Here is a 56,141-nt window from a genome sequence, read left to right on the forward strand (position 1 = left end):
AGCTCGCGGCCTTCCTCGAAGGCAATATGTAACCTCCCGGGCATTCGCCGTCATTCCCCGGAGCGAATGCCCCTTTCGTCCGAAGCATCGAGCGCCCCGTTTTTTCCCCTGACCCGACAGCGTTCTGTCGGATTGACCCTGACCCCGAGTCCAGCGGCCTTCCTGGCCAATTCTCCCGGACTTTTCCCATACCCCGATAATTCCTCAATGGAAACGCATGAACCTCACTGACCTCAAGCGCAAGCCCGTATCCGAACTGATCGAAATCGCCGAATCCCTGGACATCGAAGGCGTCGCCCGAACCCGCAAGCAGGATCTGATCTTTTCGATCCTGAAGAAACTGGCAAAAAGCGGCGAAGACATCTATGGCGACGGGGTGCTGGAAATCTTGCAGGATGGCTTCGGATTCCTGCGCTCGCCGGACAGTTCCTTCCTCGCCGGACCCGATGACATCTATGTGTCGCCGAGCCAGATCCGGCGCTTCAGCCTGCGCACCGGCGACACCATTTCCGGCAAGATACGGCCGCCCAAGGACAGCGAGCGTTATTTCGCCATGCTCAAGGTCGAGCAGATCAATTACGAACCTCCGGAAAACGCCAAGCACAAGATCCTGTTCTCGAACCTGACGCCGCTGTTCCCGGTCCAGCGTTTCGTGCTGGAACTGGGCAACGGTACCACGGAAGACCTGACCGCACGGGTGATCGACCTGGTCGCCCCCATCGGCAAGGGTCAGCGCGGCCTGATCGTATCGCCGCCGAAAGCCGGCAAGACGATGATGCTGCAGAACGTCGCCCATTCCATCGCAGAGAAGAATCCCGAGTGCTATCTGATCGTGCTGCTCATCGACGAACGGCCGGAGGAAGTCACCGAGATGCAGCGCAGCGTCAAGGGCGAGGTCGTCTCCAGCACCTTCGACGAGCCGCCCGCACGGCATGTCCAGGTCGCCGAAATGGTCATCGAAAAGGCCAAGCGTCTGGTCGAACACAAACGGGACGTGGTCATCCTGCTGGATTCCATCACCCGCCTGGCACGCGCCTACAACACGGTGGTGCCGTCCTCGGGCAAGGTGCTGACCGGCGGCGTCGACGCCAATGCCCTGGAACGTCCCAAGCGCTTCTTCGGCGCGGCCCGCAACATCGAAGAAGGCGGCAGCCTGACCATCATCGCCACCGCCCTCATCGACACCGGCTCGCGCATGGATGAAGTGATCTACGAAGAATTCAAGGGCACCGGCAACATGGAGCTGCACCTCGAACGCAAGATCGCGGAGCGGCGCATCTACCCCGCCATCAACATCAACCGTTCGGGCACCCGTCGCGAAGAATACCTCGTCGATCCGGACGAACTGCAGAAAAGCTGGATTCTGCGCAAGATATTGCAGCCCATGGACGAAATGGCGGCCAACGAGTTCCTGCTGGGCAAGCTCAAGGACTCGAAGACCAACCGTGAGTTCTTCGACATGATGAAACGCTAAGGCACCGGCTTCCAGCGCTCCCGGATCAGAACCGCCGGGGATCCGGGATCCCGCATCACCGGGGTGGCAACGAGCCCCGGGATGCGCTCCGGCGCCAGGAGCATCGCGGCATCGATGCGGTCCGAGTCGCCCGCCTCCCGGAAATAGCCCAGGAAACCGAAGCGGTTGACCGCTTCGAGCCGGTCTATCCTGCCCACCCAAAGCGGGACGCCGTCTTCCGCCAGCACGAACCGGCTCGGCCACAGCCGCAGCACCGTCCAGCGCCCGCCGTGTTCGGGCCGCAACATGCGCAAGGCGTCTTCGCTGTCCTCGTTGAAACGCGCCAGCACCGGCCATTCCTCCGGTTTCGCCCGCGGGTTGAACCATTGCAGCGCCGACTGCCAGGACAATGGCGCCGCCATCCGCCAGCCCAGCTTTTCGAGGTTCTCCCGCGCGCCACTCAGGGAGGTCGCCCACTGAATCGGCAAAGGCTGGTGCGGTCGCCCCAACGGCTGCAGCCGGTAAGCCGGCAGCCGTTTCCAGCCGTCCGCGAGCCACTCGGCGGTCGTCATCCGGCGAACGAGCGGGGCATGCACGAATTCCGCCGGACCGTGCCGCACGGCTGCGGCCGCCAGCACCAGCGCCAGACAAACCGTCACCAGCGCCGCAACAGCCGGCGATGCCGCCTTCGCTTCGCAATGCCTACGGCAGGCGATTCCCAACGGAACCGTCCATGACAGACCGATCGCCAGGGCGAACAGGACCTGGGGTATTTCACTGTGTTCCAGGTAAATACGGGCGAATCCCAAGGCCGCGACCAGCGCCGCCGCCGCCGCGTACGCCACCCATCCCCCGACCCTCCGGAACACCGGCGCCACGAGAACCGCGACAAAGCCGGACGCCACGCCTCCACGCAACACATGACCATCGAACGCCGGCAGGACGAACCCATGGTCTCCCAGCCAGCCCAACGACAGCGCGAAGACCGTCGCGATCAACCAGTGGGCAAGGGCGACGAACCAACGCTGGAAGCCGAGCCAAAGCGCCAGTACGCCGAATCCGATCAGCAGGGTTTCACGGCTCCCCAACGACTCCAGCACCGTGAAACCGTAATCCGCCGCCGGCGTGCGCCATGCGGCGAACGAAACGGGCAACGGAGGAACCGTGAACGACCGCCCCAGGGCGAAAACCACCGCGAAAATGAGACCGCCGACCAGCGCCAGCCCCCCGTAGTCCCGCCGCTCGGAATCGAGCAACGGCAGCGTGATGCGACCGAGCAGACGGTGCTCTCCGGCGATGCGGAACATCAGCAGGATCAGGTCGCGGGCTCTGGGCTGCAGGAACGCATAGACACGCACCGTCGCCCACACCGCGAACCACAGCAAAGCGATGAGCCCGAGCCCGAGCCCGACCAGCCGGGCCGTCGTTCCCGAGGCCAGTTCCAGCGATGCCCCGAACAGGACCCCCGGGGCCAGGAATACGGGAACCCACAGGGCCGCCGCCACGGCGCTGTAGCCGACGAAGCGGCCTGCCGGCATGCCGGCCATGCCGGCCACCAGGGGTACGATACCGCGCACGGCGCCGAAGAACCGGCCGAACAGGACGCCATGGCCGCCGTAACGCCGGAAGAAGTGGGCCCCCCGCTCCAGCACCGCCGGGAACCGGCTGAAAGGCCAGACGGTCCGGATCCGCTGACCATGGCGCCAGCCCAGCCAGAAACTGATGCCATCCCCCAGGAGCGCGCCACTCAATGCCCAGACATACGTCGAGACGAAATCCATCGAGCCGCCGCCCACCAGCGTACCGAAAGTAAAGATCAGGACCGTGCCGGGCAGCAGCAGGCCCACGACCGCGAGCGATTCGGCCAGAACGATGGCGAACACCGCCAGCCCAGCGAGATGCGGGTGCTGGCCAACCCACAGATGGACGGCTTCCAGGCTCAAAGTCCGGCGAATACCCGCTCGGCCGCGGTGAGGGTGCGGTCCAGGATCTGGTAGTCGTGGGCCGCGGACACGAAGCCGGCCTCGAAAGCCGAAGGCGCGAGGTAGACCCCCTCTTCCAGCATGCCGTGGAAAAACCGCCGGAAACGCTCCTGGTCGCAGGCCATGACCTGATCGAACCGGCTCACCCCTTGCTGTTCGGTGAAGAACAGGCCGAACATACCCCCGACCCAGTTGACGCATAGGGGAATCCCCGCCTGCTCGGCCCGGACCCGCAGTCCCTCCGCCAGATGGCGGGTCTTTTCCGCCAGCTCATCGAAAAACTTCGGCTGCGAGATCAGCTCCAGCGTCTTCAGTCCCGCCGCCATGGCCACGGGGTTGCCCGACAGCGTCCCGGCTTGGTAAACCTGCCCCACCGGCGCGAGCTGCTCCATGATGTCGAGCCGGCCACCGAAAGCCCCGACCGGCATGCCACCGCCGATGACCTTGCCCAGCGTCGTCAGATCCGGGCAAATACCGTAATGCGCCTGGGCGCCGCCCAGCGCCACCCGGAAGCCGGTCATCACTTCGTCGAAAATCAACACCGCGCCGCTGGCGTCGCAGACGTCGCGCAGGGTCTCCAGGAAGCCCGGAACCGGCGGTACGCAGTTCATGTTGCCGGCCACGGGTTCGACGATGATGCAGGCGATCTCGGCGCCGTGACGCGCGAAGACGTCCCGCACCGCGGCGGCATCGTTGTAAGGCAGGACGAGGGTGTGTTCCGCCAGGTTGGCCGGCACACCGGGCGAGCTGGGCGCGCCGAGGGTGAGGGCGCCGGAACCGGCTTTGACCAGGAGTGAATCGGAATGGCCATGGTAACAGCCCTCGAATTTCACGATCTTGTCGCGACCGGTGTATCCGCGCGCCAGTCGGATGGCACTCATGGTCGCCTCGGTGCCGGAACTGACCATCCTCACCCGGTCCAGCGAGGGCATCAGCGCACAAACCGTCTTCGCCATGGCCGTCTCGGCCACCGTCGGCGCGCCATAGCTCAGACCCCGGTCGACCGCGGCATGCACCGCCGTCAAGACTTCCGGATGGGCATGGCCAAGTATCATCGGTCCCCAGGAACCGACGTAATCGATATAGGCCTTGCCATCCACGCCATAGACGTAAGGGCCTTCGGCGCGATCGACGAACACCGGCGTCCCCCCCACGCCGCGGAAGGCGCGGACCGGAGAGTTCACCCCGCCGGGAATGAAACGGCAGGCATCGGCGAAGAGAGTGGTCGAATCGAGCATGAAGGGGGTTCTCCGAAAAAGGTCGAAATCAAGCCTTGGGCAGGGTGACACCGGTCTGGCCCTGGTATTTGCCGCTGCGGTCGCGATAGGAAGTTTCACAGACGTCGTCGGCGCCGAGGAACAATACCTGGGCAACGCCTTCGTTAGCGTAGATCTTCGCCGGCAGGGGCGTGGTGTTGGAAAACTCCAGGGTCACGTGCCCCTCCCATTCCGGCTCCAGGGGCGTGACATTGACGATGATGCCGCAGCGGGCATAGGTCGATTTACCCAGGCAGATGGTCAGGACGTCGCGGGGGATACGGAAGTACTCCACGGTCCGAGCCAGCGCGAATGAATTGGGCGGAATGATGCACACGTCCGAGACCAGGTCGACGAAGCTGTTCTGATCGAAATTCTTGGGATCGACGATGGCCGAATTGATGTTGGTGAATATCTTGAATTCGTTGGAACAGCGGACGTCGTAGCCATAACTCGAGGTGCCGTAGGAGATGACGCTGGAACAATCGCCGTGGCGGACCTGATGCGGCTCGAACGGTTCGATCATGCCGTGCTCCCGCGCCATCTTCCGTATCCAGCGGTCTGATTTGATACCCATGTCGATGCGGTCAGTTGTTGACGACAGTGATGGTGGGGAAGCGGCCGCTGTAGTCCTTGGCCTTGAGCGCCAGCCGCGCCGCGACCTTGCGGGCGATGCTCCGGTACATCCGGGCCGGCTCGCTGTCCGGCGCCGCGATCACGGTCGGCCGCCCGCCGTCGGCGTCTTCGCGGATGCTGCGGTCCAGCGGCAACTGGCCGAGCAATTCGGTGCCATACTTCTGCGCCATCTTCTCGCCGCCGCCCTCGCCGAAGATCGGTTCGGCGTGTCCGCAGCGGCTGCATACATGGACGCTCATGTTCTCGATGATGCCGAGCACGGGGATACTGACCTTTTCGAACATCTTGAGGCCCTTCTGGGCGTCCAGAAGAGCGATGTCCTGCGGGGTGGTGACGATGACGGCGCCGGACACCGGGATCTGCTGCGCCAGCGAAAGCTGAATGTCCCCGGTGCCGGGCGGCAGGTCGACGATCAGGTAATCGAGGTCCTCCCACAGGGTATCGTTCAATAGTTGCTGCAAGGCGCCGACGACCATCGGGCCGCGCCAGATCATCGGGGTGTCCTCGTCGATCAGATAGCCGATGGACATGGATTGGAGACCATGCGCAACGATGGGGTGGATCTTCCTGCCCTCCGTTTCGGGCCGCCCGGACACGCCCAGCATCAGCGGCTGACTGGGACCGTGGATGTCGGCGTCGAGAATACCGACCCGCGCGCCTTCGCCGGCCAGAGCCAGGGCCAGATTGACCGCCGTGGTCGACTTGCCGACCCCTCCTTTGCCCGAAGCGACGGCAATGATATTCCGCACCCCCGGCATCGGCTTCAGGCCCTTCTGTACCGCATGGGAGACGATTTCCGAGACGAGGTCGATCTCGACCTCGGCGGCGCCGACCGCCGCGCGGATCGCGGCTTTCGCGGCCTGCGCCAGTTCATCGCGGCAGGAACCGGCGGGATACCCCAGCGCAATGCGAAGACTCACGCGGTCGCCGTCCACGCTTATCTTTTTCACCGACTTGGCGGCGAACCAATCGACGCCGAGATTGGGATCGACGAAGTTTTTCAGAGCGGCTTCGACATCCGCCTGGGTAACGCTCATTCTCGAGGGCTCCTGACCAGAAACTTCCAGTATGGGTTCCCTGTAGTTTACCCGCAAACGGTGCCGAAAGACCGGGTAACACCGGTCGGCGACACTGCATTACTCGCCACACGCCTTTACCTGCCCGGCGATTTCACATAAGTTGTGGCGATGGCGGTCTGACCGCCCCGAGAAAGAGGACACCGACTCATGAGCAATTTGCCGGCCGGGCTGAAATACGCCAAGACCCACGAATGGGCCCGCTTGGAAGCGGATGGAACCGTCAAGGTCGGAATTTCCGACCATGCCCAGGAAGCGCTGGGGGATCTGGTCTATCTGGAACTGCCGGCGGTCGGCCGCCGCGTCCACGCCGGCGAGGCCTGTGCGGTGGTCGAATCGGTGAAAGCGGCAGCGGACGTCAACAGCCCCTTGAGCGGAGAGATCGTCGCTCGCAACGAGGCTCTGGCCGACGCGCCGGAACGGGTCAACCAGTCGCCCTACGAGGCCTGGCTGTTCGCCGTGAGACCCGACGACATTGGGGAAATGGACCAGCTGCTCGACGCCGAGGGTTACCGGACCATCGCCGAAGAGTGAAAAGAGACCGCCCGGTCACCAGGCTCCGTGGAACGCGGCGTTAGACCGGACGGCACGGCCTTCGGCCCGGTTCCGTGGAGTCTAAGGGGAGAGGAGGCTCTTCACCGCGTCGTATTTCGGCGCGCCGCCCTGATCGCGGTATTCGAGCAATCCCCACGCCCCCCACTTCGAATAGGGCTCCACGCTGTTCCACAGATTGTAGAGTCCGCCGCCCGCGGCGCTCCAGTCGTTCAGGTGCCGGCTGTAGACCGGGCCCATGCGGCCGTCGCGGTTGGCGGCGACGAACAGATCGGTGACCGCATTGTCGTCGACCACCGCGCCGACACCCGCCAGATGTTGCCCACCCTCATAGGCGACCAGCTCCAGCCCGTATTCCGCGGCGACGGCCTTGTACTGCAGCATCTGCCGCCTTGCGTCCTCCAGCGCACCGCCGGCCGGCCCGTTGACGAAGGAACCGCCCTGCAGGAGCTCGGCGAACAGGCTGGCCAGCCCGCCGTCCGCCTGACCGGTCCACGCGTCCACGACCGTCCGATTCTCCGGCAGACCGAGGTAATAGCCGAAATAGGGAGCAATCGCCAGCGCGCGGATGCCGTGCTGCACGCACGAGGCTCCGCCGTTTTCCGCCGCCCATAAAGGACAGTCCAGCGCCTGCCTGGCGGTCCAGGGATTGGCCGCCTGGGCGCCCAGGACGCACACCACCCGGCTGAACGATGCACCCCAGACCGCCTTCCAGATGTCGCAGATCTGGGCGGTGCGCATGCCATACCATTGCAGGCGCTTGCCGAAGGGTGTGTCGCTGGCGCCGGCCCAGCGCGTGAGTGCCTGATTTTCCATCCAGCTCCCGGCGGAAAACGCACCGTTCCAGGCCTCGTTGCTGTACTCCACGTACACCTTCCGGCTTGCCGCGAGCGTGTTCTTCACCAGAGTGGCGAAACTGCGCACATAGCCGTCGTCCGCATGGGTCGGCATGTTCACCCAGATGTCGGCACCGAGCTGATTGCCGAGCGCCACCGCCATCTCCACCGGCCCGCCGTCGCCGCGCTCGGACACCCAGGTGACGTCGTCGGGCAGGGTGCGGTCGGCCCACAGTTCGACCTGCGAGTCGTTGGTGTTCTGGAACGCCATGAAGCGGACGGCCTTGAAACCCGCCAGATTGCGCAGGAAGCGAGGGTCGAACGGTTGAGTCGGGTAAACCTGCTCGAACGACCGGCACGAGCCGCCGCTTGCACAGCCGCTCTGTGCCGCCGAGGGGTCGCAGTACGCCGCCGGATCGTTGCTGCAGACCCCGCCGGCCTGCAGCAGGCGCAGGTTCCTGATGTGATTCCCGGTCTTGTTGGGATCGGTGGCCTTGATGGAGACCTGGATCCAGGTCTGGATGCCGTCGGTCGAGACGTCGATGACATCCCGGCCCGGCGAGGACAGCGAGGCATTCCTGCTCGCGCCGCGGCCGTATGCCAGGGTGCCTTCGCCGTCATAAAGGACGATGAACCGTCCGGCCGGGGTGGCGGAATTCAAGCCGGTCGGGACCAGGGTCGCGACCGATGTGTAGTTGGTGCCGCTAGCCGCCCCCTGGGCGGGATCGGGCAGCGAACGCGGGTAGCCGTTCGAATCCAGAATCAGCTTGGCCTGCTCCCTCGTGTTCCAGGAACTGCCGCCCGCTTCGACGAAGGTGCTGCAGTTCGGATCCTGGTAGGCGTCGCACTGGGTCAGCCACGGCTCGGACAGCTTGAACAGATTCAGGAACGGCACCTCGGTCCCGTAGTAGGAAAGCCCGGTGATGTTGATGCCGATCGGGTTGGCCGCCGGACCCGGAGTCGGCGTCGGCGTCGGCGTCGGCGTCGGCGTCGGCGTCGGCGTCGGAGTCGGAGTCGGAGTCGGAGTCGGAGTCGGAGTCGGAGTCGGAGTCGGAGTCGGAGTCGGAGTCGGAGTCGGAGTCGATGAACATTGTGCCCCATTGAGCGTCATGGCCGCAGGAATCCCGTTGACCCCGGAGTAGGTGGCATCGAATCCGAACTGGATGACTCCTCCGCTCGCCACCTTGCGGTTGGACTCCAGGTTGCGCACGGTGACCGCCGACAGCCTCTGTGACCACTTGCCGTCCCACAATCGGGTGATCTTCTGTCCGCCGGGCATGTTCCACGCCACGGTCCATCCGCTCAGCGCGCTGCCCGTGTTCGTGACCCTCACACTGGCGGAAAAGGTGTTCGCTGCCTGACTGGTGATGATGTACTCAAAGCTGCATCCATCGGCTGCCCATGCCGAAACCGACGAAGCGGCCCAGGCACAAGAGCCGAGAACCAACAGCCAAAGGGAATTCTTGAAGTAACCGCTGTGTTTCGTATCCATGATTCTCTCCTCTTGCGCTGACCGTTTGCGCGGCATTCCCGGAAGGTTGCGCAGCCCCTTCCCGGTCGATGCCGTCACTCCCCATTTTCCCGGCGAGGCAGCCCTCATCGCTTCTTCTTTCCTAAAGCATAGTCCTTTTTTCACGTTCAGACCGAGGAGCCAGCCACAACACCCTTGTAACCTCGGCGTGGGATAGTGGCTGATTGCAACTTCGGCTTTTGACAACCGTTTTCGAAGGAAATCGCATGGCTGGACAAAATCTCAAGGGCTTCGCACGCCTTTACGCCGCATTCATCAATTCCCTCGCCGGCGTACGCGCCACCTGGCACCATGAAGAGGCCTTCCGCCAGGAATGCTGGCTGACCCTCGCTGGCGTGCCGCTCGGTTTGTGGTTGGGTGAAACGGGGATCGAGCGGGCGTTGCTGGTGGGGGTGCTGATCAACGTCCTGATCGTTGAACTGCTCAACACTGCCGTCGAGGTAACGATCGACCGCATCGGCATCGAGCGGAACAACCTGTCCGGTCGGGCCAAAGACATCGGTTCCGCGGCGGTGCTGAGTTCGCTGGTCCTGGCCGGCAGCGTCTGGTTCCTCATCTTGATTCGTTGAAACACTCCCGGCAGACTAGCCCATTTCACTCCGACGATAGCAGGACGATACCGGCATGAGCGCTCTCATCTGCGGCTCCATGGCCTATGACACCATCATGGTGTTTCAGGACCGTTTCAAACACCATATCCTGCCCGACCAGGTCCACATCCTGAACGTCTCGTTCTTAGTGCCGGAGCTGCGCCGCGAATACGGCGGCTGTGCCGGCAACATCGCCTACAACCTCAAACTGCTGGGCCACGATCCCCTGCCGATGGCCACCGTCGGCAAGGATTTCGGACCCTATGCCCAATGGCTGGCGTGCTGCGGCATCCGCCGTGACTACATCCGCACGGTCGAAGACAGCTACACCGCGCAGGCCTATATCACCACGGACATGGACGACAACCAGATCACGGCTTTCCATCCGGGGGCCATGTCCTTTTCCCATCTGAACGACGTGCCGACCGATGCCGGCATCCGCCTCGGCATCGTGGCCCCCGACGGCAAGGACGGCATGCTCCAGCATGCGCGCCAGTTCGCCGATGCCCATATCCCTTTCATCTTCGATCCGGGTCAGGGCATGCCGATGTTCGACGGGGAGGAACTGCTCAAGTTTGTCGAGCTGGCGAATTGGGTCACACTGAACGACTACGAGGCACGCCTGATGCAGGAGCGCACCGGCCTGAATCCGGCCCGGCTCGCCGAGCGGGTCGATGCTGTGATCGTCACCCGCGGAGCCGGCGGCTCCCTCATCTACGCCGCCGGAGCCTGCCATGAAATCCCCGCCGCACGTCCCAACGCCGTGCTCGATCCCACCGGCTGCGGCGATGCTTACCGGGCCGGGCTGATCTACGGCCTGCTCGAAGACCTGGACTGGGTGACCACGGGCCGCATCGCCTCGCTCATGGGCGCGATCAAGGTGGAAACGGCCGGCACCCAGAATCACAGCTTCTCGCTCGAAGCCTTCCGGGAACGTTTCCGCGAAAACTTCGATTACGCCTTCTGACCGTGCAACAGACCCGACGCCTCCTCGATATCATGGCCCGCTTACGGGACCCGGACACGGGCTGCCCTTGGGACCTTCGGCAGGACTTCGCCAGCCTGGTCCCTTACACGCTGGAAGAAGCCTATGAGGTCGCCGATGCCATCGAAAGGGGCGACTTCACCGACCTGCGGGACGAACTGGGCGATCTGCTGCTGCAGGTCGCGTTCCATTCGCGGATGGCGGAGGAACGGGGGCTGTTCGATTTCGAAGCCGTCGCTGCAGCGATCGCCGACAAGCTGGAACGCCGCCATCCGCACGTCTTCGCCGGCATCGACTTCGCCAGCGATGCGGAACGGCTGCGCCATTGGGAGACGTCCAAGCTCGAAGAGCGGTCGGAGAAAAACGGCCAGACTGGCGGAAGCGTTCTGGAGGGCGTCGCCACCGCCTTGCCGGCCTTGATGGAAGCCCACAAACTGCAGAAGCGCGCAGCCCGTCACGGCTTCGACTGGGATGCATCCGCAGCGGTATTGAGCAAGGTCCGCGAAGAGTTGGACGAACTGGAACAAGCCGTCGCCTCGGGCGATACGGCGCATGTGCGTGAGGAAATGGGCGATCTGCTGTTCGCGCTGGTCAACCTCGCCCGTCACCTGGACGTGGACGCCGAAACCGCGCTGCGCGAAGGCAACCGCAAGTTCCGCCGGCGTTTCCGGTTCATCGAGGACTGCGTCAGCCGGAGCGGCAAGCGGCTGACCGACTGCACCCTGGCCGAACTCGATGCTTTCTGGGACGAGGCCAAGCGAGCCGGACATTGAACCGTGGGCCTGGCGCTCCAGCATTCACATCGCTGGGACTTGAGTCCCAGGGAAGCCGCCAACCTGCAAACCCGTCTCCGCCCGCTGGTGCTGGCCGAAGACGCGCTTCCCGACGAGATCCGCACGGTGGCCGGGGTGGACGTGGGGTTCGAGGATCACGGCCGCATCACCCGCGCCGCGGTCGCCGTGCTCGATTTTCCCAGCCTCCGCCCGAGCGACCAGGCCATCGTTCGCCGGCCGACCCGTTTCCCCTACGTACCCGGCCTGCTTTCCTTCCGCGAACTGCCCGCACTGCTCGAAGCGCTGGAACGGCTGAATCTCCTACCCGAACTCATCCTGGTGGACGGGCATGGCTACGCCCACCCGCGGCGTTTCGGCATCGCCTGCCACCTCGGGGTGCTGACGGGAATTCCGACCATCGGCGTCGGCAAGACCCGCCTGGTCGGCACGCATGGAGAATTGGCGGAGGATCGGGGAAGTTGGATACCGCTGATCGACGGGGACGAAACCGTCGGTGCGGTGGTGCGGACCCGCCGGGGCGTCCAGCCGGTGTACGTCTCAGTGGGGCATCGGCTCAGTCTGCCGACCGCTGTGGACTGGGTACTGCGCTGCGCCCCCCGGTACCGCCTGCCGGAAACGACCCGGCAGGCGCACCGTCTGGCTTCCGCCTGAAGCCGGGAGTTATTTTTTCAGCTCGCTGTCGCGGTAGTGGGGATCGACCCAGCAGCGGGGCAGGTCCTCGCCGGAGGGGAACATCAGATCCGACTTGGCGAACTTTTCGGGGTCCTGCAGCTCCTCGCCGTAGTGCAGACGGCCGGGCACCATCTTGTGCATCGGATTGAACAAATCGCCGAGGCCGAGAATCTCGACCAGATGTCCGTTCTGTTTTTTCTTGAGAAACATGGGTCTTCTCCATCTATGGCTGAAACGGCAATCCGAAGGCGATTCGCATGTCGACGATCGATCCATCGGTCCCGCGCAAAGACTACTCCCACCCCGAAAACATTTTCAACATCGCATCGCCTCGACGTCCCCCTTTGCAGACTCGGCGGCATCGAACCGCCCAGGCAAAGACGGTACCCATCGGAGTGGCCGGTGGCCCTGGGCGGCAGGGGCTAGGCGTCGATCGCCACGATCCGGGGAATGTGCCGGCCACCCTCGAAGCCGGTCGAGAGAAAGGTCTCGACGATCTTCTTGGCCATGTCCAAAGTCACGATGCGCTGGCCGATGGCGATGCAGTTGGCGTCGTTGTGCCAACGGGTGAGGTAGGCGGTTTCTTCGTTGAAGCAGTAGCCGCAACGGCAGCCTTTGACCCGGTTGGCGACGATGGCCTCGCCATTGCCACTGCCGCCGAGCACGATGCCGCGCTCGACCTCGCCGGCGGCCACGGCCTGCGCGCAGGGGCGTATCCAGGTGGGATAATCGGTGCGCTCGTCGCTGAAACAGCCGTAGTCGACGACCTCATGGCCGAGCGAAGCGAGCCAGGCACGGAGCCGTTCTTTGTAATCGAAACCGGCGTGATCGGATGCGATGCCTATTTTCATGGGTGGGTTCCTGCATGGGGTGGGGGGATCTGACGAGCCGATCAAAGATGCGCCAGCACGGCCTCGGCATTCGAGACTTCGAACTTGCCGGAGGCTTCGACGCCGAGATATTTGACGACGCCGTCGTCGACGATCATGGCGAAGCGGTGGCAGCGGATGCCCATGCCGTTGGCGGTCAGGTCGCGCTCCAGGCCGAGCTTCTTCGCATATTCGGCGCTGCCATCGGCCATCATGCGCACCTTGCCGCCGGCCTTTTGCTCGCGGCCCCAAGCCGCCATCACGAAGCCGTCGTTCACGGCCATGCACCAGATTTCGTCCACGCCCTTGGCCCTGAGCCGATCGTGATTCGCAACGAAGCCGGGCAGGTGCTTGACCGAACAGGTAGGGGTGAAGGCGCCGGGCACGCCGAAGATCACGAGCTTCTTGCCCTGAGCCTGTTCACCGACGTCGACCGCCCTGGGATTCATGGGACAGGCGGTGGCCGGATCGAACTCGGTGCATTCGGTGAGGCTGCCCGCGGGCAGACGGTCTCCGACTCGGATGGTCATGGGATTTCCTCCTGGTGTTTCGTCAGTGGTCTGGGACAGGCGGGAGGATGGCGCAAGCAGTGCCGGAAGTCAAAAGGGAGGCGATCTCAACCTTATGATTTTCATGGTATTTAGTCATGCACCCGCAGTTCCGGCGCTGTGCTACAGTCACGGCGCGAAAAAATTTTCCAAAACGACAACGCTCGAGGAGGGGAAACCATGGAAATTCCAACGAAACTGCGCTGGGGCATCCTCGGCGCGGCCCGCGTCAACGAACGCCTGATGCCCGCCATCGTCGAGGCCTCGAATTCCGAACTGGTGGCCATCGCCAGCCGGCGTCCCGGCGCCGCCGCAGAGACCCTGGCCAAATACGCACCGCACCAGCAGGACGTGCGCTGCTACGACCAACCCGAGGTCCTGCTCGCCGATGACGCGGTCCAGGCGGTGTATCTCCCGATGGCCAATCACGAACACGCCGAATGGGCGGTGCGGGCGCTGCAGGCCGGCAAGCACGTGCTGTGCGAGAAGCCCATGGCGCTGACGGCGGCGGACATCGGGGCGATCGCAACGGCCGCCCGCGAACGCGGCCTGACGGTGATGGAAGGCTTCATGTACCGCTTCCATCCCCAGCATGCGCGGGTGCAGGAGATCGTCCGCTCCGGCGCGATCGGCGAGGTCCGCTATGCCCGCGCCAGCTATTCGTTCATGATGCGCCCGGCCCGGCGCTACCGCTTGGCACGCGACGTCCGACACGGCGGCGGCGCGATGTGGGACATCGGGCCCTATGCGGTGCATTCCCTGCGCTGGTGCTTCGAGCAGGATCCGGTCGCTGTGACGGCGATGGCGAAATACGTCGAGAGCGGCGCGGACATCGCCACCAGCGGCGTGATCGATTTCGGCGACGGCCGGCGCGGCCATTTCGATATCAGCTTCGAATGTGCGCGGCGCTCGGAGTACGAGATCACCGGCACACTGGGCGGCGTGAAGTGCCATACGGCCTGGCAGAATCCCGGCGACATCCCGGTCATCTCCTGGTGGACCGAGGACGGCCGCCAGTGCCTCGAACAACTGCCGGTGGCCAACCATTTCCGGCTGGAGATCGAGCATTTCGCCGACTGCGTCCTGAACGGCAAGCCGCCGTTGCTGTCGCTGGACGATGCCAGGACGAATTGCCGGACCCTCGTGGCCGCGCTGGAATCCGCCGCCAGCGGCCGGACCGTGAGATTGGACGCCTGAATCTTTTGATCGCCTCCCAAAGAAGCCTCATGAAAAAATTCATCAACACGGTCGAGGATTTCCTGGACGAAAGCCTCCGCGGTTTCGCCCTGGCCCACGCCGACATCGTCGATTTCAGCCCCGAACCCCGCTTCGTCTCCCGCAAGGCACCGGCCAGGCCGGGCAAAGTGGCCCTGGTCTCGGGCGGAGGCTCGGGGCACGAACCGCTGCACACGGGATTCGTCGGCCTCGGCATGCTGGACGCCGCCTGCCCCGGCCAGGTGTTCACCTCGCCGACCCCGGACCAGATGCTGGCGGCCGCCCAGGCGGTGGACCACGGCGGCGGCGTCCTGTTCATCGTCAAGAACTATGCCGGTGACGTGATGAACTTCGAAATCGCCGCCGAGATGCTGGACATCCCCCACGACTCGCTGCTCGTGCACGACGACGTCTCCCTCCCGGAAAACCGCGGCATGGGCCGGCGCGGCATCGCCGGCACCACGGTGGTGGAGAAGATCGTCGGCGCGGCGGCGGAAGCCGGCTACGACCTCGCCGCCTGCAAGGCCCTGGGGGAACGCGTGGTCCACGCCACCGCCTCCATGGGCGTCGCCCTGACCAGTTGCACCGTGCCAGCCTTGGGCAAGCCGATGTTCGAGCTCGGCGAACGGGAAATGGAAATGGGTGTGGGCATTCACGGCGAACGGGGGCGGGAGCGCATGGCTCTGGGCAGCGCCGGCGAGATCGTGGACTACATCGCCGCCGTCATCGACGAGGAGCTGAAACCGCGAGCTGGCCAGCCGGTACTGCTGCACGTCAACGGCTTCGGCGGCACTCCCCTGATCGAGCTGCATCTGGTGTACGGGCTGGCGCACCGGTACTGGAGCGGACGCGGCGTCGACATCGCGCGCTCCCTGGTAGGGAATTACACCACTTCGCTGGACATGGCCGGCTGCTCCCTCACCCTGAGCCTGCTGGACGAGGAAATGCTCAGGCTGTGGGACGCGCCGGTGCACACGGCCGCCCTGCGCTGGGGCTGTTGAGGGCCGGCGGCGTCACCAGGCCGATTCCGCCACGACTTCGGCGATGGCCGAGATCATCAACTGGCTGCTGCGGGCGCCGGCGTCGACGTGGCCGATGGCGCGCTCGCCCAGGAAAGAGGCGCGGCCCTTGGTGGCCAGCATGTCGCGGGTGGATTCCATGCCCGCCTCGGCGGCGCGGCTCACCTCCTCCGCCAGTTGCCCCGGAGCGATGGCATGCTCCGCCGCCGATTTCAGTACGTCGGCCACCGGGATCAGCACGTCCAGCATGGTCTTCTCGCCCCGATCCGCCTTGCCGCGCGCCTTCATCGCCTCCACGCCCCGACCGAAGGCCTCGGCCAGATTCGCCAGGTTCATTTCCCGGTCTTTCATGGCCTTGCCCATGGCGATGAACAAGGTGCCGTACAGCGAGCCCGACGCCCCGCCCACCGACGCCATCAGGGTCATGCCGATCTTCTGCAAGGCCGCCGGCCAGTCCAGCGCCGCCAGACTTTCCGCCTGCTGCGACAAAGCCTCCAGCCCTCGCTGGAGGTTGACGACATGGTCACCGTCGCCGATCGCCTGATCGAGAGCGCTCACCTCCTCGGCATGCGACTGGATGGCCGATGCGGCGCTTTGGATGAGAGTGGAGATGAGGTGGGGAGTGGCCGGCATCGGATCACCTTTACCTACGGAGGTGGAAGCGGAAGCGTTTGATGACTTCGATCAACGTGTCCAAGGGCGATGAAAATCGGATCATCGGTCTTTCGCATTGCAGGTTCGCAACAACCGTCCCCGGTCGCATCCCGGCATCACTCGCCGCATGGAAACCCGTCGAGCATCGGCACGATGGACGCCGCATCGCTCTGAGCGGAACCACGGGCCGTTCCCCATCGATCAAGCCAGGCGCGAAGCCGATAGACCCTGCCAGACGACCCGCCGGTGGGCCGTCCCTGCCGGAGGATTCAGGGCTTGAGCGCGGCCGCCTCGCGCGCCAGGCGGGTGATTTCCGCCCAGTTGCCGGCGGCGACGAGGTCTTTGGGGGTCAGCCAGGAGCCGCCGACGCAGACCACGTTGGGGAGCTTGAAGAAATCCGGGGCGTTCTGGGCGTTGATGCCGCCGGTCGGGCAGAACCGCACCTGCGGGAACGGACCCCGGAAGGATTCCAGCATCTTGACGCCACCGGCGGCCACCGCCGGGAAGAACTTCATCACGGTCAGCCCGCCCTCCAGCACCTGCATCACCTCGGAAGTCGTGGCAACACCGGGGAAGAACGGCAGCCTGCTGTCGACGATGGCCTTGAGCAGAGTCGGCGTGGTGCCCGGTGAAACCCCGAACTGGGCGCCCGCGGCGATCGAGGCCTCGAGCTGGGCGGGGGTGGCGATGGTGCCGACGCCGACGATGGCATCGGGAACCTCGCGGCGGATCGCCTTGACGGCGTCGAGACCGGCGGCGGTGCGCAGGGTGATCTCCAGCACGCGGATGCCACCCTCGACCAGGGCGCGGGCCAGCGGCACGGCATCTTCGGGACGGTCCACCACCATCACCGGCATGACGCTGGTGGCTTCGATGATCTGATCCAGATTCATGGTTTTTTCCTTGCAGTTGCAGGAACGGGCCTTAGCGGACACCGTCGTCGAAATTGAAAGTGAAAGCTCCGCGCTCCGGCGTATCGGCCAGATGGCGGAAGCCGCTGAACAGCTCCCTTCCGCAGCCGAACCGGTTGCCGGACAGATCGTCGGTCACCGGTTCACGCAGCGCCCAGCGATCGGCCGGCACCTCGGCTTCCAGCTTGCCCCGCACGGCGTCGAGCAGGATGGTGTCGCCGGTGCGCAGCAGGGTCAGCGGGCCGCCCATGGCGGCCTCCGGGGAGATGTGGATCGCCGCCGGTACCTTGCCGGAGGCCCCGGACATACGGCCATCGGTGATCAGGGCGACCTTGAAGCCACGGTCCTGCAGCGAGGCCAGGGCCGGCGTGAGCTGATGCAGCTCGGGCATGCCGTTGGCGCGGGGCCCCTGGAAGCGCAGCACGGCGACGAAATCGCGCTCCAGCTCGCCGCGTTTGAAGGCGGCGATCAGTTCGTCCTGGCTTTCGAACACGATGGCGGGCGCCCGCACCACCCGGTTCTCCGGCGCCACCGCCGAGACCTTGATGACACCGCGGCCGATATTGCCGGTGACCAGACGCAAGCCGCCGTCCGGACTGAACGGCTCGCCCGCCGGGGCGAGCACCTCCGGATCGTGGCTCTTCTCAGGCGCATCGCGCCAGGCCAGCGTACCGTTGTCCAGCCAGGGCTCTTCCGCCCAGCGGCGCAGCCCCGGGCCGAGGATGGTCTGCACGTCCTCGTGCAGCAGGCCGGCATCGAGCAGCTCCCGCACCAGGAAACCCATGCCGCCGGCGGCGTGGAAATGGTTCACGTCGGCCTTGCCATTGGGATAGACGCGGGCCAGGAGCGGCACCACGGCCGAGAGATCGTTGAAATCGTCCCAGTTGACCTCGATCCCCGCGGCGCGGGCGATGGCCACCAGGTGGATGGTGTGGTTGGTCGAGCCGCCGGTCGCCAACAGGCCGACGATGGCATTGACGATCACCCGTTCGTCCACGATATGGCAGAGGGCGGGCGCCGTGGCATCCCGGGCCAGATCCACCGCCACACGGGTCGCCGCACGGGTCAGCGCTTCGCGCAGCGGCGTGCCGGGATTGACGAAGGACGAGCCCGGCAGTTGCAGCCCCATGATCTCCAGCAGCATCTGGTTGCTGTTGGCGGTGCCGTAGAAAGTGCAGGTGCCGGCGCTGTGGTAGGAAGCCATTTCCGACTCCAGCAGCGCATCGCGGCCGACCTTGCCTTCGGCGAACTGCTGCCGCACCTTGGCTTTTTCGGAATTCGAGATGCCGGACACCATGGGGCCGGCCGGCACGAACACGCCGGGCAGATGGCCGAAGCGCAGCGCGGCGATAAGCAGGCCCGGCACGATTTTGTCGCAGACGCCGAGATAGAGATTGGCATCGAACACACGATGCGACAGCGCCACCGCCGTGGACAGCGCGATCACGTCGCGCGAGAACAGCGACAGCTCCATGCCGGTCTGACCCTGGGTCACGCCGTCGCACATCGCCGGCACGCCGCCCGCGACCTGGGCGGTGACGCCGGCCCGACGCGCCTCGTCCTTGATGATCTCCGGATAGTGCTCGTAGGGCTGATGGGCCGAGAGCATGTCGTTGTAGGCGGTCACGATGCCGAGATTCGGCACGGTCGCGGCCTTCAGCACCAGCTTGTCGTTGGCGGGGGTCGCCGCATAGGCATGGGCCACGTTGGTGCAGGCGATGTGAGAGCGCTCTACACCCTTCTGGCGTGCGCGGTGCATGAGATCGAGGTAAGCGGCGCGGCGGTCGTGGCTGCGGGCGCGGATGCGGTCGGTCACGTCGACCAGTGTCTGGTGCAGGAACATGGGTTCGTCGATGCTCGTCTTCTTTTGGGCGCAGGGAAAACACCCATAGCCGGAGATAAAACCTCCGCATTTAATCCAAGGTCGCAACGGGTGTCAAGAAATGGCAACACACTGTCTCCTGCCGTGAATTCCCCGCCTCCCGGAGCCCTTCGAGACGATCCGGGCGGTGCCGGATGGGACCGCGTCCGGTCACTGGTCGATCAAGCGGCGGCATGGGAAAATCGCCCGGATTTTGCAGACGGCGTCCCACACCGGTCAAAAACGTGACGATGACCGTTCCTGCGGTGCCCCCAAGCCGGGAGAAAAAAGGTCCCAACCGGAAGTCCTCACGGTTTCGCCACTCCGGGCTCGGGTCACCGGCCGACCGAGGGCATCGGCAGAAAGGATGCCTGGAGCGGAACCGGCGAACCAAGCCCGCCCGGGAACGTATCGAGGGAAGGCCACCATTGATGACCCCGCAGCCCCTGACGCCACACCAAAGCCAATACATCGCCTGGCTGCTCACCCGCCGCGCGGCAGGCGACACCGTGGAGTCGCTGGCCTCGACGCTGGTCGATTCCCAGGTGGATCTCAATCCGCATCAGGTCGATGCCGCCCTGTTCGCCTGCCGCAACCCGCTTTCGCGCGGCGTCATCTTCGCTGACGAAGTGGGCCTCGTCAGCCTCATCGACGACCGTGTCTTTGGCGACCTTGACTGCTTCCGCGCACAGTTCACTGCCAGTGGCCGCGATCAAGCCTTCGGTGCTTTACGCGAACGACTCTCCACCGTATGCAAAGGAACGCGACACGGTGATGATCGCCACCGAAGCGGGCGCGGAAGGCATCAACCTGCAGTTCTGCTGGCTCCGGCGTGGACTTCGAGCGCCGCATCGCCGACATCTACCAGAACTGCCGGAATCCGAGCGAAATCAAGGCCAGCTTCGAACAGCTCCAGCTCGACCTCTCCAGCGAAATCAACGAGGCGATGGTCAAGACGCGCCAGATCCTGCTGGAAAACTTCGACGAGGAAGTGCAGGACAAGCTCCGCGTCCGCGCCGAGGACAGCCGAAGTGCGCGTAACCGCTTCGAGCGCATGCTGATGGATCTGAGCCGTGCGGAGCTGGACGGCTGCGCCGACTTCGATAACGATGGTTTCAACCTGCACCGGCTCCCCTCGCCCGCAGGCGGGAGAGGGGGTGGGGGAGAGGGCGAACCGGATGCCGATATCCCCTTGGGCCACTACGAACTGCCGCGCCGTTCCGGCGAGGCTCACCTGTACCGCATCCACCATCCGCTGGCGCAATGGGTCACGCAGCAGGCCAAGTCCCGAAAGCTCGACAGAGCCAAACTGGTGTTCGACTACGACGCTTATGGCACCAGGGTCAGTACCCTGGAGCCTTATCGCGGAAAAGCTGGGTGGCTCACATGCAAACTGCTCATCGTTGAGGCCCTGGGCAATCAGGAGCAGCATCTGCTGGTCGCAGCCACCACCACCGACGGTGAGGTATTGGCCGAGGACGACCCGGAGAAGCTGCTGCGCCTGCCTGCCACTGCACAGGCGGCGGGCCTTTTCTCTGACGAGGGCAACGCCTCGTTGGCAGCCGATGTGGAAAGCCGGCGAACCCAGTTGCTGCGGGAGATCAAGTCCATCGACGCGGAAATCGAAGGAGGTGCGCTGCACGGCAGCGACGTCGCCCACGCTGCAAGAAAAACTGGCGCACCAGAAGCGTCAGCGTGAACTGGAGAGCCGTCGGTCAAAATTGCGGCGCGAACTGTTCAGCCGGCAAGATGACATCGAAGCACAACGCAGCGATCTCATCGAACAACTGGAAAAGCAGCTCGAACAGCAGGCGGACGAGCGCACGCTGTTCACCATCGAATGGGAATTGCAATAGGAAAAACACACATGGCCGCAACCAACTTCAGCACCGCCAACCGCACCTATCGCGAACTTCTCGGTAATGGTCAGACCTACCGCATCCCCCGCTTCCAGCGCGATTACTCGTGGGATGAGGAACACTGGGAAGACCTCTGGGCAGACCTGCTCGGTACCCTGCTGCCCGATGGCGAGCCGGCGCACTACATGGGCTATCTGGTCTTGCAGACGGCCAACAATAGGGAATTCGAAGTCATCGATGGCCAGCAGCGCCTGACCACCTCCAGCCTGATCGTGCTGGCCGCCATGCGGCTGCTTCGCAAGCTCGTCAGCGAAGGCAAGAACGCCGAAGCCAACCAGAAGCGGCTCGACCAGCTCCGAGCCACCTACATCGGCTATCTCGACCCCGTCACCCTAGTCACCCGCAACAAACTCTCGCTCAACCGCAACAACGACGCCTACTACCGCGACTATCTGGTCACGCTCGCCGACCACTTGCCGCAGCGCGGCTTTCCCGCTTCCACCCACGCCATGCGCAAGGGGTTTGAATGGTTCGAGCGCCGTTTGCGCGAGCACGTCAAGAACGAGCCGGATCAAGGCAAGGCGCTGGCGCAGTTCATCGACACCATGAGCGACAAGCTCTTCTTCACGGTCATCACCGTGGCCGACGAGCTCAACGCCTACAAGGTATTCGAGACGCTCAACGCCCGCGGCGTGCGTCTGTCTGCCACCGATCTGCTGAAGAATTACCTGTTCTCCGTGCTTGCGCGCGGCAATGAATCCGCGCACGAATTGGACGAGCTCGAACGGCAGTGGGAAAAAATGGTCGGTCGCCTCGGGCAAGAGAGCTTTCCCGACTTTCTGCGCATGCACTGGAACAGCCGGCAGGGCTTCGCCCGCCAGTCCGAGCTGTTCAAGACCATCCGCAACCGCATCCAGAGCCGCGAAGCGGTGTTCACCCTGTTGCGGGACATGGACGAGGACATTGACGCCTACCTCGCGCTGACCCAGCCCGAAGGCTCGCAATGGCCGCCCGCCTGCAAGCAGAGCGCGCAGGAACTGCGCATGTTCTCCGTGCGCCAGCCCTATCCCATGTTGATGGCCGCACGGCGCAAGCTCGGGGATGCCGACTTCGAAGCCCTGCTGCGTGCCACCGTGGTCATCGCCTTTCGCTACAACGTCATCGGCGCCCAGCATACCGGCGAGCAAGAACGCATCTATCACACCGCCGCGCTCAAGCTGCACAAAGGCGAGGCGAAAACCCTGCTCGACGCGCTCGAAACCCTGCGCCCGGTCTACCTCGGCGACGACGCCTTCCGCGCCGACTTCGCCGACAAGAGCATCAAGACCACGCAAAGCCGCAACGCCAAGGTCGTGCGTTACATCCTGTGCAAACTCGAGCGGCAGGCGGGCGGCATCGATTTCGATCCCGAATCCGCCACCTACACCATCGAGCACGTGCTACCCCAATCCCCCCAGGTGGGCTGGGAGGCCTTTTCCGACCGCGATCTGGACAACTTCGTCTATCGGCTCGGCAACATGGTTATGCTCGAAGCGGGCAAGAACAAGGCGATAGCCAACCAGCCCTACGCTGACAAGCGTCTGGTGCTGGAGCAAAGCAGCCTCAAGCTCACCCGCGAACTCGCCGAGGAAAATGAAGACTGGACGCCCGAGCGTATCGACGCCCGCCAGAACAAATTGGCCAGACTCGCTACCGCCGTCTGGCGCATTGCGCAACTGAGCTGACGCCCATGAGCAAGCAAAAACTCGAACTCACCTGGATCGGCAAGGGTGAGCGCCGGTCGCCGCGAGGCGAGAAAAAGCCACTTGACGTGGCTTTTTCGGGCGCGAACGCCGCGCCGTGGATGGCGCGGCCGGACGGCGCTCCAGGGAAGGATTGAACATGACCAAGCAAAAGCTGGAATTGACCTGGATAGGTAAAGAAAAACGCCCCAAGCTGGAACCGCGCATCCTGCTCGAAGACCCGGAAAAGTCCTACCACGCCAAATTCAGGACTCCCCCTCGCCCGCTGGGAGAGGGGCAGGGGGTGAGGGAGGACCTCTTCGACAACCGGCTGATCTTTGGCGACAACCTCTTGGCCTTGAAGGCGCTGGAGGCGGAATTCACGGGTAAGGTCAAATGCGTGTTCATCGACCCGCCCTACAACACCGGCAGCGCCTTCACCCATTACGACGACGGGCTGGAGCATTCCATCTGGCTCGGGCTGATGCGCGACCGGCTGGAGATCATCCGGCGGCTGTTGTCGGACGATGGCTCGCTGTGGATCACCATCGATGACAACGAATGTCATTATCTGAAGGTGTTGTGTGATGAGGTGTTTGGGCGGGGGAATTTTGTTTCTACTGTCATTTGGCAGAAGAAGTACGCCCCTAAGTCGGACTCTAAGTATTTTTCTAACTCTCACGACTTTGTGCTTGTTGTCGCAAAAGACTTAACCAGATTCAATCTCGAGCGATTGCCAAAAACAGAGAAGCAAACAGGACGATACACAAATCGGGACAACGATCCTCGTGGGCCTTGGAAGGCAAGTGACGTACTGCGCAACGAAGCGCGGGATTATGCGATCTTTCCTGTTAAGTTGCCCTCCGGTCGGGAGGTTTATCCGCCGCCGGGAACGAGTTGGCGCTACACGAGAGAGAAGTTTGCTGAGCTGATTGCTGATAACCGGATCTGGTTCGGCGTGGATGGTGATGCGCGTCCGGCGTACAAGCGATTCCTGTCGGAAGTTGCCGACACGATTCCAAGCACCACCATCTGGCTCTACGAAGAGGTTGGCCATAACGACGAAGCGAAGAAAGAAATGCGGGCATTGTTTGGCGAGGATCTCTTTGATACCCCAAAACCAGAACGTCTCCTGCAGCGTGTTCTAACTCTTGCTACTCGTCCCGGCGACCTCGTCCTCGATTCCTTCGCCGGTTCCGGTACGACCGGCGCTGTCGCCCACAAAATGGGCCGCCGCTGGATCATGGTGGAGCTGGGCGAGCACTGCCACACGCACATCATCCCGCGCCTGAAAAAGGTGATCGACGGCGAAGACCCCGGCGGCATCACCCAGGCCGTGGGATGGAAAGGCGGCGGCGGTTTCCGCTACTACCGCCTCGCGCCCACACTCATCGTCAACGACCGCTGGGGCAACCCCGTCATCAATCCCGAGTACAACGCGGCGATGCTGGCGGAAGCCTTGGCCAAGCTGGAAGGCTTCACCTACGCGCCCTCCGAGGTGCTGTGGTGGCAGCACGGCCACTCCAGCGAGCGCGACTTCATCTACGTCACCACGCAGAACCTGTCCGCCGAGCAGTTGCAAGCGCTGTCCGAGGAAGTCGGTGCCGACCGAAGCCTGCTCGTGTGCTGCTCGGCCTTCCGGGGGGTGACGGCGGCGCAGGCGGCGGAACGCTGGCCGAACCTGACGCTGAAGAAGATTCCCAAGATGGTGCTGGCGCGCTGCGAGTGGGGGCGTGACGACTACAGCTTGAACGTGGCCAACCTGCCGATGGCGCAAACAGAGCCTACTCCGCCGTCTTCTGAACCGGCTGGCCGCTCAAATGGCCGCAGGCCCGCCAGCCCGATACCCGACCTATTTGGCGAGGAGGACACGCCATGAGCGGCACACCCTCCCCCCTGCCGCCGGACTACGCCGACTGGCTGGCCGAGATCAAGACGCGGGTGGCCGCGGCCCGGGCGCGGGCGGTGCTGGCGGCCAATGCGGAGCTGATCCGGCTCTACTGGCAGATTGGCCGCGAGATTCTGACCCGGCAGGCGGCGCAGGGCTGGGGCAGCAAGGTCATCGAACGGCTGGCGCGGGACTTGCGCGCCGAGTTTCCGGAGATGAAGGGGTTTTCCAGGCGAAACCTGATGTACATGCGGGACTTTGCCGAAGCCTGGCCAGACGCTGAAATGGTGCAGCAGCTTGCTGCACAATTGCCCTGGTTCCACAACGTGCTGTTGTTGACCAAGCTGAAAGACCCAGCGCTGCGCCTGCGCTACGCCGAACAGGCCGTGAGCGAAGGCTGGTCGCGCGCCACGCTGGAAGCGAAGCTGCGCAACCAGTGGCTGGAGCGGCAGGGGCAGGCCGTGACCAACTTCGCCGCCCGCCTGCCCGCGCTGCATTCGGCCTTGGCGCATGAAACGCTGAAAGACCCGTATCTGTTCGACTTTCTTGGCCTGGGCGATGCCGCGCACGAGCGCGAGATCGAAAACGCGCTGGTGCGGCACATTACCCGCTTTCTGCTGGAGTTGGGCAGCGGCTTTGCTTTCGTGGGGCGGCAATTCCGGCTCGAGGTCGGCGAGCAGGAGTTCTTCATCGACCTGCTGTTCTATCACACGCGGCTCAAGTGCTATGTGGTGGTAGAACTCAAGGCCACCGAGTTCAAACCCGAGCACGCCGGGCAACTGAATTTTTATCTCACTGCCGTTGACCGGCAGATCAAGGCAGCCGACGATCACCCGACCATCGGCCTGTTGCTGTGCAAAACCAAAGACCGGCTGGTGGCGGAATATGCACTCTCCGGCATCGACAAGCCCATGGGCGTGGCGGAATACCAGCTGGTGCGCGCCCTGCCCGAGCCGCTCGTGGCTAGCCTGCCGACGGTGGAAGAACTGGAAGGCGAGCTTGCGGCCATCGAACAAGAACCATCCGAGGGGAGTAAGACATGAGCGCCCGCGCCCTGCATCACATCGCCGGCCGCTTGTCGCTGCGGCCGCCGCAGGAGGAATCGCTCAAGCGGCTGGCGCGCGCGCTCGAAGCCGCCCCCGATTTGTTGCGCAAGGAGCGCGATGTCACGGCGATTCTTTCCACGCTGAAGGCGGAATTTCCCACGCTGGAAGACTTTGAGCGCGAGTTCCCCTCGCTGTGCTTTGCGCTGGCCACGGGCGTGGGCAAAACGCGGCTCATGGGTGCGTTCATCGCTTATTTGCATCTGGCGCACGGCATCAACAACTTCTTCGTGCTCGCGCCCAACCTGACCATCTACAACAAGCTGATCACGGACTTCACGCGCAACACGCCCAAGTACGTGTTCAAGGGCATCGCCGAGTTCGCGCAGCAACCGCCGCTGATCATCACCGGCGACAACTACGACCAGACCGGCGCGGCGGTGGACGATCAGTCGATGGGCTTTGCCCATGACGTGCGCATCAACATCTTCAATATCTCCAAGATCAACTCCGAAGTGCGTGGCGGCAAGGAGCCCCGTATCAAGCGGATGCGCGAGGTGCTGGGCGACAGCTACTTCAACCATCTGGCCAACCTGCCCGACCTGGTGCTGCTGATGGACGAATCGCACCGCTACCGCGCCAGCGCAGGCGTGCGGGCCATCAACGAGCTGAAGCCCTTGTTCGGCCTGGAGGTGACGGCCACACCCTTCGTAGAGTCGAGCCGAGGGCCGGTGCCGTTCAAGAACGTGGTGATGGATTACCCGCTGGCGCGGGCGATGGAAGACGGCTTCGTCAAGGAGCCTGCCGTGGTCACCCAGCGCAACTTCTCGGCCTCGGCGCACACGCCCGAGGAAGTGGAGAAGATCAAGCTGGAAGACGGCGTGCGCCTGCACGAAACCACGAAAGTGGAGCTTTTGACCTATGCCCGCGAAAACGGCGTGCCGCTGGTCAAGCCCTTCATGCTGGTGATCGCCCGCGATACCACGCACGCGGCGCAACTCAAGTCGCTGATCGAGTCGGCGCAGTTCTACGAGGGCCGCTACGCGGGCAAGGTGATCCAGGTGGATTCCAGCCGCACGGGTGCGGAAGAGGAGGAGATGATCACGCGCCTGCTGGCCGTGGAGAGTGTGGACGAGCCGACCGAGATCGTGATTCACGTCAACATGCTCAAGGAGGGCTGGGACGTGACCAACCTTTACACCATCGTGCCGCTGCGCGCCGCCAACGCGCGCACGCTGATCGAGCAGAGCATCGGCCGCGGCCTGCGCCTGCCCTATGGCAAGCGCACCTTTGTTCCGGCGGTGGATCGCCTCAACATCGTCGCGCACGACAAGTTCCAGGAGATCATCGACGAGGCCAACCGTGGCGATTCGCCGATCCGCCTGAAGCAGGTCATCCTCGACGCGCCCAGTGCCGACGACAAGAAGGTCAGCGTGCAGGTCGGCTCCGGTGCGGCGGTGCGGCTTGGCTTGTCTGCCCTCACCCCAACCCCTCTCCCGGAGGGCGAGGGGCTTGCACTCCCCTCGCCCGCGAGCGGGAGAGGGGCCGGGGGTGAGGGCCCGGTTTTCACCACCGAAGCCGAAAAGCAGGCGGCGCGCGTGGTCATGGAGGTGATCGGCAAATATGAGGTCAAGCGCGATCTCGTGCCGACCAGCTGCGCGCTGCTGAAGCCAGAAGTACAGCAGGAAATCCTTGCCGAAGTGGCGGAGCGTTTGCGCCCGATGCAGGGCAACCTGCTGGCGGGCATAGACGATGCGACGCCAGCACTCGATCTGTCATCCGTGGTGGCCAAGACCACTGAGATCGTGGTGCAGCAGACCATCGACATCCCACGCATTGCCGTGGTGCCCAAGGGTGAGGTCACCACCGGCTTTCGCCCGTTCACGCTGGACGTGAGTCAGCTGCGCCTGCAACCGGGTGAACGCGAGATCGTCGGCCAGATGCTGCGCACCAACGAGCAGTTCACGCTGGCGGCGGAAATCGGCCTGAAGGAGCAGCGCCCGGAGGACTACATCGTCCACGCGCTGGTGGACTTCGACGACATCGACTACTTCACCCATGCCGACCTGCTCTATGACCTCGCGGGCCAGATGGTGAGGCATCTGCAGAGTTACCTGTCGGAGTCCGAGGCGGTCAGTGTGCTGGATCGTGATCGCCGCCTGATCGCGCGGGAAATCCACGCCCAGATGATGGCGCACTTCTTCGAGGAGGCGACCGAGTTCGAGGTGCAGGTCAGTCGCGGCTTCACGGAGCTCAAGCCCTGCAACTACACCGCCACGGCGGGACAAGCCCCGCGCCATTTCCGCGAAACGGTGGAGGACGTGGGCCGCATCAAGCAAATGCTGTTCGGCGGGTTCACGAAGTGTCTGTACCCGCTGCAGAAGTTCGACTCGGACACCGAGCGCCGCTTCGCCGTCATCCTCGAGCGCGACGCCAGCAAGTGGTTCAAACCCGCGAAGGGGCAGTTCCAGATCTACTACAAGCTCGGCACTGAGCAGCCGGAATACATCCCCGACTTCGTGGCCGAAACCGATACCACGATCTTCATGGTGGAGACCAAGGCGCGCGCCGACCTCGACACCCAGGAGGTTCAGGCCAAGGCCGCTGCCGCCGTGCAGTGGTGCGGGCATGCCTCGGAGTACACGGCGAGCGTCCAGGGCAAGCCCTGGAAGTATCTGCTGCTACCCCACGACGAGGTCGATGAGTCGCGGCGGCTCACCGATTTTCTCCGGTTCCGAATCACGGCCTGATCGGCCGTCGCCATCCACTCCTCGCCGCTTCCACGTAGGGGGCCGTTGCGGATGCCCCGCCCCCTTGGCGCATCGAACGAATCCATCGCTCGACAGTCCGCGTTGCGGCGACTAACATTGATCGATTTTTGGCCGGGCTTTTTCGTTGTGAACCCGGCGCGTCATCAGTCCCCCTGCCGGCCGTTCGACGGCGGGGCCATAACAAGAGGATGTCAGCGGTGAGTCAGCTCCCATTTCCCGAATCTTTCAACATGGTGTTCTTCGGCGGCGCCGGCGACCTGGTCACGCGCAAGCTGTTGCCGGCAATGTATCAGTGCCACAAGAACGGCCTGCTGGTCGAAGCCGGCCATATTCTCTGCGTCGACCGGCAGGATCTGAGCGAGGAGGCTTTCCTCGAACTGGCGGATGAAAAGGCGTGCCAGTTCATCCCCACCGCCGACTGGGATGCCGCGGTGTGGGCCGGATTCCGCCAACGCCTGGCCTATCTGCGCATCGACGCCACCCAGCCCGAACAGTACGCGCCGCTGAAGGAGCGGCTGAAAAAAGCGCCGGCGGCCGTCACCGTATTCTACCTGTCCACGGCACCGTCCCTGTTCGCGACGATCTGCGCCCATCTGACCCGCCAAGGCCTCAACGGCCCCCACAGCCGGGTGGTGCTGGAAAAGCCCCTGGGGCACGACCTGGCCTCCGCCAATGCGATCACCGCCGACGTGGACCGCTATTTCCACGAGAACCAGGTGTACCGGATCGACCATTACCTGGGCAAGGAATCGGTGCAGAACCTGATGGCCTTGCGTTTCGGCAACGCGCTGTTCGAGCCGTTGTGGCGGCGGATGTGGATCCGCGACGTCCAGATCACCATCGCCGAGGACGTCGGCATCGGCAGCCGCGCTGGCTTCTATGACAAGGCCGGCGCCTTGCGCGACATGGTGCAGAACCATCTGCTGCAGCTGCTGTGCTTCGTGGCGATGGAACCGCCGGCCAGCCTGGATTCCAACGCCATCCGCAACGAGAAACTCAAGGTGCTGGAGTCGCTGGTGCCGTTCACCGAAGAAGACGTGCATCAAAAAACCGTGCGCGGCCAGTACCGCGCCGGCATCTGCGGCGGCAAAGCGGTGCCGGGGTATCTGGAAGAGGAGGGCATTCCGCCGGGCAGCCACACCGAGACCTTCGTCGCCATCAAGGCGGAGATCGCCAACTGGCGCTGGGCGGGGGTACCGTTCTACCTCTTCACCGGCAAGCGGCTGCCGGAACGCCTGGCGGAAATCGTCATCCACTTCCACGACGTCCCCCACCCGATCTTCCCGCTGCCCAAGAGCGGCGCCTGCGCGCCGGCCAAGCTGGTGATCCGCCTGCAACCAGACGAGTTCATCCGCCTCTACCTGTATGCCAAGCAGCCGGGCGATTCGATGGAACTGCAGCCAGTGTCGCTGGACCTGAATTTTGCCGAGCAATTCAAGGTACGCCGCGCCGAAGGCGGCTATGAGCGCCTGTTGCTCGATGCCATCCGCGGCAACCAGGCACTGTTCGTCAGGCATGACGAACAGGAGCAGGCCTGGCGCTGGGTCGAGCCCATACTCAACACCTGGGCCAACGATCCGAAGGGCCCGGAACCCTATGCCGCGGGTACCTGGGGGCCGGCCGCATCCCTGGATCTGTTGAGACGCGACGGCATCTGCTGGCACGAGGGGAAATGACATGACCGAGATCCGATGGTTCGACGACAACACGAGCTTGGCGCCGGCGCTGGCCGCGGCGGTGGCGGAGGATGTGCGCGCCGCGTTGGCGACCGATCCCGCGGCTATTTTGGCCGTTTCGGGCGGCCGCTCGCCGGTACCGGTGTTCGAGGCCTTGCGCGAAGCCGATTTGGACTGGGCACGGGTCATCGTCACCCTGGTCGACGAACGCTGGGTGCCGGAAACCGATCCCGCCAGCAACGCCGCCCTGGTGAAGACCCATTTGCTGCAGGGCAAGGCGGCGGCGGCCCGCTTCCTGCCGCTGTACACCGGGGACGCTTCCGCCGCCGCAGCCGAAACCCGCCTGGCCCGGTCCTTCGCCGAGCTGCCACGGCCATTCGCGGCGCTGATCCTGGGCATGGGCGACGATGGCCATACCGCCTCGCTGTTCCCGGCCAGCCCCAACCTGGAGGCCGGTCTGGCGCTGGGCGGCACGGTCGAGAATACCCCGCCCTGTCTGGCTCAGGTGGGCGCGATCGCGCCGACCGAACGCGTCAGCCTCACCCTGCCCTGGATCCTCGACGCCCGGCATATCTACCTGCAGTTCGGCGGAGCGGGCAAGGTGGAGGTGTTCAACGCCGCCCTGGCCGGCCCCAACCGGCAATATCCCGTGAGTTTCGTGCTGGCCCAGACGCGGACCCCGGTCACCGTGTTCGCGGCGCGGAGTTGAAACGGTTCAGGGGCCGAGAAAAGACTTCAGGCGCTGCGCCGATGCGGCAGCGGTTCCGAGACCCTCGTTCAGCACAGCGAGCCAGGAAGGATCGGCGGATCTCGCCAACATGCGGGCGCCGAGGAGGAACAGCACGGCGGCGAACAGCCGCTTGAGTCCCCGCATCGGCAGACGGTGGGCCAGCGCCGCCCCGTATGGGGCGGTCAGCACGCTGGCGGCGCCGATGCCGAGGAAGGCGGGCCAGTAGATGTAGCCCAGGCTGTGGGCGGGCAGCGACGGATGGCCCCAGCCCAGGACGACGTAGCTCAGGGTCCCGACGACGGCGATGGGGAAACCGCAGGCCGAGGAGACGGCGACGGCATGGCGGATGTTCTGCCGGCAGCGGAGCAGGAAGGGCACGGTGATGCTGCCGCCGCCGATGCCGAACAGCGCCGACAGAAGGCCGATCATGATCCCCCCGCCGGTCATCACGCCGGGCGGGACGGGCTTTCCGCCCGCCGTTTCTTCCCGCCTTCCCCGGTACACCTGCACCGCGACCAGCATCAGGAACACTGCGAACAACCGCTCGAACTGCCGGGTGGGCAGATGGTCGGCGACGATCGAGCCGGCGACCGTCCCCAGGGCGATCCCCGGCACCAGCCGCCACACCAGCGGCCAGACCACCGCGCCGCGGCGGTGGTGGGCACGGACCGAAGCGACCGACGTCACCATGATGGTGGCCAGCGAAGTGGCGACCGCCATGATCATGAGGATGCTTTCCGGCACGCCCTGGCCGGGGAACAGCCAGACCAGGAACGGCACGATGATGGCGCCGCCGCCGATGCCGAACAGGCCGGAAGCGACGCCTGCAAGGGCGCCGAAGGCGAGATAGAACGCGAGCGTGGTATACATACGGTCATGCAGCCGTCCCCGCAGGCGACGGAACGAACCTTGAGTCCTCGAAGAGTCGAGTCCACATGAAAGCCTTTCTGGTTGGCGGCGCCGTCCGCGACCGCCTGCTCGGCCTGCCGGTCCGCGAGCGCGACTGGGTGGTAGTGGGCGAATCGCCGGAAACCATGATCGCGCGCGGCTTCCGCCCCGTAGGCCGCGACTTCCCGGTGTTCCTGCACCCGGAAACCCACGAGGAGTATGCCCTCGCCCGCACCGAGCGGAAGACTGCGCCCGGCTACCGCGGTTTCGTGGTGCACGCCGCGCCCGACGTCACGCTGGAGCAGGACCTGGAACGGCGCGACCTCACCATCAACGCCATGGCGGAAACGCCGGATGGCCGGCTCGTCGATCCCTTCGGCGGCCGGCGCGACCTGGAAGCCCGGCTGCTGCGCCACGTCTCCTCCGCCTTCGCCGAAGATCCGGTGCGCATCCTGCGCGTCGCCCGCTTCACGGCCCGGCTGACGCCGCTCGGTTTCCGCGTGGCGCCGGAAACCCTGGTGGAAATGCGGCGCATGGTCGAGGCCGGCGAGGTCGACGCCCTGGTTCCGGAACGGGTCTGGGCCGAGTTCGCCAAGGCACTGGCCGAACCGGCGCCCTCGGCCTTCTTCCGGACGCTGCGCGACTGCGGGGCGCTCAAACGGCTGTTCCCGGAAATCGAGCGGCTGTTCGGGGTACCCCAGCCGCCGCGGCATCATCCGGAGATCGACACCGGCGTACACACGCTGATGGTGCTGGACCAGGCCGCGCGCCTCACTGCCGACCCTTCCGCACGCTTCGCCGCCCTGACCCACGACCTCGGCAAGGCGCTCACGCCGCCCGAACTCTGGCCCAGCCATCGCGGCCACGAGCGCCTCGGCCTCGACGCCCTGAACACACTCTGCGACCGCTTCCGTGCGCCCAACGCCTACCGCCGCCTGGCGGAGAAGGTGATGCGCTACCACGGCCTCTGCCACCGCGCGGCGGAACTGCGCACGTCGACCCTGGTGGACCTGTTGGACCGGCTGGGCGCGCTCAAGCGTCACGACGACACCCTGGAACCCTTCCTGCTCGCCTGCGAGGCGGACGCCAGGGGCCGGGCCGGCTTCGAGGAGCGGCCCTATCCCCAGGCCGATTGGCTGCGGGAGGCGCAACGCGCGGCCGTTTCGGTGGATAGCCGTCCGTTGATCGAACAGCGGCTGCAGGGTCCGGCGTTCGGACGGGCTCTGCGACAACTACGCATCGCCGCGGTACGGCGGCTCCGAGCCGCCCGGTCCCCCGCGACGCCCGCCGGCCGCCTCCCTCACCCACAGGGAGAGGGGGAATGAGCTCGCTACGCGACTTCGTATCATTCGCCGGTCAGCCGCCGCTCCGCCTCCCGGTATTTCTCCGCGGTGCGCGCCAGGATGTCCGGGGGCAGATGGGGCGCCGGCGGCTTCTTGTCCCAGTCCAGCGTCTCCAGGTAATCGCGCACGAACTGCTTGTCGAAGCTCGGCGGGCTGATGCCGGGGCGGTAACCGTCAGCCGGCCAGAACCGTGAGGAATCCGGGGTCAGCGCCTCGTCGATCCAGTGCAGCACACCCGCCTCGTCCACCCCGAATTCGAATTTGGTGTCGGCGATGATGATGCCGCGTTCCAGCGCATAGGCCGCGGCTTCCCGGTACAACCCCAACGCCACCTCGCGCATCCGCTCGGCCAGCTCCCGCCCGATGAGGCCGACCACCTGGTCGAACCCGATGTTTTCATCGTGCGAACCCATCTCGGCCTTGGTGGACGGCGTGAACAGCGCGTCCGGCAGCCGCTCGGCCAGTCGAAGGCCGGACGGCAGCCCGATGCCGCAGACGGCGCCGCTGCGCTGGTAGTCCTTCCAGCCCGAGCCGATGAGATAACCCCGCACCACGGCCTCCACCGGCAACGGCCTGAGGCGCTTGACCACCATGGCCCGGCCCTCGACCTGCTCGCGCTCGGCCGGATCGGGCAGCACCGCCTCCAACGGCGTGCCGGAAAGGTGGTTGGGCACCCGGTCCTTCAAGCGTTCGAACCAGAATCGCGAGACGCGGGTCAGTACCCGGCCCTTGCCGGGAACGGGGTCGGGTAAAATGACGTCGAAGGCCGACAGCCGGTCCGTCGTGACGATCAGCATCAGATCGTCGCCGGCTTCGTAGATGTCGCGAACTTTTCCCCGCGCTTTCAGCCGCAGTGAAGACAGGCTGGATTCGAACAATGTCTCAGGGACGGTCATCGGGCTGACTCTTCCAGACTTTAAGGATAAACATCAATCATGTAAGGTGCGAAGGTTTATGGCAAGTCTCGAGGAACGGTTTCTCAGGTGAGCTGGCTCGGCAAACTCTTGGGGGGTACCTTCGGTTTCCTTGTCGGAGGTCCGCTCGGCGCCTTGCTGGGCGCCGCCATCGTCCACAAGCTGGACGGCGGCAAGGACAAGTACGCCCAGATCGAATCGGACCCGTCACCCGACGCCCAGCACCGGATACAGATGGCTTTCTTCACCGCCACGTTCTCGGTGATGGGCCACGTCGCCAGGGCCGACGGCCGGGTGTCCGAGGCCGAAATCACCGTGGCGCGGACGGTGATGAACCGCATGAGCCTGTCCGAGGGCATGCGCCGCACCGCCATCGAACTCTTCAGCCGCGGCAAGCAGCCTGATTTCCCACTGCGGGAAGCGGTCGAACAATTCCGGAAAGAATGTCACCGCCGCTACGCACTGCTCCGCATTTTCCTGGAAATCCAGCTCGAAGCCGCCTTCGCCGACGGCCCCGTCAACCAGGCCGAGGAACGCGTCCTGCTCGACATTTGCGACCGGCTCCGCATCTCGCGCTTCGAGTATCACGCCATGAAGGGACGCCTGGATGCGGCGTTACGTTTCGCCCGGGCCTATCAGAATTCCTCTTACGGCGGCCACCGGAACACACCCGCGCGCCGCCGCGAGGACACGCTGGAAGACGCCTACGCCATGCTCGGCATCGAGGCATCGGCCGGGGCTGACGAGGTCAAGCGCGCCTACCGCAAGCTCATCAGCCGGCATCACCCGGACAAGCTGGTCGCCCGGGGGATGCCCGAGGAGATGGTGCGCATCGCCAACGAGAAGACCCAGCAGATCCGCAAGGCTTACGAGGTCATCGCGGCGGCGAGAAACCTCTGAGCCTCAAATCGGCAGGAAACTTCCGCCGCTTGCCACCGCCGCGGTGATCAGTCCGAGCACCAGATTGATGCCGACCAGACGGCGGATCACGCCCAGGGCTTCCGCCCCCATCGCCCAGTCCTCCGCGGCAACCGCGGCTTTCAGCGCCTTGTACGGCCGGGCGTAGATCACCCCGAAAATCACGGTCATGGTGAGGGCGATGAGCAGCATCAGATGCACCGGCCACCCCACCTGCCCGAAGCCGCCATAGGCATGGATCAACCCGAAGCCGGTGAGGAACAGCAGCACGATGGCGCCCTTGACCCAGGGAAAGAAGCGCGCAAACACCGCGTTCCACAGCCGCAGCCGTTCCGGCGCCTGCAGCAAGCCGGCGGCGACGGGACGCAAAACCTGATGGGCGAAGAACATACCGCCGACCCAGAGGACGGCGGAAAGAACATGCAGTACGAGTGCCAGTAACATCATGGGATTTCCTGCTCGGTATCGAAGGGTGAAAGGGTCAAGCGGCCAGATCGCCCCACAGGGTCTGGATCGCCGCCAAGGCCGCCAGGGCGGCGGTTTCGGTGCGCAGCACGCGCGGGCCGAGGCGGATGGGAACGAACGCAGCCGCCACCGCCATAGCACGCTCGGCGTCGCTGAAGCCGCCCTCCGGTCCCGACAGCAGGGTCACCGAACCGACGGGCGGTGCCAGCTCCCGCAGGCTGTGAACGGCATGGGGATCGAGACAGATCCGAAGGCCCGCGGCCTCCGGGAGCCAAGCTTCCAGGGAGCGCGGCTCCAGCACTTCCGGCACCCGGTTGCGCCCGCTCTGCTCACAGGCGGCCCAAACCACCCGGCGCCAGTGCTCCAGCCGCTGCGCCTTGCGTTCCCCATCGAGCTGCACCATGCAGCGTTCGGTGAACAGCGGGGTGATGGCGCCAACACCCAGTTCCACCGCCTTCTGGATGGCCAGGTCCATACGCTCGCCGCGCGAGATGCCCAGCCCCAGCCTCACGTCGAGCCGGGATTCGCGGTCGTCCGGCCGATGCTCCCCCACCGTCAGACTCACGGCCTCCCGGTGACAGACCCCGATCCGCGCAGCGAACTCGCCGCCTTCGCCATTGAACACCGTGAGATCGAAGCCGCGCTTGAGCCGCAGGACCGTGCGCAGATAATGGGCGCGCTCCCCGTCCAGCACGACATCGGCGCCCGATGCCAGCGGCACCGGGAGATAGAGTCTGGAAATGCGCATGGCCTTTCAGTCCTCCGCCGCCACCAGCAGGCCTTCCCAGGCCACCTCCGCCATGAGGCGAATCTGCTCGGGGGTGATGAGGTAAGGCGGCATGAAATAGATCACATTGCCCAGAGGGCGCAGCAGCACGCCCCGCTCCAGCGCGCGGCGGTAGACCCGCAGGCCCCGCCGCTCCTGCCAGGGATAGGGCTCGCGGGTCGTCTTGTCCTTCACCATCTCGATCGCCAGGATCATGCCGCGCTGGCGGACTTCGGCGACATGGGGATGTTCCTGGAAACGCTCGGTGGCATCCGCCATGCAGCGCGCCAGTTCGCGGTTTCGCTCCAGCACGTCGGCCGCGTCGAACAGCTCCAGCGTCGCCAGGCCCGCCCGGCAGGCCAGGGGGTTGCCCGTGTAGCTGTGGGAATGCAGGAAAGCCTTCAGCGTGCCGTAGTCGTCGTAGAAGGCCGCGTAGATTTCCGGGCGGGTCAGCACCGCCGCCAGCGGCAGATAACCGCCGGTGAGGCCCTTGGAAAGGCACAGGAAGTCCGGGCTGATGCCGGCCTGTTCGCAGGCGAACAAGGTGCCGGTGCGGCCGAAGCCGACCGCGATCTCGTCCGCGATCAGGTGTATACCCAGCCGGTCGCAGGCAGCGCGCAGCAAACGGAGGTACAGCGGATCGTACATGCGCATGCCGCCGGCGCATTGCACCAGCGGTTCGACGATCACGGCGCAGATTTCATCGGCGCCCCGCTCCAGGATCGCCAGCATGTCGCGGAAGCGCCGCTCGGCATAGCCGGCTTCGGTTTCGCCCGGCTCGCGTCCATAGGCGTCCGGACTGGGCGCGGCCACGGCCTCCATCAGCAGGGGCCGGTAGGTCTCCTTGTACAGCGGCACGTCGCCCACCGCCAGTGCGCCCAGGGTCTCCCCGTGATAGCTGTTCTCCAGGGTGACGAAGCGGGTCTTGCCGGGGCGGCCCCGGTTGCGCCAATAGTGGAAGCTCATCTTCAGCGCCACCTCGACCGCCGCCGAGCCGTTGTCGGCGTAGAAGCAGCGCTCCAGCCCCGGCGGGGTGATGTCTACCAGCCGCTCCGCCAGCCGGATGCCCGGCTCGTGGCTGAAACCGGCGAAGATCACGTGCTCCAGCCTTCCGAGCTGGTCGGCCAGCGCGGCGTTGATCGCGGGATGGCAGTGGCCGAACAGGTTGACCCACCAGGAGCTGATCGCGTCCAGGTAGCGCCTGCCGTCGAAATCCTCCAGCCAGACACCCTCGCCGCGGCGGATCGGGATCAGCGGCAGCGACTCGTGGTCCTTCATCTGGCTGCACGGATGCCAAAGCACCGCGAGATCGCGCTCCATCCATTCGCGGTCGGCGGATCCCATGCCCCGGCTACTTGACCTTCATGCCGGGCTGGGCGCCTTCGTCCGGCGACAGGAGGAAGATGTCGCCGCCGCCCGGCCCCGCCGCCAGCACCATGCCTTCGGACAGGCCGAACTTCATCTTGCGCGGCGCGAGATTGGCGACCATCACGGTCAGCCGCCCGATCAGGGTCTCCGGCGCATAGGCCGACTTGATGCCGGCGAACACCGTGCGGGTCTCGCCGCCCAGATCCAGCGTCAGCTTCAGCAGCTTGTCCGCGCCCTCGACGTGCTCGGCATCGGCGATACGGGCGATGCGCAGATCGACCTTGGCGAAGTCGTCGATGGAAATCGTCTCGGCGATCGGCTGGACCTGGTGCTGCTGATGCTCGGCATGGCGCACCTGGGAATGCGGCTCCGGCTGCCCTGCCGTGGCTTGCAGGCTCTGGCGGTTGGCTTCGACCAGGGCATCGACCTGCTTGGGGTCGATGCGGGTCATCAGATGTTGATAATCGTTGATGGTATGACCTTGCGGCAGCAGGGTTTGTGCGTCCTGCCAAGTAAGAGAAGGAATGTTCAAAAACCCTTCGACCGCCTCTGCCAGCCTGGGCAGAATCGGCTTGAGATAAATCGTCAGCAACCTGAACAGGTTCAACGTTATCGCACAAACCACTCTTAGGTCTCCACGGGAATAGCTGTCATCCTTTTTTGCGATTTCCCATGGTTTTTTCTCGTTAACGAAGATATTTACCTCATCGGCTAATTCCATGATCTTACGAATCGCTTTGTTGTAGTCACGGCTGTCGTAATAGCCGGAAATCTCCTCGGCCGAATCCCGTAGCCTGTCGATAAGGGGATCCAATGCCTCGCCATCGGCAAGCTGCGGCGACACATCCAATCGTCCGTCGAAAAATTTCGTCACAAACCCCGCGGTCCGGCTGGCGATATTGATGTATTTCCCCACCAGATCGCTGTTCACCCTGGCGACGAAGTCCTCCAGGCTGAGGTCGATGTCCTCCATCGTGCCGTTCAGCTTGCAGGCGTAGTAGTAGCGCAGCCATTCGGGGTTGAGACCCTGCTCGAGATAGCTCTGGGCGGTGATGAAGGTGCCGCGCGACTTGGACATCTTCTCGCCGTTCACGGTCAGGAAGCCGTGGGCGAATATCCTGGTCGGGGTGCGGAAACCGGAATGTTCCAGCATGGCCGGCCAGAACAGGGCGTGGAAATAGAGGATGTCCTTGCCGATGAAATGGTACAGCTCGGCCTCCGAGTCCTTTTTCCAGTATTCCGCGAAATCCAGGCCCAGTCTGTCGCAGAGGTTCTGGAAACTCCCCATGTAACCGATCGGCGCATCCAGCCAGACGTAGAAATACTTGCCCGGCACATCGGGAATCTCGAAACCGAAATACGGCGCATCGCGGGAAATGTCCCAGTCGGAAAGACCCGCTTCGAACCATTCGTTGAGTTTGTTGGCAGCCTCGGTCTGAAGGGCGCCGGAGCGGGTCCAGTCCTTCAGGAATTCGGCGCATTCGCCCAGCTTGAAGAAGTAATGCACCGATTCCCTGCGCACCGGCGCGGCGCCGGATACCACGGAGTAGGGGTTGATCAGGTCGGTGGGCGAATAGGTGGTGCCGCAGACTTCGCAGGAGTCGCCGTACTGGTCCTTGGCGTGGCACTTGGGACATTCGCCCTTGATGAAACGGTCGGGCAGGAACATTTCCTTGACGGGGTCGAAGTACTGCTCGATCGCCCGCGATTCGATCAGTCCGCGGTCCTTGAGCCTGCCGTAGATATCGGCGGCATGAGCTCGGGTCTCCTCCGAATGGGTCGAATAGTAGTTGTCGAACTCGATGTGGAAGCCGGTGAAGTCGCGCAGATGCTCGCCGTGGACGCGGGCGATCAGCTCTTCAGGGCTGATGCCCTCCTTCTCCGCACGCAGCATGATGGGCGTGCCGTGGGTGTCGTCGGCGCAGACGTAGCGGCAGTCGTGCCCACGCATCTTCTGGAAGCGCACCCAGATGTCGGTCTGGATGTATTCGACCAGATGGCCCAGGTGGATCGGACCGTTGGCGTAGGGAAGAGCGCTGGTGACGAGGATTTTTCGCGGGCTGGTCATGGAAACGGAGTCTGGCAAACGGATCGAATGTGCGATTATCCCATAATCGACCGGGGCGGCTCCGGCGAGCGCTCAAGCCGCCCGCCTCACTCCACCGTCACCGACTTGGCGAGATTGCGCGGCTGGTCGACGTCGGTTCCCTTGATCAGGGCGACGTGGTAGGCGAGGAGCTGCAGCGGCACGCTGTAGACGATCGGCGCGACGACTTCGTCGGTCTCCGCCACCCTGAGGATCCTGACGCCGGGCACGTTTTCGATCGGCGCTCCGGCATCGGCGAACACGTAGAGTTCGCCGCCGCGCGCCTGGACTTCCTGCAGGTTCGACTTGAGCTTTTCCAGCAGCTCGTTGTTGGGCGCGACGGCGACCACCGGCATCTCGTTGTCGATGAGCGCCAGCGGCCCATGCTTGAGCTCGCCCGCCGGATAGGCCTCCGCGTGGATGTAGGAGATTTCCTTGAGCTTGAGCGCTCCTTCCATGGCGACCGGATACTGCGCGCCGCGGCCGAGATAGAGGGCGTGGTGCTTCTCGCCGAACAGCTCGGCCCAGGCCGCGATTTCGTCTTCGAGTTGCAGGACATGCCGGATCTGCGCAGGCAGGGTCTCCAGCTCGCGGACGATCTTCGCTTCCTGTTCGGCGGCCAAGGCGTGACGCCGGCCCAGCGCCAGCACCAGGAGCAGCAGGGCGGTCAGCTGGGTGGTGAAAGCCTTGGTCGAGGCCACCCCGATCTCGGGGCCGGCCCGCGTCATCAGGCAGGAGTCCGATTCGCGCACGATCGAGCTTTCCGGCACGTTGCAGATGGCCAGGGTGTGCGCATAGCCGAGTTCCTTGGCGGCCTTCAGCGCCGCCAGCGTGTCCGCGGTCTCGCCAGACTGGGAAATGGTCACGAACAGGGTGCCGGGCTGCACGACCTGCCGGCGGTAGCGGAATTCACTGGCAACCTCCACGCTGCAGGGCAGGCCGGCCAAGGCCTCGAACCAGTAACGCGCCACCTTGCCGGCGTGGTAGCTGGTGCCGCAGGCGACGATCTGCACCGCCCGGACGTGCTCGAACGCGGCCTCGGCGCGCTCGCCGAATGCGGCAGACAGCACCTTGCCCTGATGGATGCGGCCGCTCAGGGTCTTTTCGACCGCGACCGGCTGCTCGTGGATTTCCTTCTGCATGTAATGGCGGTATTCACCGCGCTCCACCGAATCCGGCGCCAGCCGGGTCTCGTGGACCGGGCGCTCGACCCTGCCGCCATCCTTGCCATAGACCCGGACCGACTCGGTGGTCAGTTCGACGAGGTCGCCCTCTTCCAGGAAGACGAAGCGCTGCGTTTCGCCGACCAGGGCGAAAACGTCGGAAGCGACGAAGTTTTCGCTTTCGCCCAAGCCGACCACCAGGGGACTGCCCTTACGGGCGGCTATCAGCCGGCCCGGCTCGCAAGTGCTGACGACGCCGATGGCATACGCGCCTTCCAGGATGCCGACGGTGGCGCGCACTGCCTCCAACAGCGGGAACCCCTGCTCCAGGAAGTCGTGGATCTGGTTGACGACGACTTCGGTGTCGGTCTCCGACAGGAACTCGTACCCCTTCTGCTGGAGCTGCCGGCGCAGCGCCTCGTGGTTCTCGATGATGCCGTTGTGGACCACGGCGACTCGCTCGCGGCAGACATGCGGATGGGCGTTGCGTTCGGACGGCACGCCGTGGGTGGCCCAGCGGGTGTGAGCGATACCGGTTTCACCTTCGACCAGGGCGGATTCCAGGGCGGCTTCCAGCTCGCGCAGCTTGCCCGGACGGCGCACCCGCTCCAGCGACCCGTCCGCAGCGATCACTGCGATGCCGGCGGAATCGTAACCGCGGTATTCCAACCGCCGCAGACCTTCCAGCAGGATCGGGGTGACATTGCGGTGTGCCACCGCGCCCACTATTCCGCACATGACTCCTTCCTCGCTTTCTCCGGACGTTTCCAGCCTTCCACGCTGAGCTGCCGGGCGCGGCTCAAAGTCAAGCAGTCTTCCGGCGTATCCCGGGTGATGGTGGAACCGGCGCCGATGGTGGCATTGCGCCCCACCCGGACCGGCGCGACGAGCTGAGTGTCGGAGCCGATGAAGGCGCCGTCCTCGATGATGGTCCGGTGCTTGGCGACGCCGTCGTAGTTGCAGGTGATGGTGCCGGCACCGACGTTGACACCCCTGCCGATGCTGGCATCGCCGATATAGCTCAAATGGTTGACCTTGGAACCGACGGCGATGTCGGATTGCTTCACTTCCACGAAATTGCCGATGTGAACCCCTTCGGCGAGCACGGATTCGGGCCGCAGCCGGGCAAAGGGTCCGACCCTGGAACCGGCACCGATGACGGCGCCTTCGATCACGCTATTGGCGAGGACCGCCACGCCCGGTCCTATCGCGGTGTCCTTCAGATAAACGTTGGGACCGATGCGCACCTCGTCGCCCAAGGCGATTCTTCCTTCGAGAATGACGTTGACGTCGATCTCCACGTCACGACCCAGTTCGACGATTTCCCCTCTCAGGTCGAAACGCGCGGGGTCGCGCAGGGTCACACCCCGCTCCATCAGCGCGCGCGCCTGGTGGACTTGGTAGATTCGCTCCAGTTCGGCCAGTTGCCGGCGGTCGTTCACGCCGAGCACTTCGTCCGGACTGGTGGGATGCGTCGCATCGATGAAATAGCCCTCCGCCACCGCCATGGCGACGATGTCGGTGAGGTAGTACTCGCCCTGCGCGTTGTCGTTGCGCAAAGCCTTCAGCCAGCGCTTCAATGGCGCCCCTTCGACCGCCAGGATGCCGGTGTTGACCTCGCGGACGGCGCGTTCTTCCGGCGTGGCGTCCTTCTCCTCGACGATACGAAGCACCCTGCCGCTGGCGTCGCGAATGATGCGGCCGTAGCCGGTCGGGTTGTCCAGGTCGACCGTCAGTAGCCCCAAGCTCGATTCGCCGGCGTGGTGCAGCAGGGTTTCCACCGTCTCCCGTCTCAGCAGCGGGACGTCGCCGTACAAAACGAGCACCGTCGAATCGTCGCCGATCCGGTCCACGGCCTGCATCACCGCATGGCCGGTCCCCCTGCGCTCCTTCTGCTCGATCCAGGTCGCCGGCAGATGGCCCAATGCGGACAGCGCCTGCTCACCGCCGTGGCCGTAAACGATGACCGTTTCACGGACTTCGAGGGCCGCCGCGAGCCGGTAAACATGCTCGAGCAGACAGAGGCCGCCGATCCGGTGCAGAACCTTCGGCAGACCGGAACGCATGCGCGTGCCCTGACCCGCCGCCAGAATGAGAGCGATGACTTCCACTCAAGTCTCCTTCAGGAGGATCAACGAATAAACGGGTATTTCCGTCAACAAAAAACCCGGTAAAGGTGAAGCATAGCATCACCTTTACCGGGCCGTTGACCGCCGCGGGATCGGCCGGTTACGCCCGGCCCTTGCGGTAATTCTCCAGCGTCCGCAACTGCGCCACCGCCTCCGCCAGCTGCGCCTGGGCCTTGGCGTATTCCATGCGGCCGGAGCGGTCCGCCAGCGCTTCCTCGGCGGCCCGCTTGGCTTCCTGCGCCGCTGCTTCGTCGATGTCTTTCGCGCGCACCGCGGTTTCCGAAAGGATCGTCACCAGATACGGCTGCACCTCCAGCATGCCGCCGGAGACGTAGAACGACAACGGCTCCTGACCCTCGCTCTTGACCCTGACCTCTCCCGGCTTGAGCGGCGAGAGGAACGGCGCGTGCCGGGCGGCGATGCCCACCTCGCCTTCCTGGCCCGGTGCCACGACCAGCTCGGCCTGCCCGGAGAAGATCTCGCCTTCCGCACTCACGATGTCCACATGCATCGTCATAGCCATCTCAGTTACCTCCTATGGCTGCCGGTCAAGCGGCCAGGCGTTTGGCTTTCTCCAGCGCCTCGTCGATCGAACCGACCATGTAGAACGCCTGCTCCGGCACGTCGTCGTAGTCTCCGTCGACGATCCCCTTGAAACCGGCGATCGTGTCCTTGAGGGGAACGTACTTGCCGGGCGAGCCGGTGAACACCTCGGCCACGAAGAACGGCTGCGACAGGAAGCGCTGGATCTTGCGGGCGCGCGAGACGATCAGCTTGTCGTTTTCCGACAGCTCGTCCATGCCGAGGATGGCGATGATGTCGCGCAGCTCCTTGTAGCGCTGCAGAGTGCTCTGCACCCGGCGGGTCGTCTCGTAATGCTCGTGCCCGATTACCAGCGGATCGAGCTGGCGGCTGGTGGAATCCAGCGGATCGACCGCCGGATAGATACCCAGCTCGGCGATCTGGCGCGACAGCACGACGGTGGCGTCGAGGTGCGCGAAGGTGGTCGCCGGAGACGGGTCGGTCAAGTCGTCGGCCGGAACGTACACGGCCTGGATAGACGTGATGGAACCGGTCTTGGTGGAGGTGATGCGCTCCTGCAGAATACCCATTTCCTCCGCCAGGTTGGGCTGGTAACCCACGGCCGAAGGCATGCGCCCGAGCAGGGCCGACACTTCCGTACCCGCCAGGGTGTAGCGGTAAATGTTGTCGATGAACAGCAGCACGTCACGGCCTTCGTCGCGGAACTTCTCGGCGATGGTCAGGCCGGTCAGAGCCACGCGCAGACGGTTGCCCGGCGGTTCGTTCATCTGGCCGTAAACCAGCGACACCTTGTCGAGAACGTTGGATTCCTTCATTTCGTGGTAGAAGTCGTTACCCTCACGGGTACGTTCGCCTACGCCCGCGAACACCGAGTAGCCGCTGTGTTCGATGGCGATGTTGCGGATCAGCTCCATCATGTTGACGGTCTTGCCCACGCCGGCGCCACCGAACAGCCCGACTTTGCCGCCTTTGGCGAACGGGCAGATCAGGTCGATCACCTTGATGCCGGTCTCCAGCAATTCGTTGGCGGCCGCCTGGTCCTGATAGGAAGGCGCCTTGCGGTGGATGCCCCAGCGTTCCTTCTCGCCGATCGGTCCCTTCTCGTCGATGGGATCGCCCAGCACGTTCATGATGCGACCCAAGGTCTCCGTGCCCACCGGTACCGAGATCGGCGCACCGGTGTTGGTCACCGTGACGCCGCGCCGGACCCCGTCGGTGGAACCCATGGCGATGCAGCGCACCACACCGTCGCCCAGCTGCTGCTGGACTTCCAGGACGAGGCCGACCTCGTCGACGCGCAATGCGTCGTAAATCTTCGGTAAGGATTCACGCGGAAATTCCGCGTCGACCACCGCGCCGATGATCTGTACGATTTTCCCAGAACTCATTTCTGCCCTCTTCGGATATCTATTGATTTATTCCGCTAGACCGCAGCCGCGCCGCCGACGATTTCGGCGATCTCCTGCGTGATGGCCGCCTGCCGCGCCTTGTTGTAGATCAGCTGCAACTCCTTGATGAGTTTGCCGGCGTTGTCGGAGGCACTCTTCATGGCGACCATGCGGGCGGCCTGCTCGCACGCGTTGTTCTCGACCAGCCCCTGGAACACCAGGGACTCGATGTAGCGGGTGATGAGCGCATCCAGCACGGTCTTGGCGTCCGGCTCGTATAGGTAGTCCCAATGTCCCTTGAGCTCATCGGAAAGCTCTTCCGCCTTGATCGGGGCCAGGCACTCCAGCTTCGGCTTCTGCGTCATCGTGTTGACGAATTCGTTGTGAGCCACGTAAAGCTCATCGATCTCGCCTTCGCCGTACGCATCCAGCATGACCTTCAGAACACCGATGATGCCCTCGAGGTGCGGCGTATCGCCCAAGCGGACGACCTGGGCGGCGACGTCCGCTCCCACGCCGCCGAAGAACGACGCCCCCTTCTGCCCGATCACGCCCAAGCGGACCTCGACGCCCGCCTCGCCCCATGCCTTCATCCGCCGCAGCAGCAGCCGGAACAGGTTGGAGTTCAGCCCCCCGCACAGACCACGGTCGGAAGACACCAGCACCACCCCCACCCGTTTGACGGGGCGTTCGACCATGAACGGATTCTTGTACTCCGGGTTGGCCCGGGCGAGGTGCTTGATGATCCGGGCGATCTTGCGCGCATACGGACGGGTCGCCTGCAGCCGGTCCTGGGTACGGCGCATCTTGCTCGCCGCAACCATTTCCATGGCGCGCGTGATCTTCTGGGTGTTGCGGACGCTCGCGATCTTTATGCGGATTTCTTTGCCGACGGCCATGGCTGCACCTTCACCAGGCGTGAGTCGCTTTGAACTTCTTGATCGCTTCGTGCAAGCCGGCCTGGATCGCGTCGTTGTAATCGCCGGTGGCGTCGATCGACTTCAGCAGTTCGGCACACTGCGACTTCATGTACTCCTGTAGGGCATCCTCGAAGTCACGCACCTTGCTGACCTCGACGTCATCCAGATATCCCTCGTTGGCGGCGAACAGGGAGACGGCCATCTGGGCGATGCTCATCGGCGAATACTGGTTCTGCTTCATCAGCTCGGTGACCCGCTGGCCACGCTCGATCTGCTTACGGGTCGCCTCGTCCAAGTCGGACGCGAACTGGGCGAACGCCGCGAGCTCGCGGTACTGGGCGAGGTCGAGACGGATGCCGCCGCCGAGCTTCTTGATCACCTTGGTCTGGGCCGCGCCACCCACACGCGACACCGACAGACCGGCGTTCACGGCCGGGCGGATGCCTGCGTTGAACAGGTTGGTTTCCAGGAAAATCTGGCCATCGGTGATCGAGATCACGTTGGTCGGCACGAAGGCGGAAACGTCACCGGCCTGGGTTTCGATGATGGGCAGGGCGGTCAACGAACCGGTCTTGCCTTTCACCTCGCCCTTGGTGAGACGCTCGACCTCTTCCGCATTGATCCGCGAAGCCCGTTCCAACAGGCGCGAATGCAGGTAGAACACGTCGCCCGGATAGGCTTCGCGCCCTGGGGGACGCCGCAGCAGCAGCGAAATCTGACGGTAGGCCCAGGCCTGCTTGGTGAGGTCGTCATAGACGATGAGCGCATCTTCGCCGCGGTCGCGGAAATATTCGCCCATCGCGCAACCGGCATAAGGGGCGATGAACTGCAGCGCCGCGGATTCGGAGGCCGAGGCCGACACGACGATGGTGTGCTCCATCGCGCCGTGTTCCTGCAGCTTGCGCACCACGTTGGCGATCGACGACTGCTTCTGGCCGACGGCGACATAGATGCACTTAACCCCGGTGCCCTTCTGATTGATGATGGCGTCGATCGCGATGGCGGTCTTGCCGGTCTGACGGTCACCGATGATCAGCTCGCGCTGGCCCCGGCCCACCGGGATCATCGAGTCGATGGCCTTGAGGCCGGTCTGCAGCGGCTGGCTCACCGACTGGCGCGAAATGACACCCGGGGCGATCTTCTCGATCGGCGAGAACAGCTTCGCATCGATCGGGCCGGCTCCGTCGATCGGATTGCCCAGCGCGTCGACCACGCGGCCGAGCAGCGCTTCACCCACCGGCACTTCCAGAATGCGCCCGGTGCATTTGGCGGTGTCGCCTTCGGAAAGGTGCTCATAGGAACCGAGCACCACGGCACCGACGGAATCGCGTTCCAGGTTGAGCGCCATGCCGTAGGTATTGCCCGGAAACTCCACCATTTCCCCTTGCATCACGTCCTGGAGGCCATGGATGCGGACGATGCCGTCGGTCAGGCTGACGATGGTTCCTTCACTGCGTGACTCAACGCCCAGATCGAACTTTCCGATCCTCTGCTTGATGAGATCACTGATTTCAGACGCGTTCAGTTGCATGATACTGTCTCATTACTAATTGGAGAGTCGTTTCGCCAATCGCTGGAGCTGGCCATGGACGGAAGCATCGACGACCCGGCCGCCGGCGCGAAGAACCACGCCGGCGATCAGGGATTCATCCACGGTGACGTGAAGGCGCCCCTTACGCGACATCCACTTTTCCACCAACGCATTGAGATTCGTTGTTTCGCTCTCTTCGAGCGGGTAAGCGGTAATGACATCGACATCGACGTAACCTTCCTCTTCCGCCCGGAACTCGGCGAACATGTCGGCGATCGTCCCGACCAGCCCCAGGCGGCCATTGCTCGCCAGGAGACGAATGAAATTCTCGCCTTCCGGGATGACGTGACCTTTGCAGAGATCCAAGAAGTTGGCGATGAACCTGTCTTTGCCTGCCTTCGGATCACTGGCGGCCCGTTGCATGAGGGGATCGGCCATGACCTGCTTGAGGAATTCGAGCATGTCGGCCCATTCCTGGATGTTGCCGGCTTCCTTGGCCGCTTTGAATACGGCGACGGCGTAGGGCCGAGCCAGGGTGGTCAGTTCGCTCATCGGTGTCTAGCCCAACTGCTTGCCGAGGCCGGCGAGGATTTCCTTGTGCTTTTTCTGGTCGACCTCCCGCTGCAGGATCTTCTCGGCGGCACTGATCGCCAGGGCAGAAACCTGTTTGCGGAGTTCTTCCTTGGCATTCTCCAGCTCGCGGTCGATCTCGGACCGGGCATTGGCGAGGATACGCTCACCCTCGATCTTGGCCGCTTCCTTGGATTCGTCCACCAGGGCATTGGCGCGCTTTTGAGCCTGGTTCACGATCTCCGCAGCCTGGTCTTTGGCCTCCTTCAAGGCGGCGGTCGCGCGCTTCTCGGCAAGCTCCATTTCGTGCTTGCCTTTTTCGGCGGCAGCCAGACCTTCGGCGATTTTTTTCTTGCGCTCTTCCAGCGCTTGCAACAGGGGCGGCCAGACGTACTTCATGGTGAACCACACCAGAAGCGCGAATGTGACCATTTGCCCAAATAGCGTGGCATTGATGTTCACGGCGCTGTCCTCACTTGCTTGAGTGCTTTCGCTAGGGTTCCAACCGTATGCGAAGGGTCAGCTTACTTCACGAACGGGTTCGCGAAGGTGAAGAAGAGAGCGAGGCCGACGCCGATCATGGTCACTGCGTCGAGCAGACCCGCAACGATGAACATCTTGACCTGCAGCATCGGTACCATTTCCGGCTGACGGGCGGCGCCTTCCAGGAACTTGCCGCCGAGCAGCCCAAAGCCGATGGCGGTACCCATGGCGCCCAGGCCCAGGATGATGCCGACAGCAATCGCGGTCATACCGTATACAGTTTCCATTTTTCCTCCAAAAGGTCAGTTAAAGTGATTTAGAAAGAAGAACCGGGAGCATCCCTTAGTGGCTTTCGTGCGCCAGACTGAGATAGACGATGGTCAGCACCATGAATATGAACGCTTGCAGCGTGATGATCAGGATGTGGAACACCGCCCAAGGGAAGCTCAGTGCCGGCTGCACCCACCAGGGCAGCAGCGCGATCAGGATGAAGATCAATTCGCCCGCATACATGTTGCCGAACAGTCGCAAGCCGAGAGAGACCGGCTTGGCCAGGTACTCGACGGTGTTCAGCAACAGATTGAAGGGGACCAGCGCCCAGTGGCTGAATGGATGGAACAGGAATTCCATCGCGAAATGGCCCGGGCCCTTGACCTTCAGGCTGTAGAAAATGATCAGGAAAAACACCGAGATCGACATGCCGAAGGTGGCGTTGAGGTCGGTGCTCGGGACCACGCGCAGATATTCGAGGCCGATCGCCTTGCCCACGTCCGGCAGCAGGTCGACCGGCAGGAGATCCATGGCGTTCATCAGGAAGACCCAGGCGAAGATACTCAGGGCCAGCGGCGCGATCAGGGCGTTGCGGCCATGGAAACTGTCCTTGACCTGGGTGTCGACGAACTCGACGATCATCTCGACGAAGTTCTGGAAAGGACCGGGCACGCCGGCCGTCGCCTGTTCGGCGGCCTTACGGAAGAAAAACAGGAACACCGCGCCGAGGAACACCGAAAAGAACAGCGTATCCACATGCAGTGTCCAGAAACCCTCACCGGAAGAGAGGGGGGTCAGGTGATGGACGATGTAACCGGTGGCGCCACCGGCATCGTGCGCTTCTGTCGCCATTGTCAGCCTTGCTCTAGTTGTTCAAATTCATTGCAGCAGGGCGATCCAATACACCCCGAGTGCCACCATAAATCCGGAGAAAAGCGGCAAAAATTCCAGTTCGCGGAATTGGAATGCCAGGAAGAACAGGACGCCGGTCAAGACGAGCTTCATGGACTCGCCGACATAGAAGGCCCGTACGATGTCGCGGGCACTCCGGGTCGGGTCGAAGAAGCCGAAACGGAGCGCGAAGAACGCATTCGGTACGAATGCGATCAGCCCCCCTGCAGATGCCGATATTGCTGTTTTCCATCCGCCCGCAACGTAGGCAATCACTCCGCAGGCAACCATCACGACGAGTTGCCAGCGGATGATCCGTCGTACCCCCCCGTACAAACGCCCGCCCAACATTTCAGGCATCCCCGCACAAACGCCGCGGCATCATAGCAGCGGGTTTTCCAAAGATCAAACCGGTTCAGCCTTCGAAGCGCGCCAGCAAACCCTCGAGCTGCTCCAGGCTGGCATAGGAGATGACGAGCCTGCCCGCCCCTTTTGCGCCATGCTGGATCCGGACGCCGGCGCCCAGGCGCTCGGTCATGCGACGTTCCAACCGGGCGATGTCGGGGTCGACGACCTTGGCCGGCTTCGGACCGGCGTCGGCGGCTTTCAACAGACCATTCACCAGGGACTCGGTTTCCCGCACGCTCAGGCGCTTTTCGGCCACACGCCGGGCGGCTTCGCCCTGCTGGCCGTAAGGCAGGGCGAGCAGGGCCCGGGCATGGCCCATGTCGATCTCGCCGGCACGCAGCAGTGCCTTGGCATCGGGATGCAAGTCGTTGAGGCGGTTGAGGTTGGTGATGGTGACGCGGGACTTGCCGAGGGCATCGGCCACTTGCTGATGGGTCATCCGATGCTCTTCCAGCAGACGCTGGATCGCCTCGGCTTCTTCCAGCGGATTCAAATCTTCGCGCTGGATGTTTTCGATCAGCGCAATGGCGAGGGCGGCTTGGTCCGGCACTTCGCGCACCACGACCGGCACCTCGCGGACGCCGGCGAGCTGGGCCGCGCGCCAGCGCCGTTCGCCGGCGACGATCTGGTAACGCCCCGGCTCCGCGGAACGCACCACGATCGGCTGGACGATGCCCTGCGCACTGATGGAGTCGGCAAGTTCGCGCAACTTGGCAGAGTCGAAATCCTTGCGCGGCTGAAACGGGCTCGGTTCCAAATGCTCGATGGGGAGTTTGCGCAAAGACTCCTGCTTCGGATCCAGCCTGGCTTCTCCCAGCAGGGCTTCCAGGCCCCTGCCCAGGGCGGGTTTCTTCATGCTCGTCGATTCACTCGTTTTCTATGCGGCGGCGGTCTTACGCTCGTTGCGCCGGACGATTTCACCGGCCAGCGCCAGATAGGCCAACGCCCCCTTGGAACTCTTGTCGTGATACATGACCGGCACGCCATGACTCGGCGCCTCGGCCAAGCGGATGTTGCGAGGGATGACGGTGCGGAACACACCGTCCGGGAAATGCTCGAGGAGTTGTTCGGAAACCTCGTTGGCAAGCCGGCTGCGGGTGTCGTACATCGTGCGCAGCAGACCTTCCACCGCCAGCCGGGGATTCACGGTCGCGCGGATCTTGCCCAGGGTGTCCATCAGATCGGACAGGCCTTCCAGCGCGTAGTACTCGCATTGCATGGGGATCAGCACGCTGTCCGCCGCCACCAGGGCGTTGACCGTCAGCATGTTCAGGGAGGGTGGACAGTCGATCAGGATGAACCGGTAACGGCCGAGACAGGGTTCGAGCGCCTCCCTCAGGCAACGGTCGCGTCCTTCGATCTGCAGAAGATCGACCTGCGCGGCCGCGAGGTCCGAATTGCTGGGAATCAGATCGAAACCCGGCCCATCGAGTTCGATGATCGCTTCGGACACCGGCGCCTGCCGGATCAGCACCTGGTAGCTGGACCGGCTCAGCGAGCGCTTGTCGACACCGCATCCCATGGTCGCGTTGCCCTGGGGATCAAGATCGATCAGCAGCACTCTGTTTTTCGTGGCCGCGAGCGATGCCGCCAGATTGACACCGGTCGTGGTCTTGCCGACCCCCCCTTTCTGGTTCGCGATTGCTATGATCTTTGCCTTGCCCATTTACGAATCCTGCCCTGTCGGCTTCAGTTCTGCAAGATGCCTTTCCGCTTCCACGCCGGGCACCCGCAGCCGATGGATGCCGACCGCGACGCCGGCCGGCAGGTCGCCGAGTTCGGCCTCGGGCCGGCGCCCCTTGAGGGCCAGCACCGTACCGCCGGTCCTGAGCAGGGGTGCCGCACCGGTCCAGATTTCCGCCAGCGAGCCATAGGCCCGCGCCAACACGCAGTCGAAACCCTCGGCATCGGTGAAAGATTCGATCCGCGCCTGCACCGGCACGACATTGGCCAGGCCCAGTTCGATCACCGCCTGCCGGACGAAACGGATCTTCTTCGCGTTGCAGTCGAGCAGTACGAATCGCCGCTCCGGCTGCACGATCGCCAAGGGAATGCCCGGCAGTCCCGGGCCCGTCCCCACGTCCAGCACCCGCCTGCCATGAAGGAAGGATGCGATCGAAAGGCTGTCCAGGAGGTGAAGCCGCACGCCTTCGCAGAGGTCTTCGATGGCCGTGAGACTGTACACCCGGTTCCATTTGCGCAGCAGTTCGAGAAATCGAAGCAGACGTTCGCGCTGATCGCCCCCGGCATCCGACCCCAGTTCGCTCAGGCCCCGCTCGAGCATCGCGTTCGGAGACATCACGCAGCGCCGGTTCGGCGCAGGTGTACCAGCAGCAGCGAGATCGCCGCCGGCGTGATGCCCGGGATACGCGCCGCCTGGCCGACGGTGGCGGGCCTGACGCGGCCGAGCTTTTCCCGCACTTCGCTGGAGAGCCCGACGACCTTGCCGTAATCCATGGAGTCCGGCAATTGCCAGGCGTCGTAGCGCCGGACGCGTTCGATTTCGGCCTGCTGGCGTTCGATGTAGCCGGTGTACTTGGCTGCGATTTCCACCTGTTCACGCACCGCCCTGTCCATGCCTTCGAACAGCTCCGGAGCATGGCCGGCAAGGTGTTCCAGCCCGACATCCGGGCGTCTGAGCAGTTCCAGCAGGCTGGCTTCGCGTTGCAGCGGTATTGCGGTGAGCGCGTTCCAGCTTTCGGCTTGACCGCTGTCGGGACGGATGCGCCGGGCGGCAAGACGCGCGCCCAGCGTCTCGATGGCTTCGCGCTTGGCTTCGAATGCCGACCAGCGGACATCGTCCACCAGTCCCAGGGCGCGGCCGGTTTCGGTGAGACGCAGGTCGGCATTGTCTTCGCGCAGCACCAGGCGGTACTCGGCGCGGCTGGTGAACATACGGTACGGTTCGGAGGTGCCGCGGGTGATGAGGTCGTCGACCAGCACGCCGAGGTAGGCCTCGTCCCGGCCCGGCCACCAAGGTTCCAGGTCACGCGCTTTGCGCGCAGCGTTCAAACCCGCCAGCAACCCCTGCGCAGCGGCCTCCTCGTAACCCGTGGTGCCGTTGATCTGGCCGGCGAAAAACAGGTTCTCCATGTGACGTGTCTCGAGCGAATGACGGAGGTCCCGCGGGTCGAAGAAATCGTATTCGATCGCATAGCCGGGGCGGGTGATCCGAGCGTCCTCGAACCCCTGGATCGAGCGCACCACGGCAAGCTGGACGTCGAAGGGGAGACTGGTGGAAATGCCGTTGGGATAGATTTCCAGGCTGTCGAGACCTTCCGGCTCGACGAAAATCTGGTGTGAATCGCGCTCGGCGAAGCGCACCACCTTGTCTTCGATGGAAGGACAGTAGCGCGGGCCAATGCCTTCAATCACGCCGGTGAACATCGGCGACCGGTCGAGACCGGCACGAATCAGCTCATGGGTACGTTCGTTGGTACGGGTGATGTAACACGATACCTGAGGCGGGTGCTCCTCGCGCGTGCCGAGGAAGGAAAACACCGGCGTGGGGTCATCGCCCGGCTGTTCCGCCATCCGGCTGAAGTCGACGCTGCGGCGGTCGATGCGCGGAGGGGTACCGGTCTTCAGCCGGGCGACCTTGAACCCCAGATCACGCAGACGCCGCGCGAGATCGGTCGCCGGCGGATCGCCCGCCCGGCCGCCATCGTAGTTTTCCAGGCCGATGTGGATGCGTCCGGCCAGGAACGTCCCGACGGTGAGCACCACGCAGCGGGAACGGAACTTGAGGCCCATCTGGGTAACGACCCCGGCCGCTCTGCGACCTTCGACGATCAAGTCGACCACGGTCTGCTGGAACAGGCTGAGGTTTTCCTGGGCGCTCAGGCCCTCGCGCACCGCCTTGCGGTAGAGGCTGCGGTCCGCCTGTGCCCGGGTCGCGCGCACGGCGGGCCCCTTGCTCGCGTTGAGGATGCGGAACTGGATACCTGCCCGGTCCGCCGCCCGTGCCATGAGGCCGCCCATGGCATCGATTTCCTTCACCAGATGCCCCTTGCCGATGCCGCCGATGGCCGGATTGCAGCTCATCTGGCCCAGGGTCTCGACGTTCTGCGTCAACAACAGGGTGCGCGCACCCGTCCGCGCCGCGGCCAGGGCGGCCTCGGTGCCGGCGTGTCCGCCGCCGACCACGATCACGTCGAACTCATCGTCGAAAAACATCGGGGACTCCACCGGTTCCAGCCCGGTTGGGAATGGCTTGAGGGGGGCGGAGTTTACCAGATTTTTCATGCCGTTAGGCAAATCTAGCCATTCAGCTCCCGCTGATACGCCCTGCATAGGATGCGGAACACTTCGATCCGGGCGTGGTATTTGTCGTCGGCAGCGACGAGGTGCCAGGGCGCATGGATGGTGCTGGTCTGGGTCACCATGTCGTTCACCGCCAATTCATAGGCATCCCACTTCTCCCGGTTGCGCAAGTCTTCCTCGGTGATCTTGTAACGCTTGTAACGGGTCTGCTCGCGCTCGCGGAACCGTCTGGCCTGCTCGTCCTTGGAGATATGCAGCCAGAACTTGAGCAGGATGATGCCGTGGCCGGTCAGTTCCTCCTCGAAGTCGTTGATTTCCGAATAGGCACGATGCCATTCCTCTTCGCTGGCGAAACCTTCCACCCGTTCCACCAATACCCTGCCGTACCAGCTCCGGTCGTAGATGGTGACGTTGCCGTCGCGCGGCAGGTGCCGCCAGAATCGCCAGAGGTAGTGGTGCGCCTTTTCCTCGTCGGTCGGCGCCTGGATCGGAATGACCCGGTAGTTGCGCGCATCCATCGCCGGCGTGATCCGGCGGATGACGCCGCCCTTGCCCGCCGCATCCCAACCCTCGAACACCAGCATGGCCGAGCGCTTCCGTTGCCGCGCCAGCCGGGTCAGGCGGCTGATCTTGGCCTGAAAGGCGGTTTTTTCCTCCTGATAGGCTTTTTTTCCGAGTCTGGCTTTCAAATCCACTGTGCCAAGGATGCTGGGGCCGGGACTCGAAACCGGCGGTTCGGGTTTGACGTGTTGCTCCCGGACACCTTCGAGGCGGGCGGTGATGCACTGGGCCAGATGACGGCCGATGGCGATCCGCCGGTAATGCGAATCGTAGCCGTTGACCAGGAACCACGGGGCCTCCGGGGTATTGGTCGCCCGTAGCGCCTGCTCCGCGATCACGACAAATTCGTCGTAAAGCTTGAGGTGCTCGTGCTCGGTTTCGGTGATCTTCCAGCGGGTCTCGGGATCGCTCTCGGTCTTCTCGATGATTTTGCGCTGCTGTTTCTTGCTCAGATGCAGCCAGCATTTGACCACCACGGTGCCATCGTTGGTCCAGGCCTTTTCCAGACGGTTGATGTGGGCCAGTTCTGCCAAGAAAGCAGCCTCGTCGATACGCGAATACAGCCGGTCCGCAAGCGGCGGACCGTACCATCCGACCGAGAAAATCCCGATCCGGCCCCGCCGCGGCTGAGCCATCCAGTAACGCCAGTGGTTCGGACGCTCCCGTTCGTCTTCCGAAGGCCTCCCGAAGGCATGGGTCTCCATGTAGCGCGGGTCCATCCATTCGTTCAGCGTGTGGATGATGTCTCCCTTCCCCGCGCAATCCAGACCCGCCAGTAGGAACACGACCGAGATCCTCGCGGGTTCGATCATCTGCTGCAAATCCAGAAGTTGCATCCGGAGATCGGGAAGCTGGGCGGCGTAGGAGGTTTTGTCGAGCCTGGACTTGAGTTCTGCGACTTCGAACATCGGCGCGGCTCCTGGAGGCGGAAGGGAGAGGGGAAAAACCGGGTCGTTCCCTGTGCATAACGTGTGCGGTCGCTCGCGATGCCCGGATGGGATCAAGTTATCCACAATCCATCTACATGTCAGCCTCGTTTTACCAACATTTTCGGCTCCCGCCCAACCATTGGATTCATATGAAAAAAATGCGTTACCCACCGTTTCGTTCCAGGCCAATCGTAAATCAGATCTCTTTCTTCGAAG

54 protein-coding genes (1 of these 54 running past the window's edge) are annotated in these 56,141 nt (G+C 64.1%); 20 read left to right on the plus strand and 34 right to left on the minus strand.

The window, feature by feature from the left end:
• Together trxA and rho are read left to right on the plus strand one after the other, a co-directional pair.
• Positions 1-32: the 3' end of a thioredoxin TrxA gene (gene trxA, locus ACSHWJ_RS07535; RefSeq protein ID WP_010959429.1), read on the plus strand. 298 nt of this gene lie to the left of the window's left edge; 32 of the gene's 330 nt are visible here — the last part of the coding sequence; its start codon lies beyond the left edge, outside the window; it ends in the stop codon at positions 30-32.
• A gap of 185 nt (positions 33-217) precedes the next feature.
• Positions 218-1,474 (plus strand): transcription termination factor Rho, encoded by a 1,257-nt coding sequence (gene rho / locus ACSHWJ_RS07540; protein ID WP_010959428.1) that lies wholly within the window; start codon positions 218-220, stop codon positions 1,472-1,474.
• Here the strand turns inward: rho and ACSHWJ_RS07545 are convergent.
• From ACSHWJ_RS07545 to apbC, 4 genes are read right to left on the minus strand one after another with little or no spacing between them, the layout of a single operon-like run.
• Complete coding sequence (locus ACSHWJ_RS07545) at positions 1,471-3,396, minus strand: VTT domain-containing protein (RefSeq protein ID WP_432539573.1); 1,926 nt, start codon at positions 3,394-3,396, stop codon at positions 1,471-1,473. The two genes, rho and ACSHWJ_RS07545, sit on opposite strands and share 4 nt — an antisense overlap.
• Entirely contained in the window at positions 3,393-4,673 is a 1,281-nt protein-coding gene (gene hemL, locus ACSHWJ_RS07550) for a glutamate-1-semialdehyde 2,1-aminomutase (protein WP_010959426.1), read from the minus strand. Before hemL ends, ACSHWJ_RS07545 begins: the two co-directional genes overlap by 4 nt.
• A 28-nt stretch (positions 4,674-4,701) precedes the next feature.
• A complete protein-coding gene (dcd, locus tag ACSHWJ_RS07555) occupies positions 4,702-5,268 on the minus strand; it encodes a dCTP deaminase (protein ID WP_010959425.1) in 567 nt (188 codons plus the stop codon).
• A 10-nt stretch (positions 5,269-5,278) separates the two neighbouring features.
• Positions 5,279-6,364: an iron-sulfur cluster carrier protein ApbC gene (gene apbC / locus ACSHWJ_RS07560; RefSeq protein ID WP_010959424.1), complete on the minus strand. Its 1,086-nt coding sequence runs from the start codon at positions 6,362-6,364 to the stop codon at positions 5,279-5,281.
• Between the two features lie 189 nt (positions 6,365-6,553).
• On the opposite strand from apbC, the gene gcvH reads away from it, so the two are divergent.
• Complete coding sequence (gene gcvH / locus ACSHWJ_RS07565) at positions 6,554-6,937, plus strand: glycine cleavage system protein GcvH (protein WP_010959423.1); 384 nt, start codon at positions 6,554-6,556, stop codon at positions 6,935-6,937.
• An 81-nt stretch (positions 6,938-7,018) separates the two neighbouring features.
• Here gcvH and ACSHWJ_RS07570 read toward each other — a convergent pair whose 3' ends face one another.
• On the minus strand, positions 7,019-9,283 hold the full coding sequence (locus ACSHWJ_RS07570) for a cellulose-binding domain-containing protein (RefSeq protein ID WP_432539574.1): 2,265 nt from the start codon (positions 9,281-9,283) through the stop codon (positions 7,019-7,021).
• 245 nt (positions 9,284-9,528) lie between these two features.
• Between ACSHWJ_RS07570 and ACSHWJ_RS07575 the strand changes: the two genes are divergently transcribed.
• The 4 genes from ACSHWJ_RS07575 to nfi are packed head-to-tail and all read left to right on the plus strand — an operon-like array spanning position 9,529 to position 12,342.
• Positions 9,529-9,891: a diacylglycerol kinase gene (locus tag ACSHWJ_RS07575; RefSeq protein ID WP_010959420.1), complete on the plus strand. Its 363-nt coding sequence runs from the start codon at positions 9,529-9,531 to the stop codon at positions 9,889-9,891.
• A gap of 55 nt (positions 9,892-9,946) precedes the next feature.
• Positions 9,947-10,879: a carbohydrate kinase family protein gene (locus ACSHWJ_RS07580; protein WP_010959419.1), complete on the plus strand. Its 933-nt coding sequence runs from the start codon at positions 9,947-9,949 to the stop codon at positions 10,877-10,879.
• Between the two features lie 2 nt (positions 10,880-10,881).
• Positions 10,882-11,670: a nucleoside triphosphate pyrophosphohydrolase gene (gene mazG / locus ACSHWJ_RS07585; protein WP_010959418.1), complete on the plus strand. Its 789-nt coding sequence runs from the start codon at positions 10,882-10,884 to the stop codon at positions 11,668-11,670.
• A gap of 3 nt (positions 11,671-11,673) precedes the next feature.
• Positions 11,674-12,342: a deoxyribonuclease V gene (nfi, locus tag ACSHWJ_RS07590; protein ID WP_432539575.1), complete on the plus strand. Its 669-nt coding sequence runs from the start codon at positions 11,674-11,676 to the stop codon at positions 12,340-12,342.
• Positions 12,343-12,351: 9 nt separating this feature from the next.
• On the opposite strand, the gene ACSHWJ_RS07595 is transcribed toward nfi, so the two are convergent.
• The 3 genes from ACSHWJ_RS07595 to ACSHWJ_RS07605 all read right to left on the minus strand — a co-directional run bounded on the left by ACSHWJ_RS07595 (position 12,352) and on the right by ACSHWJ_RS07605 (position 13,762).
• The gene (locus tag ACSHWJ_RS07595) at positions 12,352-12,573 is read right to left on the minus strand and encodes a hypothetical protein (protein ID WP_010959416.1); all 222 of its coding nucleotides are present in this window, start codon (positions 12,571-12,573) and stop codon (positions 12,352-12,354) included.
• A 212-nt stretch (positions 12,574-12,785) separates the two neighbouring features.
• A complete protein-coding gene (rpiB, locus tag ACSHWJ_RS07600; RefSeq protein WP_010959415.1) occupies positions 12,786-13,214 on the minus strand; it encodes a ribose 5-phosphate isomerase B in 429 nt (142 codons plus the stop codon).
• 41 nt (positions 13,215-13,255) lie between these two features.
• A complete protein-coding gene (locus tag ACSHWJ_RS07605; protein ID WP_432539576.1) occupies positions 13,256-13,762 on the minus strand; it encodes a peroxiredoxin in 507 nt (168 codons plus the stop codon).
• Between the two features lie 198 nt (positions 13,763-13,960).
• On the opposite strand from ACSHWJ_RS07605, the gene ACSHWJ_RS07610 reads away from it, so the two are divergent.
• Both ACSHWJ_RS07610 and dhaK read left to right on the plus strand, forming a co-directional pair.
• Positions 13,961-14,977: a Gfo/Idh/MocA family protein gene (locus ACSHWJ_RS07610; RefSeq protein ID WP_432539577.1), complete on the plus strand. Its 1,017-nt coding sequence runs from the start codon at positions 13,961-13,963 to the stop codon at positions 14,975-14,977.
• Between the two features lie 29 nt (positions 14,978-15,006).
• Positions 15,007-15,996, plus strand: a complete 990-nt coding sequence (gene dhaK / locus ACSHWJ_RS07615; protein ID WP_432539578.1) for a dihydroxyacetone kinase subunit DhaK — start codon at positions 15,007-15,009, stop codon at positions 15,994-15,996.
• Positions 15,997-16,008: 12 nt separating this feature from the next.
• On the opposite strand, the gene dhaL is transcribed toward dhaK, so the two are convergent.
• From dhaL to ACSHWJ_RS07635, 4 genes are all read right to left on the minus strand, one after another.
• On the minus strand, positions 16,009-16,647 hold the full coding sequence (dhaL, locus tag ACSHWJ_RS07620; protein ID WP_432539579.1) for a dihydroxyacetone kinase subunit DhaL: 639 nt from the start codon (positions 16,645-16,647) through the stop codon (positions 16,009-16,011).
• 290 nt (positions 16,648-16,937) lie between these two features.
• A complete protein-coding gene (locus ACSHWJ_RS07625) occupies positions 16,938-17,561 on the minus strand; it encodes a bifunctional 4-hydroxy-2-oxoglutarate aldolase/2-dehydro-3-deoxy-phosphogluconate aldolase (protein ID WP_026045868.1) in 624 nt (207 codons plus the stop codon).
• 31 nt (positions 17,562-17,592) lie between these two features.
• Positions 17,593-19,422, minus strand: a complete 1,830-nt coding sequence (edd, locus tag ACSHWJ_RS07630) for a phosphogluconate dehydratase (protein ID WP_218796753.1) — start codon at positions 19,420-19,422, stop codon at positions 17,593-17,595.
• A 353-nt stretch (positions 19,423-19,775) separates the two neighbouring features.
• Positions 19,776-20,156, minus strand: coding sequence for a hypothetical protein (locus tag ACSHWJ_RS07635; RefSeq protein WP_432539580.1), 381 nt, complete (start codon positions 20,154-20,156; stop codon positions 19,776-19,778).
• A 116-nt stretch (positions 20,157-20,272) separates the two neighbouring features.
• Here ACSHWJ_RS07635 and ACSHWJ_RS07640 point away from each other — a divergent pair, with 116 nt between their 5' ends.
• The 9 genes from ACSHWJ_RS07640 to pgl all read left to right on the plus strand — a co-directional run bounded on the left by ACSHWJ_RS07640 (position 20,273) and on the right by pgl (position 31,107).
• On the plus strand, positions 20,273-21,139 hold the full coding sequence (locus ACSHWJ_RS07640; RefSeq protein WP_432539581.1) for a hypothetical protein: 867 nt from the start codon (positions 20,273-20,275) through the stop codon (positions 21,137-21,139).
• 22 nt (positions 21,140-21,161) lie between these two features.
• Positions 21,162-21,296, plus strand: a complete 135-nt coding sequence (locus tag ACSHWJ_RS07645) for a hypothetical protein (protein WP_432539582.1) — start codon at positions 21,162-21,164, stop codon at positions 21,294-21,296.
• A gap of 11 nt (positions 21,297-21,307) precedes the next feature.
• A complete protein-coding gene (locus tag ACSHWJ_RS07650) occupies positions 21,308-23,023 on the plus strand; it encodes a DUF262 domain-containing protein (RefSeq protein ID WP_432539583.1) in 1,716 nt (571 codons plus the stop codon).
• A gap of 5 nt (positions 23,024-23,028) precedes the next feature.
• Positions 23,029-23,178: a hypothetical protein gene (locus ACSHWJ_RS07655; RefSeq protein WP_218796751.1), complete on the plus strand. Its 150-nt coding sequence runs from the start codon at positions 23,029-23,031 to the stop codon at positions 23,176-23,178.
• Between the two features lie 2 nt (positions 23,179-23,180).
• Positions 23,181-24,899: a site-specific DNA-methyltransferase gene (locus ACSHWJ_RS07660; protein WP_432539584.1), complete on the plus strand. Its 1,719-nt coding sequence runs from the start codon at positions 23,181-23,183 to the stop codon at positions 24,897-24,899.
• Entirely contained in the window at positions 24,896-25,951 is a 1,056-nt protein-coding gene (locus ACSHWJ_RS07665; protein WP_432539585.1) for a PDDEXK nuclease domain-containing protein, read from the plus strand. Before ACSHWJ_RS07660 ends, ACSHWJ_RS07665 begins: the two co-directional genes overlap by 4 nt.
• The gene (locus tag ACSHWJ_RS07670; RefSeq protein ID WP_432539586.1) at positions 25,948-28,701 is read left to right on the plus strand and encodes a DEAD/DEAH box helicase family protein; all 2,754 of its coding nucleotides are present in this window, start codon (positions 25,948-25,950) and stop codon (positions 28,699-28,701) included. The genes ACSHWJ_RS07665 and ACSHWJ_RS07670 overlap by 4 nt, the downstream gene beginning before the upstream one ends.
• A 209-nt stretch (positions 28,702-28,910) precedes the next feature.
• Positions 28,911-30,398: a glucose-6-phosphate dehydrogenase gene (zwf, locus tag ACSHWJ_RS07675; protein ID WP_010959398.1), complete on the plus strand. Its 1,488-nt coding sequence runs from the start codon at positions 28,911-28,913 to the stop codon at positions 30,396-30,398.
• A gap of 1 nt (position 30,399) precedes the next feature.
• Complete coding sequence (pgl, locus tag ACSHWJ_RS07680) at positions 30,400-31,107, plus strand: 6-phosphogluconolactonase (protein WP_010959397.1); 708 nt, start codon at positions 30,400-30,402, stop codon at positions 31,105-31,107.
• A 6-nt stretch (positions 31,108-31,113) separates the two neighbouring features.
• Here pgl and ACSHWJ_RS07685 read toward each other — a convergent pair whose 3' ends face one another.
• Positions 31,114-31,998: a sulfite exporter TauE/SafE family protein gene (locus ACSHWJ_RS07685; protein ID WP_432539587.1), complete on the minus strand. Its 885-nt coding sequence runs from the start codon at positions 31,996-31,998 to the stop codon at positions 31,114-31,116.
• A 65-nt stretch (positions 31,999-32,063) separates the two neighbouring features.
• On the opposite strand from ACSHWJ_RS07685, the gene ACSHWJ_RS07690 reads away from it, so the two are divergent.
• Positions 32,064-33,341 (plus strand): multifunctional CCA addition/repair protein, encoded by a 1,278-nt coding sequence (locus ACSHWJ_RS07690; protein WP_282213644.1) that lies wholly within the window; start codon positions 32,064-32,066, stop codon positions 33,339-33,341.
• 20 nt (positions 33,342-33,361) lie between these two features.
• Here the strand turns inward: ACSHWJ_RS07690 and ACSHWJ_RS07695 are convergent, their stop codons facing one another.
• Positions 33,362-34,255 carry a phosphoribosylaminoimidazolesuccinocarboxamide synthase gene (locus ACSHWJ_RS07695; protein WP_432539588.1) on the minus strand — a complete coding sequence of 298 codons (894 nt, stop codon included), beginning with the start codon at positions 34,253-34,255 and terminating at the stop codon, positions 33,362-33,364.
• An 87-nt stretch (positions 34,256-34,342) separates the two neighbouring features.
• Between ACSHWJ_RS07695 and djlA the strand changes: the two genes are divergently transcribed.
• Positions 34,343-35,173, plus strand: coding sequence for a co-chaperone DjlA (djlA, locus tag ACSHWJ_RS07700; protein ID WP_218796743.1), 831 nt, complete (start codon positions 34,343-34,345; stop codon positions 35,171-35,173).
• Positions 35,174-35,176: 3 nt separating this feature from the next.
• Here djlA and ACSHWJ_RS07705 read toward each other — a convergent pair whose 3' ends face one another.
• The 20 genes from ACSHWJ_RS07705 to pap form a co-directional block, all read right to left on the minus strand.
• A complete protein-coding gene (locus tag ACSHWJ_RS07705; protein ID WP_432539589.1) occupies positions 35,177-35,638 on the minus strand; it encodes a CopD family protein in 462 nt (153 codons plus the stop codon).
• 34 nt (positions 35,639-35,672) lie between these two features.
• Positions 35,673-36,404 carry a 16S rRNA (uracil(1498)-N(3))-methyltransferase gene (locus tag ACSHWJ_RS07710; protein ID WP_432539590.1) on the minus strand — a complete coding sequence of 244 codons (732 nt, stop codon included), beginning with the start codon at positions 36,402-36,404 and terminating at the stop codon, positions 35,673-35,675.
• Positions 36,405-36,410: 6 nt separating this feature from the next.
• Positions 36,411-37,766 carry an adenosylmethionine--8-amino-7-oxononanoate transaminase gene (locus ACSHWJ_RS07715; protein ID WP_432539591.1) on the minus strand — a complete coding sequence of 452 codons (1,356 nt, stop codon included), beginning with the start codon at positions 37,764-37,766 and terminating at the stop codon, positions 36,411-36,413.
• 7 nt (positions 37,767-37,773) lie between these two features.
• Entirely contained in the window at positions 37,774-39,858 is a 2,085-nt protein-coding gene (gene metG, locus ACSHWJ_RS07720; protein ID WP_432539592.1) for a methionine--tRNA ligase, read from the minus strand.
• A gap of 86 nt (positions 39,859-39,944) precedes the next feature.
• Entirely contained in the window at positions 39,945-41,777 is a 1,833-nt protein-coding gene (gene glmS / locus ACSHWJ_RS07725) for a glutamine--fructose-6-phosphate transaminase (isomerizing) (RefSeq protein WP_218796740.1), read from the minus strand.
• The gene (gene glmU / locus ACSHWJ_RS07730) at positions 41,765-43,150 is read right to left on the minus strand and encodes a bifunctional UDP-N-acetylglucosamine diphosphorylase/glucosamine-1-phosphate N-acetyltransferase GlmU (RefSeq protein WP_432539593.1); all 1,386 of its coding nucleotides are present in this window, start codon (positions 43,148-43,150) and stop codon (positions 41,765-41,767) included. The genes glmS and glmU overlap by 13 nt, the downstream gene beginning before the upstream one ends.
• A gap of 118 nt (positions 43,151-43,268) precedes the next feature.
• Positions 43,269-43,691 (minus strand): F0F1 ATP synthase subunit epsilon, encoded by a 423-nt coding sequence (locus ACSHWJ_RS07735; RefSeq protein ID WP_010959386.1) that lies wholly within the window; start codon positions 43,689-43,691, stop codon positions 43,269-43,271.
• Between the two features lie 25 nt (positions 43,692-43,716).
• Positions 43,717-45,099, minus strand: a complete 1,383-nt coding sequence (gene atpD / locus ACSHWJ_RS07740; protein WP_010959385.1) for a F0F1 ATP synthase subunit beta — start codon at positions 45,097-45,099, stop codon at positions 43,717-43,719.
• Between the two features lie 35 nt (positions 45,100-45,134).
• Positions 45,135-45,998 carry a F0F1 ATP synthase subunit gamma gene (gene atpG, locus ACSHWJ_RS07745; RefSeq protein ID WP_432539594.1) on the minus strand — a complete coding sequence of 288 codons (864 nt, stop codon included), beginning with the start codon at positions 45,996-45,998 and terminating at the stop codon, positions 45,135-45,137.
• A gap of 10 nt (positions 45,999-46,008) precedes the next feature.
• On the minus strand, positions 46,009-47,550 hold the full coding sequence (atpA, locus tag ACSHWJ_RS07750; protein ID WP_017364780.1) for a F0F1 ATP synthase subunit alpha: 1,542 nt from the start codon (positions 47,548-47,550) through the stop codon (positions 46,009-46,011).
• A gap of 15 nt (positions 47,551-47,565) precedes the next feature.
• Positions 47,566-48,102 (minus strand): F0F1 ATP synthase subunit delta, encoded by a 537-nt coding sequence (locus ACSHWJ_RS07755; RefSeq protein WP_017364781.1) that lies wholly within the window; start codon positions 48,100-48,102, stop codon positions 47,566-47,568.
• 6 nt (positions 48,103-48,108) lie between these two features.
• Positions 48,109-48,582: a F0F1 ATP synthase subunit B gene (locus ACSHWJ_RS07760; protein WP_010959381.1), complete on the minus strand. Its 474-nt coding sequence runs from the start codon at positions 48,580-48,582 to the stop codon at positions 48,109-48,111.
• 62 nt (positions 48,583-48,644) lie between these two features.
• Positions 48,645-48,890, minus strand: a complete 246-nt coding sequence (gene atpE, locus ACSHWJ_RS07765) for a F0F1 ATP synthase subunit C (protein WP_010959380.1) — start codon at positions 48,888-48,890, stop codon at positions 48,645-48,647.
• A gap of 55 nt (positions 48,891-48,945) precedes the next feature.
• Positions 48,946-49,725: a F0F1 ATP synthase subunit A gene (gene atpB / locus ACSHWJ_RS07770; RefSeq protein ID WP_010959379.1), complete on the minus strand. Its 780-nt coding sequence runs from the start codon at positions 49,723-49,725 to the stop codon at positions 48,946-48,948.
• Positions 49,726-49,752: 27 nt separating this feature from the next.
• Positions 49,753-50,124 carry an ATP synthase subunit I gene (locus tag ACSHWJ_RS07775; RefSeq protein ID WP_218796736.1) on the minus strand — a complete coding sequence of 124 codons (372 nt, stop codon included), beginning with the start codon at positions 50,122-50,124 and terminating at the stop codon, positions 49,753-49,755.
• A gap of 55 nt (positions 50,125-50,179) precedes the next feature.
• A complete protein-coding gene (locus ACSHWJ_RS07780) occupies positions 50,180-51,028 on the minus strand; it encodes a ParB/RepB/Spo0J family partition protein (protein WP_010959377.1) in 849 nt (282 codons plus the stop codon).
• Between the two features lie 21 nt (positions 51,029-51,049).
• Positions 51,050-51,838, minus strand: a complete 789-nt coding sequence (locus tag ACSHWJ_RS07785; RefSeq protein ID WP_432539595.1) for a ParA family protein — start codon at positions 51,836-51,838, stop codon at positions 51,050-51,052.
• Complete coding sequence (gene rsmG, locus ACSHWJ_RS07790) at positions 51,839-52,471, minus strand: 16S rRNA (guanine(527)-N(7))-methyltransferase RsmG (RefSeq protein WP_256996341.1); 633 nt, start codon at positions 52,469-52,471, stop codon at positions 51,839-51,841.
• Positions 52,471-54,348 (minus strand): tRNA uridine-5-carboxymethylaminomethyl(34) synthesis enzyme MnmG, encoded by a 1,878-nt coding sequence (mnmG, locus tag ACSHWJ_RS07795; RefSeq protein ID WP_218796734.1) that lies wholly within the window; start codon positions 54,346-54,348, stop codon positions 52,471-52,473. Before mnmG ends, rsmG begins: the two co-directional genes overlap by 1 nt.
• Positions 54,349-54,431: 83 nt before the next feature.
• Positions 54,432-55,904: a polyphosphate:AMP phosphotransferase gene (pap, locus tag ACSHWJ_RS07800; protein ID WP_218800727.1), complete on the minus strand. Its 1,473-nt coding sequence runs from the start codon at positions 55,902-55,904 to the stop codon at positions 54,432-54,434.
• Positions 55,905-56,141: the final 237 nt, after the last annotated feature.

This window comes from Methylococcus sp. S1M (assembly GCF_051295855.1).
Lineage (GTDB): Bacteria > Pseudomonadota > Gammaproteobacteria > Methylococcales > Methylococcaceae > Methylococcus > Methylococcus capsulatus.

Bases quoted from the DNA above. Each gene is read 5' to 3' on its own strand.
- ACSHWJ_RS07710 (WP_432539590.1), bottom strand. From the start codon at position 36,404: ATGCGCATTTCCAGACTCTATCTCCCGGTGCCGCTGGCATCGGGCGCC.
- ACSHWJ_RS07660 (WP_432539584.1), top strand. From the start codon at position 23,181: ATGACCAAGCAAAAGCTGGAATTGACCTGGATAGGTAAAGAAAAACGC.
- mnmG (WP_218796734.1), bottom strand. From the start codon at position 54,348: ATGTTTTTCGACGATGAGTTCGACGTGATCGTGGTCGGCGGCGGACAC.
- ACSHWJ_RS07690 (WP_282213644.1), top strand. From the start codon at position 32,064: ATGAAAGCCTTTCTGGTTGGCGGCGCCGTCCGCGACCGCCTGCTCGGC.
- dhaK (WP_432539578.1), top strand. From the start codon at position 15,007: ATGAAAAAATTCATCAACACGGTCGAGGATTTCCTGGACGAAAGCCTC.
- zwf (WP_010959398.1), top strand. From the start codon at position 28,911: ATGTCAGCGGTGAGTCAGCTCCCATTTCCCGAATCTTTCAACATGGTG.
- ACSHWJ_RS07575 (WP_010959420.1), top strand. From the start codon at position 9,529: ATGGCTGGACAAAATCTCAAGGGCTTCGCACGCCTTTACGCCGCATTC.
- hemL (WP_010959426.1), bottom strand. From the start codon at position 4,673: ATGCTCGATTCGACCACTCTCTTCGCCGATGCCTGCCGTTTCATTCCC.
- pgl (WP_010959397.1), top strand. From the start codon at position 30,400: ATGACCGAGATCCGATGGTTCGACGACAACACGAGCTTGGCGCCGGCG.
- atpD (WP_010959385.1), bottom strand. From the start codon at position 45,099: ATGAGTTCTGGGAAAATCGTACAGATCATCGGCGCGGTGGTCGACGCG.
- atpG (WP_432539594.1), bottom strand. From the start codon at position 45,998: ATGGCCGTCGGCAAAGAAATCCGCATAAAGATCGCGAGCGTCCGCAAC.
- ACSHWJ_RS07695 (WP_432539588.1), bottom strand. From the start codon at position 34,255: ATGACCGTCCCTGAGACATTGTTCGAATCCAGCCTGTCTTCACTGCGG.
- ACSHWJ_RS07755 (WP_017364781.1), bottom strand. From the start codon at position 48,102: ATGAGCGAACTGACCACCCTGGCTCGGCCCTACGCCGTCGCCGTATTC.
- ACSHWJ_RS07735 (WP_010959386.1), bottom strand. From the start codon at position 43,691: ATGGCTATGACGATGCATGTGGACATCGTGAGTGCGGAAGGCGAGATC.
- ACSHWJ_RS07580 (WP_010959419.1), top strand. From the start codon at position 9,947: ATGAGCGCTCTCATCTGCGGCTCCATGGCCTATGACACCATCATGGTG.
- ACSHWJ_RS07785 (WP_432539595.1), bottom strand. From the start codon at position 51,838: ATGGGCAAGGCAAAGATCATAGCAATCGCGAACCAGAAAGGGGGGGTC.
- dhaL (WP_432539579.1), bottom strand. From the start codon at position 16,647: ATGCCGGCCACTCCCCACCTCATCTCCACTCTCATCCAAAGCGCCGCA.
- ACSHWJ_RS07610 (WP_432539577.1), top strand. From the start codon at position 13,961: ATGGAAATTCCAACGAAACTGCGCTGGGGCATCCTCGGCGCGGCCCGC.
- ACSHWJ_RS07625 (WP_026045868.1), bottom strand. From the start codon at position 17,561: ATGAATCTGGATCAGATCATCGAAGCCACCAGCGTCATGCCGGTGATG.
- edd (WP_218796753.1), bottom strand. From the start codon at position 19,422: ATGTTCCTGCACCAGACACTGGTCGACGTGACCGACCGCATCCGCGCC.
- ACSHWJ_RS07775 (WP_218796736.1), bottom strand. From the start codon at position 50,124: ATGCCTGAAATGTTGGGCGGGCGTTTGTACGGGGGGGTACGACGGATC.
- ACSHWJ_RS07650 (WP_432539583.1), top strand. From the start codon at position 21,308: ATGGCCGCAACCAACTTCAGCACCGCCAACCGCACCTATCGCGAACTT.
- atpB (WP_010959379.1), bottom strand. From the start codon at position 49,725: ATGGCGACAGAAGCGCACGATGCCGGTGGCGCCACCGGTTACATCGTC.
- ACSHWJ_RS07605 (WP_432539576.1), bottom strand. From the start codon at position 13,762: ATGACCATCCGAGTCGGAGACCGTCTGCCCGCGGGCAGCCTCACCGAA.
- pap (WP_218800727.1), bottom strand. From the start codon at position 55,904: ATGTTCGAAGTCGCAGAACTCAAGTCCAGGCTCGACAAAACCTCCTAC.
- ACSHWJ_RS07665 (WP_432539585.1), top strand. From the start codon at position 24,896: ATGAGCGGCACACCCTCCCCCCTGCCGCCGGACTACGCCGACTGGCTG.
- ACSHWJ_RS07715 (WP_432539591.1), bottom strand. From the start codon at position 37,766: ATGGGATCCGCCGACCGCGAATGGATGGAGCGCGATCTCGCGGTGCTT.
- ACSHWJ_RS07570 (WP_432539574.1), bottom strand. From the start codon at position 9,283: ATGGATACGAAACACAGCGGTTACTTCAAGAATTCCCTTTGGCTGTTG.
- ACSHWJ_RS07685 (WP_432539587.1), bottom strand. From the start codon at position 31,998: ATGTATACCACGCTCGCGTTCTATCTCGCCTTCGGCGCCCTTGCAGGC.
- rpiB (WP_010959415.1), bottom strand. From the start codon at position 13,214: ATGAAAATAGGCATCGCATCCGATCACGCCGGTTTCGATTACAAAGAA.
- glmS (WP_218796740.1), bottom strand. From the start codon at position 41,777: ATGTGCGGAATAGTGGGCGCGGTGGCACACCGCAATGTCACCCCGATC.
- dcd (WP_010959425.1), bottom strand. From the start codon at position 5,268: ATGGGTATCAAATCAGACCGCTGGATACGGAAGATGGCGCGGGAGCAC.
- ACSHWJ_RS07780 (WP_010959377.1), bottom strand. From the start codon at position 51,028: ATGAAGAAACCCGCCCTGGGCAGGGGCCTGGAAGCCCTGCTGGGAGAA.
- metG (WP_432539592.1), bottom strand. From the start codon at position 39,858: ATGACCAGCCCGCGAAAAATCCTCGTCACCAGCGCTCTTCCCTACGCC.
- rho (WP_010959428.1), top strand. From the start codon at position 218: ATGAACCTCACTGACCTCAAGCGCAAGCCCGTATCCGAACTGATCGAA.
- apbC (WP_010959424.1), bottom strand. From the start codon at position 6,364: ATGAGCGTTACCCAGGCGGATGTCGAAGCCGCTCTGAAAAACTTCGTC.
- ACSHWJ_RS07670 (WP_432539586.1), top strand. From the start codon at position 25,948: ATGAGCGCCCGCGCCCTGCATCACATCGCCGGCCGCTTGTCGCTGCGG.
- ACSHWJ_RS07595 (WP_010959416.1), bottom strand. From the start codon at position 12,573: ATGTTTCTCAAGAAAAAACAGAACGGACATCTGGTCGAGATTCTCGGC.
- gcvH (WP_010959423.1), top strand. From the start codon at position 6,554: ATGAGCAATTTGCCGGCCGGGCTGAAATACGCCAAGACCCACGAATGG.
- rsmG (WP_256996341.1), bottom strand. From the start codon at position 52,471: ATGTCTCCGAACGCGATGCTCGAGCGGGGCCTGAGCGAACTGGGGTCG.
- atpA (WP_017364780.1), bottom strand. From the start codon at position 47,550: ATGCAACTGAACGCGTCTGAAATCAGTGATCTCATCAAGCAGAGGATC.
- atpE (WP_010959380.1), bottom strand. From the start codon at position 48,890: ATGGAAACTGTATACGGTATGACCGCGATTGCTGTCGGCATCATCCTG.
- ACSHWJ_RS07655 (WP_218796751.1), top strand. From the start codon at position 23,029: ATGAGCAAGCAAAAACTCGAACTCACCTGGATCGGCAAGGGTGAGCGC.
- ACSHWJ_RS07705 (WP_432539589.1), bottom strand. From the start codon at position 35,638: ATGATGTTACTGGCACTCGTACTGCATGTTCTTTCCGCCGTCCTCTGG.